Below are 41,589 nucleotides of genomic sequence, written 5' to 3' on the forward strand. Positions count from 1 at the left end.
CGGAAATAAGTGGCTTTGCGATTTCATATAGGCGTACCTCACTGACTTTCTTTGGCAAAGTACGCTGCTGCCTTTTTTAAAAATTCACGTTCCATTTCAGCTGTTTTGAGCTGTTGTTTAAGCTTCTTATTTTCTTCGAGTAAGGCGTTTAGATCGGGCGAATACTGTTTTGTGCCTGCTAAAGTTCCAGCCTTTGCTTTGTTATTCCAGTTCGAAAGGGTTTGCATTGAAATGCCAAGTTGTCTAGCGGATTCCGATACATTACCTTGGTTCTCTTCAATGGCTTTTATGGCTTCAGCTTTAAATTCTGCGGTGTAAGTCTTCTGTTTCTTGCTCATGGTAAACTCCTAATGAGTATGTATAGTTTACCAAGTTAAACCCTCCTGTTTTTTAAGCACACATCAATAGAGTGGGAGTGACGGGCACTGGCTGGCAATGTCTAGCAACGGCAGGCATTTCGGCTGAGGGTAAAAGAACTTTCCGCTAAGCGATAGACTGTATGTAAACACAGTATTGCAAGGACGCGGAACATGCCTCATGTGGCGGCCAGGACGGCCAGCCGGGATCGGGATACTGGTCGTTACCAGAGCCACCGACCCGAGCAAACCCTTCTCTATCAGATCGTTGACGAGTATTACCCGGCATTCGCTGCGCTTATGGCAGAGCAGGGAAAGGAATTGCCGGGCTATGTGCAACGGGAATTTGAAGAATTTCTCCAATGCGGGCGGCTGGAGCATGGCTTTCTACGGGTTCGCTGCGAGTCTTGCCACGCCGAGCACCTGGTCGCTTTCAGCTGTAAGCGTCGCGGTTTCTGCCCGAGCTGTGGGGCGCGGCGGATGGCCGAAAGTGCCGCCTTGCTGGTTGATGAAGTACTGCCTGAACAACCCATGCGTCAGTGGGTGTTGAGCTTCCCGTTTCAGCTGCGTTTCCTGTTTGCCAGCCGGCCCGAGATCATGGGGTGGGTGCTGGGCATCGTTTACCGCGTCATTGCCACGCACCTGGTCAAGAAAGCGGGCCATACCCACCAAGTGGCCAAGACGGGCGCGGTCACCCTGATCCAGCGTTCTGGATCGGCGCTCAATCTGAATGTTCACTTCCACATGCTGTTTCTCGACGGTGTGTATGTCGAGCAATCCCACGGCTCAGCGCGTTTCCGCTGGGTCAAGGCGCCGACCAGCCCAGAGCTCACCCAGCTGACGCACACCATCGCCCACCGGGTGGGTCGCTATCTGGAACGGCAAGGCCTGCTGGAACGGGATGTCGAAAACAGCTATCTGGCCTCGGATGCGGTGGATGACGACCCGATGACACCCCTGCTGGGGCACTCGATCACTTACCGTATCGCTGTCGGTTCACAGGCGGGGCGAAAGGTGTTCACTTTGCAAACTCTGCCGACCAGTGGTGATCCGTTCGGTGACGGGATTGGCAAGGTAGCCGGGTCCAGCCTGCACGCCGGCGTGGCGGCCAGGGCCGATGAACGCAAGAAGCTCGAACGGCTGTGCCGGTACATCAGCCGCCCGGCGGTATCCGAGAAGCGGCTGTCGTTAACACGAGGCGGCAACGTGCGCTACCAGCTCAAGACGCCGTACCGGGACGGCACCACGCACGTCATTTTCGAACCATTGGATTTCATTGCAAGGCTGGCCGCCCTGGTACCGAAGCCCAGAGTCAACCTAACCCGCTTCCACGGGGTGTTCGCACCCAACAGTCGGCACCGGGCGTTGGTCACGCCGGCAAAACGGGGCAGGGGCAACAAGGTCAGGGTGGCTGATGAACCGGCAACACCAGCACAACGGCGAGCGTCGATGACATGGGCGCACCGGCTCAAGCGTGTTTTCAATATCGACATCGAGACCTGCAGCGGCTGCGGCGGCGCCATGAAAGTCATCGCCTGCATTGAAGACCCTATAGTGATCAAGCAGATCCTTGATCACCTGAAGCACAAAGCCGAAACCAGCGGGACCAGGGCGTTACCCGAAAGCCGGGCGCCACCGGCTGAGCTGCTCCTGGGTCTGTTTGACTGACGAGCCTGAAGGCCAACGATACCAATCAAAATGCTGCGTTCACAGCGCCGCGGCAGGGATCCGCCGTGCTGGTTGTCGGAAAAGGAGCCGCTAGTGGGAAAGAGGAGGGTAAATTTTCAGCGTTGCTGGCTCCCCGTCAGCCGGATTGGGTTGCATCGCAGGGGTGTCGAAAGAGTCAACTGCGGTCCAAAGCTGTTGGACTTGGGTGAAAAGGGCGTTTATTCTTCCTATACGTGCCGCGTTCCAGGCGGCGACTATGAGGGCTATGTCGATGCCCATGTGCGCCGGCTGGAGGCGCTACGCCGGGCCGGTATCGTCGAGCGGATCGACGCCGACCAATGGCGCATCCCCGATGATCTGGTCAGCCGTGCCGCCGCCCATGACGCCGGCCGAGACAGTCAGGCCAGCGTTCGCGTCCTTTCCCCGGTCGATCTGAACAAACAGATCGGATCGGACGGCGCGACCTGGCTGGACCGGCGGCTGATCCACGGCGAGACGGCCGACCTTGCGCCAACCGGCTTCGGGCAACAAGTCCGCGAAGCCATGGACCAGCGCCGCGAGCACCATATCGAACAGGGCGACGCCACCCGCAGCCGGGACAGCCGCGTCTTCTACCGGCGCAACCTTCTCGCCATCCTGCGGGAGCGCGAGGTAGCCGGCGTCGGATCGGATATGGCTTTGAGTAAGGGCCTGCCGTTCCGCGCCGCCACGGACGGCGAGAGCGTCAGCGGCAAGTTTACCGGAACCGTGCATCTATCGAGCGGCAAGTTCGCCGTGGTCGAGAAATCCCATGAGTTCACCCTTGTCCCGTGGCGGCCGATCATCGACCGCCAACTCGGCCGCGAGGTTATGGGCATCGTGCAGGGCGGGTCGGTGTCGTGGCAGTTAGGGCGGCAGAGGGGGCTGGAACGCTGAGTGCGCCCATGCCGCATTGCGAAGCAAAAGATAATCGGATAAAATGTAGCAATTCATATTCGTAAGCGTGGAGTAATCAGATGGGAAATTCCAAGTCAGCAGACAAGTAAGCCGCAACAACCAGTATTGTTGTTGCGGCGCTCTGTAAGGCTAGTCTCATCTGATTGCTGACGAGCAGACGTCGCCCGGTATTCCTTAATCGAGGGTTGATTCGTCATGACCACCACACGCCCCGCGTGGGCCTATACGCTGCCGGCAGCACTGCTGCTGATGGCTCCTTTCGACATCCTCGCTTCACTGGCGATGGATATTTATCTCCCTGTCGTTCCAGCGATGCCCGGCATCCTGAACACGACGCCCGCTATGATCCAACTCACGTTGAGCCTCTATATGGTGATGCTCGGCGTGGGCCAGGTGATTTTTGGTCCGCTCTCAGACAGAATCGGGCGACGGCCAATTCTACTTGCGGGCGCAACGGCTTTCGTCATTGCGTCTCTGGGAGCAGCTTGGTCTTCAACTGCACCGGCCTTTGTCGCTTTCCGTCTACTTCAAGCAGTGGGCGCGTCGGCCATGCTGGTGGCGACGTTCGCGACGGTTCGCGACGTTTATGCCAACCGTCCTGAGGGTGTCGTCATCTACGGCCTTTTCAGTTCGATGCTGGCGTTCGTGCCTGCGCTCGGCCCTATCGCCGGAGTATTGATCGGCGAGTTCTTGGGATGGCAGGCGATATTCATTACTTTGGCTATACTGGCGATGCTCGCACTCCTAAATGCGGGTTTCAGGTGGCACGAAACCCGCCCTCTGGATCAAGTCAAGACGCGCCGATCTGTCTTGCCGATCTTCGCGAGTCCGGCTTTTTGGGTTTACACTGTCGGCTTTAGCGCCGGTATGGGCACCTACTTCGTCTTCTTCTCGACGGCTCCCCGTGTGCTCATAGGCCAAGCGGAATATTCCGAGATCGGATTCAGCTTTGCCTTCGCCACTGTCGCGCTTGTAATGATCGTGACAACCCGTTTCGCGAAGTCCTTTGTCGCCAGATGGGGCATCGCAGGATGCGTGGCGCGTGGGATGGCGTTGCTTGTTTGCGGAGCGGTCCTGTTGGGGATCGGCGAACTTTACGGCTCGCCGTCATTCCTCACCTTCATCCTACCGATGTGGGTTGTCGCGGTCGGTATTGTCTTCACGGTGTCCGTTACCGCGAACGGCGCTTTGGCAGAGTTCGACGACATCGCGGGATCAGCGGTCGCGTTCTACTTCTGCGTTCAAAGCCTGATAGTCAGCATTGTCGGGACATTGGCGGTGGCACTTTTAAACGGTGACACAGCGTGGCCCGTGATCTGTTACGCCACGGCGATGGCGGTACTGGTTTCGTTGGGGCTGGTGCTCCTTCGGCTCCGTGGGGCTGCCACCGAGAAGTCGCCAGTCGTCTAACCGACGACTGGTAGCAGGCCCGCTCCGATGCGGCGCACTAACCATCGAAACCTCGTGAATGTCGGTATCCTGTCTGGCAGGATACCGCTCATTTCCCTTGTTCAGTTCATCGCCGTCGCCGAGCATCTGAATTTTCGGCATGCGGCCAAGGCACTTGGTATCAGCCAGTCGAGCGTCAGCGCGCGTGTGAAAGCGCTGGAGGATAACCTTGGTGTCCTGCTATTTGAGCGCCATGCGCGGGGCGTTCGGCTAACAGACGCAGGCAGGCACTTCATGGAGCGTGTCACGGCGGGTGTCGATCAACTCGATCACGCAGTGAAGACCGCGGAGTGACGGGCACTGGCTGGCAATGTCTAGCAACGGCAGGCATTTCGGCTGAGGGTAAAAGAACTTTCCGCTAAGCGATAGACTGTATGTAAACACAGTATTGCAAGGACGCGGAACATGCCTCATGTGGCGGCCAGGACGGCCAGCCGGGATCGGGATACTGGTCGTTACCAGAGCCACCGACCCGAGCAAACCCTTCTCTATCAGATCGTTGACGAGTATTACCCGGCATTCGCTGCGCTTATGGCAGAGCAGGGAAAGGAATTGCCGGGCTATGTGCAACGGGAATTTGAAGAATTTCTCCAATGCGGGCGGCTGGAGCATGGCTTTCTACGGGTTCGCTGCGAGTCTTGCCACGCCGAGCACCTGGTCGCTTTCAGCTGTAAGCGTCGCGGTTTCTGCCCGAGCTGTGGGGCGCGGCGGATGGCCGAAAGTGCCGCCTTGCTGGTTGATGAAGTACTGCCTGAACAACCCATGCGTCAGTGGGTGTTGAGCTTCCCGTTTCAGCTGCGTTTCCTGTTTGCCAGCCGGCCCGAGATCATGGGGTGGGTGCTGGGCATCGTTTACCGCGTCATTGCCACGCACCTGGTCAAGAAAGCGGGCCATACCCACCAAGTGGCCAAGACGGGCGCGGTCACCCTGATCCAGCGTTCTGGATCGGCGCTCAATCTGAATGTTCACTTCCACATGCTGTTTCTCGACGGTGTGTATGTCGAGCAATCCCACGGCTCAGCGCGTTTCCGCTGGGTCAAGGCGCCGACCAGCCCAGAGCTCACCCAGCTGACGCACACCATCGCCCACCGGGTGGGTCGCTATCTGGAACGGCAAGGCCTGCTGGAACGGGATGTCGAAAACAGCTATCTGGCCTCGGATGCGGTGGATGACGACCCGATGACACCCCTGCTGGGGCACTCGATCACTTACCGTATCGCTGTCGGTTCACAGGCGGGGCGAAAGGTGTTCACTTTGCAAACTCTGCCGACCAGTGGTGATCCGTTCGGTGACGGGATTGGCAAGGTAGCCGGGTCCAGCCTGCACGCCGGCGTGGCGGCCAGGGCCGATGAACGCAAGAAGCTCGAACGGCTGTGCCGGTACATCAGCCGCCCGGCGGTATCCGAGAAGCGGCTGTCGTTAACACGAGGCGGCAACGTGCGCTACCAGCTCAAGACGCCGTACCGGGACGGCACCACGCACGTCATTTTCGAACCATTGGATTTCATTGCAAGGCTGGCCGCCCTGGTACCGAAGCCCAGAGTCAACCTAACCCGCTTCCACGGGGTGTTCGCACCCAACAGTCGGCACCGGGCGTTGGTCACGCCGGCAAAACGGGGCAGGGGCAACAAGGTCAGGGTGGCTGATGAACCGGCAACACCAGCACAACGGCGAGCGTCGATGACATGGGCGCAACGGCTCAAGCGTGTTTTCAATATCGACATCGAGACCTGCAGCGGCTGCGGCGGCGCCATGAAAGTCATCGCCTGCATTGAAGACCCTATAGTGATCAAGCAGATCCTTGATCACCTGAAGCACAAAGCCGAAACCAGCGGGACCAGGGCGTTACCCGAAAGCCGGGCGCCACCGGCTGAGCTGCTCCTGGGTCTGTTTGACTGACGAGCCTGAAGGCCAACGATACCAATCAAAATGCTGCGTTCACAGCGCCGCGGCAGGGATCCGCCGTGCTGGTTGTCGGAAAAGGAGCCGCTAGTGGGAAAGAGGAGGGTAAATTTTCAGCGTTGCTGGCTCCCCGTCAGCCGGATTGGGTTGCATCGCAGGGGTGTCGAAAGAGTCAACTGCGGTCCAAAGCTGTTGGACTTGGGTGAAAAGGGCGTTTATTCTTCCTATACGTTGTCGGCAGCGGGCCAAAAAGGAATACGTCCATGCCCATCGAGGTGAAACCGGCTGTGAGCGCGGGTTCAAGCATATAGCCCGACAGGCGCGTATCCTTGCCGATCACGACACGATGGCGGTGGTCACCGCGACGAAAGACACGGCCAGCCGCCATGCCGACGCGCAAGGCGGTTTCCGCCGTCATCGCGCCTTCGTTGGCTTTGCCACGAATACCGTCTGTGCCGAAATATTTGCGCACCATAAGGTCGATTATCCTGTCGTCGGGTCGCCCTCAAAGGGGACATGCCTGCTGAACCGCGAATATAGAGAAATATCCCGAATGTGCAGTTAACGAATTCTTGCGGTTTCTTTCAGCGCCGCCAATACCGCCAGCCCGTCGCGCAAGGGGCGCGGCTCGTGTGTGCGGATGAAGTCAGCTCCACCTGCGGCGGCGGCAAGCTCTGCAGCGAGTGTCGCGGCCCCGACATCCCCCGGACCACGGCCTGTGAGCGCGCGCAGAAAGGATTTGCGCGAAACAGACAGAAGCACCGGCAAATCGAAGCGCAGCCGCAATTCATCGAACCGCGCCAGCACCGAGAGCGAGGTTTCGGGAGCAGCCCCCAGAAAAAACCCCATGCCGGGATCAAGGACAAGGCGGTTGCGTTTGATACCGGCACCCGTCAGCGCCGCGATGCGCGCGTCAAAGAACGCCGCAATGTGATCCATGATGTCGCCAGCGGGTGCCTCGCGCCGATCTGCCTGCCCGTCTTGCACCGAATGCATAACGACGAGTTTGGCAGATGATTTCGCCAATTGCGGATAGAACGCAGCGTCTGGAAAACCGCGAATATCATTGAGATAGGCCACACCACGCGACAAGGCATAGGCTTGCGTCGCGGGTTGATAACTGTCGAGCGAGACGGGAATGCCATCTGCCTTGAGCGCGTCCAGCACCGGCGCGATACGCGCGATTTCTGTGTCGGACGAAACAGGCGCGGCGTCGGGATTGCTGGATGCCGGACCGAGGTCGATCACATCTGCCCCCTCGGCCATCAGCTTACGCGCCTGCGCAATGGCTGCGTCTGGCGCCAGATACCGGCCTCCATCGGAGAAACTGTCCGAGGTTATGTTGACGATGCCGAAAATGATGAGCGATTTATTCATGGGGGCTTCTATAATAATAATAATCGAGCATGAGTCTCATACGGATGCTCGGGTCGAAAGGGAATCCCCAGGCGAGTAACCTGTTTGCGGTGATCCATTAGCTGCAGGAGCAGAATAGCATACATCTGGAAGCAAAGCCAGGAAAGCGGCCTATGGAGCTGTGCGGCAGCGCTCAGTAGGCAATTTTTCAAAATATTGTTAAGCCTTTTCTGAGCATGGTATTTTTCATGGTATTACCAATTAGCAGGAAAATAAGCCATTGAATATAAAAGATAAAAATGTCTTGTTTACAATAGAGTGGGATATGTGGAGTCGATTAGTCCAATTTCTCGGTCAAAGCCCAAGGCCTTTTCGGCATTAACCAAGAGTCTGCTTAAGCACAATTTTCTGGTGGGTAATCATAACTTTTGCCTCATTTGTGATGGATTGATCTATCTTGATTCTACTGAATCGGATCATCGGATTGCCAAAGCCGTAGGTGGGCAAGGTGTTCTAGAGAATGGTCTGCTGGTTCATCCCATCTGTAATAGGATGAAATCAGATCTGAGCCTGGAAGAGATTAGAGCGGATTTGTTTGGTGAATTACTGTATTAATCAACAGAGCGATGAGCTCATTTTTGCAGAAGTATCAATGATTAATCACATGATTTAACTTTTGATACATTCAGCCAATATGGTTATTTTTAATTCAGTCCAGAATCACAACCAGAAACTAGCTGTAGTTTCTGAATGACCGTCAAGGTCCTTAGTTTCGCCCATAGATTCCCTCTGTGGGCTTTTTTTGATCAAAAATTGTATAGATGCTCTAAAATAAACCTTTTAGCATTTCATAAGCAATTAGGATTAAGGCTGAGACCATCAGCACAACAAAAATGAGTTCCACTCTAGTTAACAACTTAGTTCCATTTACTTTTCACTTAATTTATATAGCAGTTAACTCGTAGCATAAATGACATAACATGACATGGAAAATAATCAAAAAGACAGAATTTGGATTTTGATCAGATCTGCATGTTTACATGCTTCTACAGCAGCTTTGAATGTTTCACTTAACCTTTAAACTTTTCTTAAAACTAAATATATTTACATATACATTCTAAAATTTGATAGAATTTATTAAAACTTTAGATTCTAAGTGTAAATAATGAGAAGCGCTAATATTCGACGTGATGGCTACTTAAAATTTCTGAATACATGGCAAGACCGTGATGTCATTAAAGTGCTTTCGGGTGTACGTCGCTCTGGAAAATCCACCTTATTGGCGATGTTTCAACAAGACCTAAAAGCACAGGGCGTACAAGCCGAAAACATCATTGCCATCAACTTCGAATTTATGGAATTTGAAGAACTCACCGATTACCGTAAACTACATGATTATGTATTATCCAAAGTTGATAAAAGTAAAAAAAACTATGTTTTTTTAGATGAAATTCAACATGTTACAAATTTTGAGAAAGTAGTCGACTCTTTATATGTTCGGGATTATATCGATTTATATATTACAGGCTCAAATGCATTCTTTCTAAGTGGAGAACTTGCGACTTTACTTACAGGACGCTATATAGAGCAACATGTTTTACCCCTTTCATTCCAAGAATTTAAACAGTGGCATATTGAAAATAATCCGATCATCCAACAATTATCAAATCGTGATTTGTATGCCATGTATACGCGCAGTAGTTTCCCTTATACGCTTGCCATGACTAGCCAGCAGGAAACTTATGATTACTTGCAAGCGGTCTATGCCAGTGTAATGTTTAAAGATGTTATTCCACGTTTGAATACTGCCGATATTAACTCTCTCGAGCGTGTCACAAGATATTTGGCAAGCGTGACAGGCTCAGCTATTTCCATCAATAAAATTAAAAATACCTTTGTTTCAAGTGGGGTTAAAATTTCATTTGAAACAGTAAAACGCTATATTCAGGGCTTACAGGACAGTTTGTTATTTTATAGTGCCGCACAATTTAAAGTACGCGGGCGTGAGTTATTACAATCCTCTGAAAAATACTATTTAGTTGATGTCGGATTGCGCCGGATTATGTTGCCTGATGCTAATGCTGATCAAGGTCATATCTTAGAAAATGTGATTTATCTTGAGCTTGTCAGACGAGGTTATACGGTCTATGTAGGGCGGGTTGATGAATATGAAATTGATTTTGTTGCTGTCGATACTTTACAGAATTTAACTTATTATCAGGTGGCATTAGAAACGCTCAATGAGGAGACACTCAGCCGAGAGTTACGTCCATTACAGAAAATTTCTGATTCGTATCCCAAGTATTTGCTTACATTAGACACGATAGGGACTGAAGCGAATTATAATGGTATTGTAAAAATGAGTGCTCTCGATTGGTTGCTATCTGAAAATAAGTAAAGTTGAGGGTAGACATGGATACTATTATTTATTAATTAAAACTCAAAGACTTTTCAGCATTAACCAAGAGTGTGATCAAGCATAATTTCTGCTCCAATTGTGATGGATCGATTTACCTCGACTCGATTGAGTCAGACTATCATGATTGAGCCAGAGTCGCTTACTGAAAGTAGCGAGAATTGCGCTGGAGTTTCTGAAGGATATTAATTCCTTAGTTTGCCCATTCATCCATCTGGGCATTTTTTTTTTGATTAAAATACAATGCGGTTCTTGCTAAAAAATGACGGCACCCACCATAAAACACAATATTCCAAAAATAATCCAAGGCCATATCTTTGCCTTCGGTTGTTCTAAATTCTGAGGATTATATTCCGTGTGTTCTAGCGATGTCGGTTGTGGAACACGGGTCTTTTTAGAGTAAGGTTGGTGTTTAGAGTAAGATAGTCCCGTACCTGGAATGCCGACACTGGTTCGCGTACCTTTTTTCCCAATATTTAGAGAAGCACCAGGTTTGCCAATGCTGGCACTGCTGATGCCTTTATGGGTCAGATTAATTTTAAAACCCGGGAATAATTTAATACTTTTACGAAATCTAAAACCCATATTTCTCTCATTCTAAAACTTAGCTCAATTCACGCGCTATACCAGGATCCATGATCTGCTAGAGATCGTACTTTGACGGCTATCATCAGGATACTAGTATATTTTTTATCTGATGATTGCAATACTACCTTTAAATACCGTCAAAAATATTTACTGTATATTTGCTGTAGGGTAATCTTAAAGCTGCTATTTATTGACTGATTGGTATATGACGACAGATAAGCATGAAGTGCTTCTTCGAATGCGAGCCATCGAGTTGCTTGCTTACTGGGAAGGTCGTTTGGTTACCAATCGTTTGATGAGCTGGTTTGGGCTCAGTCGACAGCAGGCTTCTGCGGATATCAAGCGTTACAATACGCTGTATAACCCCGATGCCTTGATTCATGACCCCTCCGTCAAGGGTTATGTGCCTAAGGCCAGCTTCCAGCCTGTACTGACTACAGCGCATATCAATGAATATCTCAATATGCTCTCGGGCTTGGTCAGTGAATCGCATGCCCTTATTGCGATGCCAGAACCGAATCTTACAGCAGTTCAATTACCTGATCGCAGTGTACGTCCTGAAGTGATTCGGGAAGTTTTGCGTGCCTGCCGCAACCAAAGTACTTTAAAAATGATTTATGCCTCGATGCAGAATCCGCAGTGGCATGAACGCATCATTTCCCCACACACCCTGGTGTATACCGGTTTTCGCTGGCATGTCCGTGCCTATTGCCATCAGAGCAAGCAGTTTAAGGACTTTTTACTCTCCAGAATTGATCGCACACCTGTTGTGATGGCGATTGAGTCAGTAGGCCCTGCTCAGGATCAGCAATGGCATGAAGAAATTGTACTGACGCTGATCCCTAATCCAAAATTGAACTCATCACAACAAGCGCTGGTCGAAAAAGACTTCGGCATGCCTGATGGCAGATTACAGATTCCGGTGAAAAAAGCCCTGGCTCACTATACTTTGCAGCGATATCAGGCCGCGATCACGCTGGCTGAGGCGGATGATGCCTTGAAATATCCCTTGGTACTACAACGCTCAGATATCGAAAAGCTGTCGTCTTACCTGTTTGATCAGGCGTCATAGGAGATTGGCTATGTTAGAACAATTTCATTATGACAGTGACCTGATTGGCGGTTCCCTGATGGTGCGTGAAAGCCGGCTGATCGCGGATCTGTTATTACGAGAAGCGACTCCAGAACAATGGCATCAGGCCATTCAGATTGACAATATTCTGCAAAAAAGAACGCCTGCTTCAGCCCAACGTAACGCCACTGCCATTCGTAAGCGTCTTGAGCGCTTAGAGCCTGATTTCTGGAAAGCTTTGCGGGATGGGGATGATGAGCTGGCGACTCAGGTGGCTTTTTGTGGGGCACTGGAACGCAACCTGTTGCTGCTTGAGTTTATGGAAACGGTGATGAGGGATGCCTATATCTCCCAGGCGCAATACTTGGACAGTTATATCTGGTCAGATTTTTTGGATGAACGCTCACAACGTGATCCGGATATCTGTGATTGGAAAGAGTCCAGCAAGAAAAAAATGGGGCAGGTGGTGTTTCGCATGCTGGCAGAAGCCGGTTATTTAAAAAGTACCCGTAAGCTGGAGTTGCAGCGCGTGATCGTCAGAGCAGAGCTGCGTAGCCTGTTGGAAGAACATTATAAACAACGCATTAAAAGATCTATGGAAGTGTCGGTATGGACGCGTTAGTTGTAGAGGGGCAGCAATGAGTCAAACAATACATGAGCGTCTGAACCAGATTCCAGAGCGAATACTTTCAACCGAGTTTCTCACTGGACAAGGATTGGGCAATGAAATTGGCTTCTGGATTTTTGATTATGCACCTGAAGATGAGTTGAAGGTGCGCGAATATCTGCATTTTCTAGACGGGATGCTGGAGAAAAAACACAGTCAGCTGAAGGTGGTGAATATCAACCTGCTGCAAGCCGTGGTGGATTATCTGTCTGAGCGTAACTTCATCGATAAAGCCATTCAAATGCAAAAAGCCAAAGGCGATGAGGCGCTGCTCAAAGCGCTGAAAGGCCCACTGCATATGGATAAGTTCGCGCCCTATCTGGTGAGTAAATATGCCACCAATGCACAAGATATTGTGTTGATGACTGGGGTAGGGTCGGTTTGGCCACTGTTACGTGCCCATCACTTATTGAACAGTTTGCATTCGTTACTGGGGCATAAGCCAGTGGTGCTGTTTTACCCAGGTTATTACGACGGTCAAGCGATGAGTTTATTTGGAAAAATTCCAAGCAATAATTACTACAGAGCATTCAGATTAGTGCCTTAACACGGCAAATAGAAATAAGAATTCGGGGGAATGGATTGAGATGAACATTAAAGAACTTTTTTATAAGCCATTAGATCGTGCGATTAACGGGGTCGTAAAAGCAGACCAGAATGACAATACTACGGTTTATCAGGAACTCGATGAGTATGTGGTCACCAATGAACTGGAAAAGCATTTTCGGGACTTTTTCCAGTCTTATGGCACAGACCTGAGCGATCCTTCGATTGCCAACCGTGTCGGCGTATGGATTTCAGGCTTCTTTGGTTCAGGTAAATCACATTTCCTGAAAACCTTGTCGTATATTCTGGCCAATAAAGTGGTACGTGATGCGCAAGGTAACGAGCGTAGCGCCGCAGAATTCTTTGATGAAACTAAAATCCGCGATGCATTTATCCGTGCCGATATTGGCAAGGCCGTTAGCCATCATGCCGATGTCATCCTGTTTAACATTGACAGTAAAGCCAGTTCCAATGACGATGGCAATCCGATCCTGAATGTGTTTTTACGTGTGTTTAACGAGTATCAGGGTTTTAGTGCTGACCATCCACATATTGCCCATATGGAACGTCACCTGAGCCAGAAAGGGGTGTATGAACGCTTTAAACAGGCGTTTGAGGAATCCAGCGGCATGTCTTGGCTAGAAGAACGTGACGGATATCAGTTCTATCAGGATGATGTCGAAACTGCGATTTCTCAGGCACTGAATCTATCAGCAGAAGCTGCACACAAGTGGTTTGAGGATTCTGAGCAGACCTTTAGTGTTTCGGTTGAAAACTTCTGTCAGTGGGTGAAAGAATACCTGGACAGCAAAGGACCCCAGCAACGCATGTTGTTCTTGGTCGATGAAGTGGGGCAGTTTATTGGCAGCGATACCCGCTTGATGCTGACATTGCAAACCATTACTGAAAACCTGGGTACGATCTGTAAAGGCCGCGCTTGGATTATCGTCACCTCACAGGCAGACATCGATGCTGTTTTAGGTGAGATGTCTTCTTCCAAAGCCAATGACTTCTCCAAGATTGCTGGTCGTTTTAAAACCCGGTTATCACTGTCCAGTTCCAATACCGATGAAGTCATCCAGAAACGTTTATTACGTAAAACCCCAGAAGCAGAAGCATTGCTCAGATCAGTGTTTGAGCAAAAGGGCGATATCTTAAAAAATCAGATTACCTTTGACCGTTCAGGCCCAACCCTAAAGAACTATGAGGGGCCAGACAGCTTTATCCATAACTATCCTTTTGCGCCGTACCATTTTCAGCTGGTACAAAAAGTATTTGAAGAAATCCGTAAGGTCGGTGCGACCGGTGCACACCTGGCCTATGGTGAACGGTCCATGTTGGATGCGTTCCAGATGGCCGCGAATGCGATTGCTACAGATGAAGTCGGTGCCCTGGTTCCTTTCCACCGCTTCTATACTTCAGTGGAAGGATTTCTGGATACAGCAGTGAAGCGTACCATCGACCAGGCAGGGCAGAATAAGACCCTGGATGGTTTTGATGTGCAGATGCTGCGTACCCTGTTCATGATCCGCTATGTCGATATCATCAAAGGTACGCTGGATAACCTGGTGACTTTGTCGATTGAGAAAATTGATGAAGATAAGCTGGCATTGCGCAAGCGGATTGAAGAGAGCCTGCAGCGTCTGGAAAAAGAGAGCCTGATTACTAGGAATGGTGATGAGTTCCTGTTCCTAACCAATGAAGAGCGGGATATTACCCGAAAAATTAAAGCCACAGACTTAGCGGCTTCAGAAGAAAATAAAGAGTTAGCCAACCTGATCTTTAAAGATTTACTGCGCGATCAGAACAAATACCGCCATCAAGCCAACAAGATGGACTATCAGATTGGTCGTTTTCTGGATGGTCATAGCCTGGATGGCAAGTATGAGAGCGATTTGAAAGTTGAAATCATTTCTCCGCTGGATACGGAATACAACCTCTATACTGAAGCTTACTGTATTGGTAAAAGTACTCAGGCCGAAGGACAAGTCCTGTTTAAACTGGCAGACGATAAACAGTTCTTTAATGAACTGCGCACCTGGCTGAAAACCAATAAATTTATTCGGTTAAATGATGATGGCACTCAGTCCGATATCACCCGTATCCTGGCAGACCGTGGCCGTGAGAACCAGGAGCGTAAAAAACGCCTGCGTGTCCGGGTCGAAGAAATGTTGCTGGACGCGGAAAGTTATGCCTTGGGTCAACATCTACAACTTTCATCTTCAAGTCCAACCACCAAGCTGGATGAGGCTTGTCGTTATTTGCTGGAAAACACTTATACCAAACTGAGCTATCTGCAGGTCTATCAGCAGGATGCCTGGCGTGAACTGAACGCCGTCTTGACTGTGGATGATATGGCGCAGCTCGGATTGTCTCTGGATGGCGGTCAGAGCAATCCCAAAGCCCTACAGGAAGTGGAGCAGTACATTGCACTACGGGCCACCGGTACAGAGCGTATTCTGGTGTCAGATGTGGTGGATCGTTTTGCCAAACGTCCTTATGGCTGGCCAGATGCCGAGATTTTACTGTTGGTGGGTCAGCTGGCTGCGATGGGGCGGATTTCACTACAGTTAAATGGCGGCAGCTTACAGTTAAAAGATGCCTTTGAGCCTTTACAAAACAGCCGCCGTCGCCGTGATGTGTCGATCATTAAAAAACGCCAGACTGATGATCAGGTATTGAAACAGGCACGCCAACTCACCCAAGAACTGTTCTCGGCGATGGGACCAGCGACTGAGAAAGAGCTATTTGAATTCTATTTGCAGCATCTTAAGACTTGGTTAGCCAACTTTAAGTCGTATAAGAGTAAAACTGATGTTGGGCAGTTCCCGGGTAAGAAAGTGATTGAAAAGTCTATTCTGACTTTGGAACGTCTGCTGGCGAATAGCGACAGCTTCGATTTCTTTAAGGCCGTGGTCGAGAACAAGGACGACTATCTGGATCTGGAAGAAGATTATCGTGATATTCATGAATTCTTCAGCAACCAGATGCCAAGCTGGCAACAACTGCAACAGGCCTTACGTCATTTTGAGAAAAACAAACAGGCGCTGGGCAGTGATGAGGTGGCAAAAAAAGCCCTCTCTGAATTACATCGCATTTCCACCCTTGAATCGCCCTATGGTCTGTTAAATAAAGTGGCTGATTTGGTTCGTACAGTGGAAAGCGTCAATGAGCAATTGTTGACTGAGAAGCGCAATCAGGCGATAGAACACATTGATGACAAGATCAAACAGTTAGAAGCCGAGATTAAAAACAGTGGTATTGCCACCGCTGAGCTGAGTAACAAGCTATTACGCCCACTACAACTGCTGAAAACGGATATTGAAGTGGAAACTAGCCTGTCCACCATCTATATGTTGCAAACTCAAACCAGCGTCGAGCGTTTTGATGAAGCCTTGTATGAGTTGGAAAGCGAAGTTCAGGCGGAAATCCAGCGTCAGGCCAAAGCGGCACAACTGGCTCAGAGCAAAGCCGAGAGTGTGGCGAGTTCAGCAACTACAGCCAGCCCAGTTACATCAACACCTGCTGCGAGTCCGGTACAGTCTGTGACAGCCGTAGTGCCACCGAAACCTGTTGTCGAAGTTGATGTCGCCAGCATTTACAGCAAAAGCTCAAGTAGTGTCTATCTGGAAACAGAAGAATCAGTGGATCAGTTTGTAGACGCACTCAAAGCTGAACTGAAAAAAATCGTGAGTGATAAAAAGCGTGTGCGTATCCGCTAACTCGGGTTAGGGATATCGGCATCAGTCATTAATTAAAGGTTTAAAGATGAATACCAGTAATATTAAAAAATACGCACCGCAAGCACGAAATGATTTTATCGCAGCGATGCGCAAGCAAGCCGCTAAATATGGCATCACCGCAGACCGCATTTTACCGGCAGAACAGAAAGGGGACTTGCTGCTGATTGGCGATCAGGTTTTTCCGCTATCAGTCATGAAACCACGTGAGAAGCTGATCAAGCGCATTCAAACCAGCAGTTTTGAGCAGACGATTGATTATATCGCTTATAGCTGGTTTAACCGTCTCTGTGCCATTCGCTACATGGAATGCAAAGGCTTACTGGATCATGGTCGCCGTGTGCTGAGCAGTGCCGATGGTAGTGCAGGCTTGCCGCAGATTCTGGAAGAATGTCTGGACATTGAGCTACCGGGTTTAGATGCCAGCCGTGTGGCTGAACTCAAGCTGGATGGCAATAAAGACGAAGAACTCTATCGTGAATTGTTACTGGCGCAGTGTCATGCGTTGAATCAGGTGATGCCACTCCTGTTCGAACAGGTGTCTGATGAGTCAGAACTGTTATTACCGGATAACCTGACCAAAACCGATTCGTTGATCCGTGATCTGGTCAGCAGTATTCCAGAAGAAGACTGGTCGGATGTGCAGATTATTGGCTGGCTGTATCAGTTCTATATTTCTGAAAAGAAAGACCAGGTGATTGGTAAAGTTGTCAAAAGTGAAGATATCCCTGCCGCGACACAATTATTCACCCCAAACTGGATTGTGAAATACCTGGTACAGAACAGTGTTGGTCGTCTATGGATGATGGCACAGCCAGAAAGTATGCTTGCCAGTGGGTGGGAATACTATATTCAGCCGGCTGAGCAAAGCGATGAAGTCAATGCACAGTTAAAACAGCTGATTGATGTACGGATCAGTGAAGATGGCGATAGCTTAAACCCTGAAAGCATTACGGTACTGGATCCGGCCTGTGGTTCGGGGCATATTCTGGTGGAAGCCTACGATTGCTTAAAAGCGATTTATTTGGAACGTGGTTACCGCAGTCGTGATATTCCACGTTTGATTCTGGAAAACAACCTGTACGGGATTGATATTGATACCCGTGCCGCGCAGTTAGCCAGTTTTGCGCTATTGATGAAAGCGCGTGAGGATGACCGCCGTTTATTTAGCAATCCACCGAAGCTGAATATTATTGCGCTACAAGACAGTCAGGATTTAGATGCAGATCAAATCTGGAAAGATCTCAACTTAAACCAAGCATGGCAAAAAGGCAGTCATGTCGATCTGTTTGGCAATGATCAAAAGGATTTAAGCAGTCCTGAAAATGACGAACGTTTTAAGCTGATTCAGGAAGTTTTAGCTAAGTTTAAAGAAGCCTCAACTTTTGGTTCTTTAATTTGTATGGATAGCCCAGAACAAGATTTTATCGATTTGCAAAATACCTTAGAAGGCTTGGTTATTGAGGGCGATACCTTACAGAAAGCCGCTGCTAAAAAATTATTGCCTTTGGTTATACAAGCAAAACTTTTAGCGAAAAAATATGATGCTGTAATCGCTAACCCGCCGTATATGGGTGCGAATACAATTACAAACTTAAAAGAATTCGCTAAAGATTACTATCCTGATAGTAAATCAGACCTCTTTGCCATGTTTATAGAACGTGGTTTCGATTTTTGTAAAGAATCTGGTGCTAGTAGTATGGTAACAATGCAGGGATGGATGTTTTTAACATCATATCAAAACATGCGGGAAAAATTACTTCTAAATCATTCAATTTGGACTATGGCTCATTTGGGAGCCCGAGCTTTTCCAGAGATATCAGGCGAAGTTGTACAGACTGTAGCATTCGTAGGTCAAAAAAAACATATAGGGGGTGTAAAGCCGGCTTTCTTCAGATTAGTAGATAAAAATCATGAGGAAAAACAATACCTATTAAAAAATAATTTAAATCGCTTTGATACAACCATTCAAGAAGATTTCCAAAAAATACCATGTAGTCCTATAGCATATTGGGTAGGTAATTCTATACGTGATAATTTTGAGAAAATGCCAGCATTAGCGGATATAGCTAATGCTAAAAGTGGACTAACAAGCGGAGATAAACCTAGGTTTGTAAGAGAGTGGTATGAAGTCAATCATACTAAGATCAATTTTGTAGCCAAAAATAATCAAATTAATTTAAATAAATGGTTCCCACATAATGATGGTGGTACTGCAAGAAAATGGTATGGAAACAGAAATCATATTATTAATTGGGAAAAAAATGGATTTGCAATTAAACAGCAGCGTAATTCTACCATTCGAAATCCATCATATTATTTTAAAGCTGGCGTAACCTGGACAGATATTTCGAGTTCTTTTTTTTGTGCAAGATTAGTAGATGAAGGCTTTATATTTGAAAATACAGGTTCTATGGTTTTTTCAAATAATTTAATAACAACATTAGGTTTATTAAATTCAAAAGTTGTTTTCTACTATATGAATCTTATGAATCCTACCTTACATTTTGGAGTTGGCGAAATAAATAAACTTCCATTTGATGTACAAGCAGCTAATGAAGAAAATATTAAGGTTTGTGTTCAATTATCTAAATATGATTGGGACTCCTACGAAACCTCATGGGACTTTACCCAAAACCCCATTATTCGTAGCCAACAGCCAAACTTAGAACTAGCGTTTAACACATGGCAACAGCAAAATACTGACGCCGTGGCTGAAATGAAACGCTTGGAAGAAGAAAACAATAAGCTGTTTATTGATGCTTATGGTTTACAGGATGAACTTACACCAGACGTACCAGATGAACAGATCACTTTAACTCGTGCCGACCGTGAAAAAGACAGCCAGCGTTTAGTCTCTTATGCACTTGGCTGCATGATGGGGCGTTATAGTCTGGATGAACCAGGTCTGATCTATGCCCATGCAGGTAATCAAGACTTTGATGCTAGCCGTTATCAAACATTCCCGGCAGATGCTGACGGTATTATTCCATTGACCGAAATGCACTGGTTTGAAGATGATGCAACGCACCGTATTCGAGAGTTCTTAACTGCCGTTTGGGGGAAAGAGACACTGGATGCCAATATGCAGTGGCTCGCAGAAAGCTTAGATAAAAAAGCCAGTGAAACGGCTGAAGACACCATTCGCCGTTACCTCGCCAGCAAGTTCTATAAAGATCACATGCAGACCTATAAAAAGCGCCCGATCTACTGGCTATTCAGCAGTGGTAAACAGGGGGCTTTCCAGGCGTTGGTGTATTTGCATCGTTATAACGAAAGCACCTTGGCGCGTATGCGTACCGAATATGTTATGCCACTGATTTCCAAAATGTCCGCCTATGCTAATTCTCTGGAAACAGCAAAAGAAAGCAGTGACTCTGCGGCTGAAATCAAACGCATCGAGAAAAAACTGCAAGACTTGCATAAGCAACAGGCTGAACTCAGTACTTTTGAAGAAAAGCTGCGTCATTATGCCGATCAGCGTATTACGTTAGATCTGGATGATGGGGTGAAAGTCAATTATGGCAAGTTTGGGGACTTGTTGGCTGAAGTCAAAGCGATTACGGGGGAGAAATGATGAATGCTTTTTCTCCGGTACTAGACCTTGATGAGGTCGTTGCATGAATTTAAGTCAACTACAACAAGGTCTGGAACAAGCCTTTTATATTGAACAGCACCGGATTGTCTTCTGGTACGATGCGGAACAGTCCTTTAGCGAAGAAGTAAAGGCGTTAAAACTGAATGATGTTCATATTCTGAATATGGCAGAAGAATCCAGCCTTGCGATTAAGCTTAAACTGGAACTTGAGGATCAGCAGGGCAAATACTTGCTGTATTTTCCAAGTCCTGAGCCTGAAACTGAAAAAGACTGGTTACTGGACATCAAGCTCTATTCACGCATCTTCTATGCCGATCGTTTCTCGATTATTTTCAATGAGCTTGGGCTACAGCAACAAAGTTTAAGAGAACATCTGGCCAAACGTGAAGAGTTCCTCAAAGCCAAAGCCCGTCTGAGCGCATTAAAACGTTATACCCAGCCTGATGCAGATGAACAGAATCTGGATATGGCCATGATTGCAGCTGTGGTCAAGGCCGACAGTGCCGAACTCATGCATATCGTTCTGGCACTGGCAGATGAAATGGTACAGCAGAACCTGGCTCTGGAAGTCAATCCAGACTCCTTTGCTGAACTGGAAAAATTCCAACTGGTGCCAGCTTTGGTCACCGCATTACAGGCGGAAATTGGTTATCCAGCATCGGTTGAAGAATTGAATGGGGAAGCACCATTCAAGCTCGGTACGTTCTTTATCCGTTTGATGACTACAGGTTTCTGTGAAAGCCTGGGCGATATACCGCTATGGGCTCAAGAACTGGTGATGTCATCCGTCAGCTCCCGTGCGACGGCTAGAGCCTTTTTGTCGCGCTGGAGAGACAGTTCTAAATACTACCCAACCTTCGATACGCTTTCCCAGACCGTGGCGAATGCACTGCGGATCCAGGAGAGGGTCGGGGCCTTTGATCTGGGGCAGCTGCTGGATGTCATGACCTTTGAAGTGATTGAACAAAAGATCATTGTTGATTTGGCCAGTCATATCCCTGCAGCAACCAAAGCTGAACTGGAACATTTCAGAACGATTATTTCTACCCGTCTGGATGGTTATTGGGCTTCCAAACATAAGGATGATGCAACACGCCGTAAATATCGTACTGTCTATACAGCGTTGCAGGCAGCCATTGAGCTGTTTAGCCTGCGACAGCAGTTTGATGCCGGTTTCTATTTCGACTCCAGTGAAGCTTTGTATAAAGCCTACGAGCAGGAGTTGTATCGCTTTGATATGGCCTATCGCCACTACAGTGCTGCTTCTCAACGCGCTCATGTCGATATCCTGAAAAAACTCGATGAAGAAGTGGAAAATTGCTATTCCTACTGGTTTATTGACCACTTGGCACGCAACTGGGGCGAGCGGATTGAAGCTGAGCAACGCTTGAATGTCTGGAAAATGGCAGATATCCCAAATCAGCAGAACTTCTACGATACTCACGTTAGACCCTTACTCAGTTCCGCAACGAAACGCCGTATTGTGGTGATTATCAGTGATGCTTTCCGTTATGAAGCTGCGGTAGAGCTGCGTGATCGTATCAATGAAAAGCGTTATTCTGAAGCGACCTTGTCTTCACAGCTGGGCGTTGTCCCAAGTTACACCACACTTGGCATGGCCTCGTTGTTGCCGCATCAGACTTTGGAGTACAAAGAGGCCGCAGGTGATGATGTTTTAGTAGATGGGCAGTCCAGCAAAGGGACTGCAGCACGATCCAAAATTCTGGCTGCCTATAATGGATTGGCAGTAACCGCTGAAATGGTAAAAGGCTGGTCGCGTGATGAAGGCCGTGAAGCGCTGAAAGATCATGAGCTGATTTACGTTTATCACAACGTGATTGATGCACGCGGTGACAGTGCCTCGACAGAATCAGAAACCTTTATGGCGGTAGAACATGCTATTGAAGAGCTGACCGAACTCAGCCGCAAAATCTTAATGCACTTCAATATTTCTACCCTGTTGATTACAGCCGACCATGGCTTCCTGTTCCAGCAAAGTAAACTGGAATCTGCGGATCGTTCAAGCTTGACTGAAAAACCTGCCAATACATTGAAGAGCAAAAAACGCTATGTGATTGGGCATGGTTTACCAGAGAGCAAGGAAGCCTGGAAAGGCTCAACCCAAGCTACGGCAGGCACATTATCTGCGACTGATTTCTGGATTCCAAAAGGGGCGAACCGTTTCCATTTCGTAGGAGGCTCACGTTTCGTGCATGGCGGCATCATGCCTCAGGAAATTGTGGTACCGGTACTGATGGTAAAACAGCTACGTGGTGAAAAGGCTGGACAGCGGACCAAGCGTAAAGTTGAGGTCATTTCTACCAAATCCACGCTGAAGATGGTCAATAACATCCAGAAGTTTGATTTGATGCAAACCGAAGCTGTCAGTGAGCTGGTCATGCCAGTGACTTTATCCATTGCCATTTATGATGGGGATCTTAAAGTTTCCAGTGAAGAAACTTTGACTTTTGATAGCACTACCGACTCTGTTGCCGATCGGGTCAAACAGGTCAGACTGTCATTGTCTGGCACTGATTTTGACCGTAAGAAAGATTACTTCCTGGTACTGAAAGACAAAGACCTGAATATCGAGATGCAACGCTATAAGGTCACCATTGATTTGGCATTTACCGATGACTTCTTCTAATAACGAATTAACGATAGAGCGTAGCCTACATGGAATCTGCTAACGATAAAGAACTGGATCAGCTGCTGAATGAACACTTTGCTGGGCGGGTGGTACGTAAGGATCTAACTAAACTGATCAAAGAAGGGGCCAATGTCCCTGTCTATGTACTTGAATACCTGCTGGGGATGTACTGTGCCTCGGATGATCCAGAGATCATTGAACAGGGACTACGTAACGTAAAGACCGTACTGGCTGAGAACTACGTCCGACCGGATGAAGCCGAGAAGGTGAAATCCCTGGTCCGTGAACGGGGCAGTTATAAGGTCATTGATCGGGTGACTGTAAAGCTGAATGAGCGTAAAGACAAATACGAAGCATCATTTAGTAATCTTGGCATCAAAGATGCCGAAATCTCGGCAGGCATCGTCAAAGAGTATGAAAAATTACTTGTTGGTGGTATCTGGGTCATTGCTACGCTCAGTTATTATTTTGAAGAAGGACAGACTAGTTCTCCATTTGGCGTGAGCTTACTCAAGCCGATTCAAATGCCGAATATGAATATGGATGAACTTTTCAGTGGCAGAGCAGCATTAAGCACTGATCAGTGGCGCGAGAGTTTAATCCGTTCGATCGGCATGGAACCGGCTTCGTTAAAAGAGGATGTGCAATGGCACCTATTAGCGCGTATGGTTCCGTTCGTTGAAAATAACTATAACGTTTGTGAACTGGGACCACGCGGTACCGGGAAAAGCCATATTTACAAAGAGTGTTCACCGAATAGTATTTTAGTCTCCGGTGGACAAACGACTGTCGCCAACCTGTTCTATAACATGAGTAGCCGCCGTATTGGTCTGGTGGGCTTATGGGATGTGGTAGCTTTTGATGAAGTTGCTGGTATTTCCTTTAAGGACAAAGATGGCGTACAGATCATGAAAGACTACATGGCCTCAGGATCTTTTGCCCGTGGTCGTGAACAGATGGAAGCCTCAGCTTCGATGGTTTTTGTGGGTAATATTAACCAAAGTGTTGAATCCTTGGTGAAGACTAGCCACTTATTGGCTCCTTTTCCTGAAGCCATGATCGATTCAGCATTCTTTGATCGCTTTCATGCCTATATCCCGGGTTGGGAAATTCCGAAAATGCGCCCGGAATTCTTTACCAACCGTTATGGCTTGATCGTTGATTATCTGGCTGAGTTCTTCCGGGAAATGCGTAAGCGTAGTTTTGCGGATGCCATTGAGAAGTACTTTAAGCTAGGGAATAACCTGAATCAGCGTGATGTGATTGCCGTTCGCAAGACGGTTTCTGGATTGATGAAGCTGCTCTACCCACATGGTCAATTTAACAAAGAAGATGTACGGCAATGCCTGGAATATGCGCTGCAGGTGCGCCGTCGGGTCAAAGAACAGCTGAAAAAAATTGGGGGGATGGAATTCTATGATGTGCATTTTAGCTATATCGACAATGACACCCTAGAAGAGCATTTTGTTTCGGTAAAAGAGCAGGGTGGAGGTGGACTTATTCCCGAAGGTCCTGCTAAACCAGGCTTCCTGTATACCATTGGCCTCAGTAATAAGGGCATGCCAGGCTTATACCGCTTAGAACTTCAAGTCACTAAAGGTTCAGGAAAATTGGCGACATCTGGCTTATGGAATTCAAGTAGTGCCAAAGAACAGGTCAAGATTGCTTTTGATTACTTCAAGGCCAATGCATCCCGGATCTCGGGGGGCAGTAAGGTGCTGGAACATGATTTCCACTTACATGTGGTGGAATTACAGAATACCGGCCCGCTCAGCCATCTTGCTCTGCCAAGTTTAGTGGCTTTCGCTTCTGGCCTCTTAGGACGATCGGTACAAAGTCAGATGGTGGTACTGGGTGATATGAGCTTGGGTGGTTCAGTGACACCGGTGGAAAGTATTGCCGAATGTCTGCAAGTTGCTTTTGATGCGGGTGCCAAGAAGGTTGCTTTACCAATGAGTAGTGCGGCAGATATCCCAACGATTCCTGTGGAACTGTTTACCAAGTTCCAGACCAGCTTTTATGCAGATCCGGTGGATGCGGTGTTTAAAGGGTTAGGGGTGGATTAATTTCATATCTGTCTGGAAGAGTTACAGTAGATTGTTTTAAATTCAGTTTCTCAAGTTAAACACCATGTTGTAAAAGCATAATACTGCCTCTTTTAAAGAGCTAGTATTTTAGGGGGGATTACCCTTCATTTTTTTTTGATCAGATATCTGTTGTACTTTGACAGGATTTTGTTGATCTAAATATTTTTGATACCAAACACGCAATGTTTCAGGAGTACAACCGATTTTAGGATCAATAGCTGTGATTGCTGCCCAAGTAGAAGGATAATCTTTTTCAGATTCAATCAATAATTGAACCGCTCTTTCTCTGATTTCAGGGGGCAATTTTACTTTGCCATTTGTAAGGTAAAAGGGGTCAATTTTAGAATGCCGTTGACAATGTATCGCCTTTTGAGTTTGAAGCAATGTACAATGATAAGATTAACCCGTTAGGTCAGGTGGCCTAACTTAAATAAAAAGTCTCCGACAAACCCGGTACGGTTCACTATCTATTGTTATTCTTACCTGAAATTGATGTGAGCTTATAGAGACAAGGTAAATTTGCAAAAGTGCCGGCTATTCAGTGTTCATTGAATGTTTAATTTAATTTATTAAGCTTGACCTTGGAGTGGCTCTAAGCCTTATACTTGGTACAAATTTTTCGATTGTTATGATGATGCGTTCTACTACATGGATTACAGTCTTGGTTGGATTGTTCATGTTCCAAAGCTTTTGGAATGTGGCGGCGGCCTTTTGTGTCCATGAACAACAGCCTCAATCACAGCAGAGTTATCATTTTGGTCATCACCAAAATACCTTGTGTGCCAGCGATAGTCGTCAACACGATCATAATGGACAGTCAGAAAACATAAAAACATTCAGTAGCGATTTAGAAATCGGTGAAGATCATCAAGATCATCTACCATCGATGACGCATTTGATTGTACAAAATGAAAAAGTAGATGTGTTTCATCCAAGCTCTGAAGTTAAAGTGAATCCACAATTTCATTGGAAAAACAGCTATCAGGCTCCTGACCTGTTTCAACAAAGCCCACCTCCCGAATTTTCCCCGCTCATGGTGGGGTAGCCTAAAACATTCCCACCACTTTTATTATTTAAATAAGTGGGAAAAATCATGTCTTCACAATCAATTATACTCTTGCGTCATAGCTTGGTTGCTTGTATATGTGCAGCGGCTATGCAATATAGCTATGCTGAAAACGTTACCAGCTTTGAATCCGCTTTAGCAAAAGTACAAAGTTACCAGACTCAAGACAAGCTGTGGCAACAAGTTCAGCAAATATCTGAATTGAATATTCAGCAAAGTCGGTTATGGCAGAATCCAAGTATAAGTTTAGAACAGTCTGGCTTTGGCTCAGGTCAAGAACAGGAATTCAATGTTGGCGTTAGTCAACCTCTAGATCTATTTGGTCAGCGTAAGCTGAACCGGGTGATTGCCAATACCTCGAATCAACAAATCCAATTGCAACAGCAATTATGGAAGGCACAAAGCCAACTGATTGTTAAATTTGCATGGTCGCAATTTGCACTTGCTGAGGTTGAGCAGTCTGCTTATTCAGTACAGTTAAAAACAAGTAAAGCCAATCTGGACAGTGCCCAGAAACGCTATCAGGCAGGCAGTATTGCCCTGGTTGATTTTGAGCGTACCCAAATTGAAGCGCTAGAAATCCAACGACTTTATCAGCAAGCGATGCTGAATAAACAAGCTGCCGGTCGTCAGCTGTCTAATTTGTGGGGGGGAGAAACATCTTCACATCTTCAATTGAATAAAACCGCTATCCCTTGGCCAGAGCAAAGTCTCCAAACTGTGCAACGGTATATTGCTGAAGGGTGGCTAGAAAAATTCTATGCCTTGAACATTCAGCAATCGGATCATCAAATTGAAAATTTAAGAATTCAGGCACGTCCCAATCCGACTTTAAATGTAGGCATGAAACGTAGCAAAACCCCTAATGAAAGCAACGATACGACTTTGGCAATCGGCGTGGCTATTCCACTGAATATTTTTAACCGCCAGCAATATGCGATCCCGATGGTCCAGCAACAGCAAATATTGCTGAACCAACAGCAGCAGCGTGAGCTGAAGCAACAAATACTCAATATTGCCAACAGCATGCATCAGCTCAAAGGTTTACGTAGCCAGTTCGATGCCACAACAGCACAAGTTACTTTGGCGACCAAAGTTCAGAGCCGTACTTTACAAGGGTTTCAGGCAGGGAAACTGTCCATTACCGACGTTCAGCAAGCAACCACCCAACTGCAGAATCTTCGATTGGGTCAATTACAAATTCTACGTCAAGCTTGGCAAACTGCCCTCGCAGCTGAGGCACTCAGTATTGGCACAAGTTATGAAGAAATTAGCCGTTCGGATGCCTATACACAACTGAATAAAAAGGCAGTCGAAGCATCGCAAAATTTAATCAATGGGGGAGCACGATAAAATGAACGCCAAGCAAAACGGAAAAATATCCCAGTCTCTCATGATTGCAATTTTGATTCTGATTACGGTCTTGGTCAGTCTGGTTATTTGGTTAAGTTCAAAAAAAACTGAATCTGAGGGGCATGGTCATGATGAGGGAAATGCCGAACATTCTGATGAAGATAGTTCTGAAGAAGGACATGCTGAAGAAGGCGAAATACAACTGACCAGCCAACAAATGGTTGAACAAGGTTTAAAAGTTGCTGTTGCATCCACAGGATTGGTTGAAAAGCTGACAACCCTGCCAGGTAAATTGGTGGTGAATACCGATCAACAAGCGCATATATCGCCTAATTTTAGTGGTCATGTCGAGCAGGTCAATGTGGCTTTAGGACAGAGCGTGCAAAAAGGACAAACGCTGGCTGTACTAATCGTGCCTGAACTGATCGACCAACAGGCAAATCTGCGTATGGCACAGGTGAATCTGGATTTGGCCCGTAAAGATTACCAGCGCGAACAGCAACTCTGGTCACAGGGGATTTCTGCCAAACAGGATTACCAGCGTGCCGAAAATGCCTACCGTCAAGCGCAGATTACTGTCCAGTCCTCACAAGCACGTTTAAATGCATTAGGTGCAAGTGGCAATAACAATGGGCGTTTTCTGATTAAAGCACCGATCTCTGGGGTGATCAGTCAAAAAGATATTGTGGTCGGTGAAAATGTGCAACTGGCTAATCAGCTCTTTGTCATTGAACAGCTGAAAGATTTATGGCTTGAGTTTAATTTGCCGAATCAATTCTCAGGTCAACTGCAAGCCGGGCAAAAAATTGACTTTAAAGTGAATGATTCAGATCAAATCTATAAAGCTACTGTACAAAGCTTAACCTCTCAGGCAGATGTACAAACAGGGCGTCTGGTGGTGCGCGCAAAACTCGATGCGCAAGCTACTGAGTTGCGTTCTAATGTGTTAGTGAGAGTGTTGATTCCGGAAGCTACAGCAAAATCAGCCCTTCGGATTCAAAAGTCTGCGCTGCAAAGTATTGAAGGTGAAGACAGTATTTTCATCGTAGATTCAGAACAAAAAGGTCAAGTCCACTTAAAAGCACAGAAAGTGCAATTGGGGCAGGCTTCAAGTGATGGACAATGGCTTGAAGTGATTTCTGGGCTGACTGAAGGGCAGAAGTATATCGCTCAAGGCAGTTTCTTGTTGAAATCTGAATTAGAAAAAGACGAGGCAGGCCATGAACATTAATTCTGATCTGCCAAAACCAGAAGGTTTATTCGAACGAATCATTCAGTTTTCCATACAAAATGCGATTTGGGTGTTGCTCTTTGTCTGTACCTGGATTGCGGTCGGGGTGTATAGCTATCAGAAACTCCCGATTGATGCTGTACCCGATATTACCAATACCCAAGTCCAGATTAATACTCAAGCCAAGGGTTTTACTGCGCTTGAAGTCGAACAGCGGATTACCTATCCCATTGAAAATGCCATGGCTGGCATTCCGGATCTGGAGCTTACCCGTTCCATATCCCGTTATGGACTCTCTCAAGTCACCATTGTCTTTAAAGATGGGACTGATATTTATTGGGCCCGTCAGCAGATTAACCAACGGATACAGGAGGCGCAATCTGAGTTGCCTGCACAAATCGCACCGACGATGTCCCCCGTTTCTACGGGTCTCGGTGAGATTTATCAATGGGTACTGAAGGCAGATCCGAATGCGAAAAAGCCGGATGGAACTGCATACACGCCGATGGATTTACGTGAGATTCAGGACTGGATTGTGCGTCCTCAACTGCAACGTGTTAAGGGAGTTGCAGAGGTCAACAGTATTGGTGGTTTTGAAAAAACCTATGTGGTCTCTCCCGATTTAAACCGGATGCAGCAACTGAATATCTCATTAGAACAACTGCAACAGGCTTTAGCGCAAAATAATGAGAACCGAGGTGCAGGTTATATTGAAGACAATGGTCAGCAACTGACGGTACGTGTACCGGGTACATTCAATGGGCTTTCTGATATTGAGAACACCATGCTGGGTAGCCCAAATGGCAGCCCAATTCGGGTTGGTGATATTGCGCAAGTCTCTATTGGGCATGATTTAAGAACCGGTGGGGCAACCTATAACGGCAAAGAAACCGTTTTAGGGATTGCCATGATGGCGATGGGGGGAAATAGCCGGACTGTTTCTAAAGCTGTGGATGCCAAGCTTCAAGATATTCAGAATAGTTTGCCTAAAGGGGTAGTGATTGAAACGGTGTACGACCGTACTACCTTGGTTGAGAAGGCGATTAAAACCGTTCAGAAAAACTTGGTAGAGGGAGCAATCCTGGTCATCATCATTCTGTTCCTGTTTTTAGGGAATATCCGTGCTGCCTTGATTACTGCCTGTGTCATTCCACTCTCTATGCTGTTTACCTTAACCGGGATGGCACAGAAAAATATCAGTGCCAATCTGATGAGTTTAGGTGCACTCGATTTCGGCATCATTGTCGATGGTGCTGTGGTGATTGTCGAAAACTGTATCCGGCGTTTAGCCCATACACAGCAACTGTTAAAACGACCTCTCACACAAAGTGAACGCTTTAAGGAAGTTTTTCTGGCTGCCCGCCAAGCACGTCGTCCTCTTATTTTTGGTCAGCTTATTATTTTGGTGGTGTATTTGCCGATTTTTGCTTTAAGTGGTGTGGAAGCAAAAATGTTCCATCCGATGGCATTGACAGTGGTACTCGCCCTTGTTGCAGCCATTATTTTATCGATCACCTTTGTGCCTGCTGCTGTGGCATTGTGGGTCAAAGGCGATATTCAAGAAAAAGAAAGTCGTTGGATGTTATGGCTAAAAGCTAAATATCAGCAAACTCTTGATATTTCGTATCAATACAAAGCAGTTGTGCTGACTTTTGCACTGTGTGTATTAGTGATTACGGGATTTATCAGTACCAAACTCGGCAGTGAATTTGCACCACAGCTCAGTGAAGGAGACTTTGCGGTACAACAGTTACGTTCACCAAGTACAGGCTTAGAAGAGTCTTTACGTATTCAGGAGAATACTGAAAAACTTCTTTTAAAGAGTTTCCCTGAAATTAAGGCAGTATTTGCCAGAACGGGTACAGCCGAGGTTGCAACAGATGTCATGCCACCCAATATTTCAGATGGCTATATCATGTTAAAGCCTCGTTCAGAATGGCCAAATCCTAAAGAAAGTTTAGATGAATTACGTGGCCGTATGGTGACGTATTTAGCCACGATTCCAGGCAATAATAGTGAATTTTCACAACCGATTGAACTCCGATTTAATGAATTGATCTCAGGTGTGCGTAGTGATGTTGGTGTGAAAATCTTCGGTGATGATATGAATGTCCTCAATACTGAGGCGACTAAAATCTCCAAAATCATTCAGCAAATATCGGGTAGCAGTGCCGTGAAAGTTGAGCAGACCTCAGGTTTGCCATTACTGAATGTCGAGGTAAATAAAACTTTGGCTGCACAATATGGTTTGAGTGTGAAATCTATTCAGGATGTGGTGGCTGCAAGTATTGGTGGACAAAGCGTGGGAGAGATTTTAGAAGGCGATCGTCGTTTTGATTTTGTTATCCGTCTTGGAGAGCAAGACCGTAGTGTCGCATCTGTTTCCCAGTTACCTATTCAGCTTCCAAATGGTGGCAGTATTTTATTGTCGGATGTCGCGCAAGTCTCGACCATTGAAGGAATCAACCAAGTCAGTCGAGAAAATGGTAAACGCCGAGTTGTGGTTACAACGAATGTTGAAGGGCGTGATTTAGGGTCTTTTGTTTCTGATGTACAGACACAGCTCAAAGCATACACTTTGCCAAGTGGTTATTGGATAGAATATGGCGGTCAGTTTGAAAATTTGGCTTCAGCCAAAGCACGGATGCAAATCGTGATTCCACTGGCTTTAATCACTATCTTTATTTTACTGATGGCGGTCTTTCACAATGTCAAAGAAAGTCTATTGGTCTTTACCGGGGTACCCTTTGCCTTGACCGGTGGTGTGCTGTTCCTTTGGCTAAGGGATATTCCATTATCGATGTCAGCTGGAATTGGCTTTATTGCCTTATCTGGTGTTGCAGTCCTCAATGGACTGGTAATGCTGACCTTTATTAAGGAATTAAGGGACAAATATCCAGTGCATAAAGCCGTGTGGCAAGGGGCTATTTTGCGCTTAAGACCAGTGTTGATGACAGCTTGTGTGGCTTCACTGGGTTTTGTACCAATGGCGCTGGCAACCGGAACAGGGGCTGAGGTTCAACGGCCACTGGCAACCGTAGTGATTGGCGGGATTATCTCTTCAACATTACTAACTTTGGTGCTGTTACCCGTGCTTTATCGTTGGATAAATGAAAAGAAAGTTTCTTAATCCAATAGATTAGTCGATTTACAGCAGAGATATTGGCTGTTATCCAATATCTCTGCTCATCATAAATAGAATAAGGAAAATATTTTATGTCAGAACATCATGATCATAGCCATGCGGTTGTTACTGAAGAAAATAGTAAGAAGTTAATGGTTGCCTTAGGTTTAACGACTACTTTTTTAATAGTAGAAGTTGTCGCTGCTTTTATTACCCAAAGTTTGGCTTTGTTATCTGATGCAGCTCATATGTTTACTGATGTAGCCGCTTTAGCTATTGCTCTTGCCGCTATCAAAATTGGTAAAAAAGCCGCAGATGATAAAAGAACTTTTGGCTATCAGCGATTTGAAATTTTAGCGGCTCTGTTTAATGCGGTGATGCTTTTTGTGGTAGCAATATATATTGTATATGAAGCTTATCAACGTTTTACGAATCCTGCTGAAATTCAAAGTGTTGGAATGATGATTGTCGCGGTCATTGGTTTGGTCATAAATTTGATTTCAATGAAAATCCTTTCTGCTAGTGCTGAAGGAAGTCTAAATATAAAAGGTGCATATTTAGAAGTTCTTAGTGATGCTCTAGGATCGATAGGCGTGATTATCGGAGGAATAGTTATTTATTTTACCCAGTGGATGTGGGTTGATACCGTAATCGCTGTGTTAATTGGCTTCTGGGTCTTACCTCGAACTTGGATTTTATTAAAACAAAGTATTCATATTCTGCTTGAAGGAGTTCCTGATGAGATTGATATTGAGTCGTTAAGAAATGATTTATTGAAGCTAGAGGGCGTTGAAGGGATTCATCAGTTGAAAGTCTGGGCTATATCCTCAAGAAATATTCATTTAACTGCTCATTTGGTTGCTCCGAATAGCAATACAGATCAACTCTATCAAAAGGCCTTAGAAGTTCTAAAACATAATCATAATATTACTGAAATTACGTTACAAATAGAAAATACGAAATGTAATACATTGAACCAACATAAACACTAATTTGGACTTTAGTCTTCATATAGATGTTTTGTGTAACTTTAAAGTATACCCTAAAGTTACACTGTGAAAGCTGTAAAATACATGTCTCATTTAAATGAAATTCATACATACGTTACATGTAACTTTTAAGATTAAGATTCATTAGTTACAATAAGCAGAAATAGTCATCTAGTAGATAACAATATGAAAGGTCATAAAGTTGGATATGTCAGAGTCAGCTCTATTGACCAAAATATTGGACGCCAACTTGAGGGAATTGAAGTAGACCGATTATTTGTCGATAAAGCTTCAGGAAAAAATACAGCCCGTCCTAAATTTCAGGAAATGCTCAGCTATGTCCGTGAAGGTGACATGATTGTTGTGCACTCTATGGATCGCTTCGCTAGGAGTCTTAAAGATTTAGTGACTGAGGTTGATCAGCTTGTAAAAAGGGGAGTGGCTATTCAGTTTGTGAAAGAGAATATTACATTTACGGCTCAGGCCACCCCGATGGATAATTTGATGTTGCAACTTGCAGATTATTGGATAAATCAGCCACTAATTCCTGTAAGCAGTTTACCAGTCACTCCTATTGCTAGTAGACCACTTTCAATTGAAACTAGGTATTTCACTCACTGGGTATATTAATGTTAATGGATTTGATGTTAATGAAATAAAGCCGAAACGCTGATAAAACTCCATCGCTTTTTTATCTTTAGCATGTATTACAACAAAATTAACACCAATAATTTGAGCAACTGTTGAAACTTGTTTAAGAGCATGGGCTAAAAGCACTTTCCCAATTCCTCGCCCCTGAACGGTTTGATCAACGGCAAAGCGACCTACAACTACACAAGGGAGCGGATAACGAGGTAATCGTTTAGTAAGCACAGTATCAACTACATCAAATCCTATGGATGTGCTGGATAAACAATAAAACCCTCTCACTTGTAGATCATCATCAATAGCAACATACGTTTTACTTGTTCCTGATTTCTGATGTTGGGATGCATACTGTTTTATGAATTTATTTAAATCATCTTGCCCGCAATTAAATGATTTTTTCTGATGATGGGCTTGTAAAACCTCAATTTTCATCTAATAAACTCATTAATTTTTTCATCTCATCATTTGCAGGGCGTGGGTTCTCAAGTATGTTCATTAACATATCTCGATCAGCATTATTTACTTTTAACTCATAATTAGATTTAAGTAATTCTTTTGCTCTTTCAAATGAGGATTGAAGCATAAAGGAACTTACACTGAGTCCCAATAAATTCGCAGCTTGTTCAATTACATTTTTTGCATCTACTGTTGAACGAATATTAATTCGTTCCGTTGCTAAGTTAGTCATATCCCACCCAACAAGTACATCAATTTGATGTACAAATTATAGCAGATTAAGATTGTGCTTCAAGATTCAAATTTGGATATTTTGTTTTGAATTATTTGAATAGAAAATCAATGGCCTACTACTATCCAAAATGAGTGGCAGGATTTGAATAAGAATAACTGGTAGGTTTACATAAGAATACTCAGCAACTTATGGGGGCTTTTGCCCAATTTGAACGAGAGATTATTTTAGAGCGCCAAAAAGAAGGGATTAAGATTGCAGCGGCTCAAGGTAAATATAAAGGTCGAGTCCATAAGTTAAATCAAGAGCAGGCTGAAGCTTTACGACACGCCTGGAAAGAAGGGAAATATCCATCGAAAGTCGATTTAGCTAAAGCTTTTGGTATTAGCAGACAGGCTGTCTATCGCTATTTGAAAAATGAAAATGTCATCGATAGACTTTATATTTGAAGCAACAGAAGACCTAAAGGGCTTTACTGGTATCCATTGATTGTTCAGCAACATTAAATAAAACCGTGGAACATTGATCAAAGAATAGGCGTGGAACGTGAACAATCATAAAAAAAGCCCATTCGAGGGTGAGTGGGCTATAAAACTGAAATCAACACATTGAATTATAACACAATTTAAAAAGTATTGCGTATAAGGTGTATTATGTTAATTTTAGTAGAACTAATAAATCTATATATTTGAAAATGTCATTTTACTCAATTAAATACTCTTCAGATATTTCACACTGTTCAACAAAAAAATGATCATGTGAAACTAAAATTACAGCGCCCTGATATTGGCTAATAGCCTGCGATAGAAGCTCTCTAGACTCAATATCTAAATGATTTTCTGGTTCATCAAGCAATAATAAATCAATACCATCAGGATAGTGACTCATTGCTAATAATGCGACTTTCAATTTTTCACCACCACTCAGTTCTGATAGTTTTAATAAAGCTTTTTCACGACGAATACGTAACTGACCTAACAAATTTCTCCACTCAACTTCAGTAAGATTGGAGTTATAAAGTGCAAGGTTTTCGATTACGGATAAATCATTATTTAATAAACTAAAGTTTTGATCTAAATACAAACATGTTCCACTAAAGAAAATATCATCACGTTGATGGGTAGAAATCAATTTCAATAAGGTTGATTTACCAATTCCATTAGCACCTTTAAGATGGATTTTTTCGCCAGCTTTCAATGCAAAATTAATTTTATTTGTTGCTGTATGGGGTAGCTTTAAATCATGAATTCTTAAAATCTCTCCTTGCTTCGTACTCTGTAAGTGGAATTCAAACTTCTGAGCTTTGATTTTTTCTACAATGGTCTGCCTATTAATCAGACTATTTTTCAAATCATCAGTTTGTCGAGTTTGTTGGGCACGTAGCTTACCTAAGCTTTGTCCAGCATTTTCCTTTTTGAAATCTAGAAAAATCTTTGCTTGAGAATTAGAATCACGAAGTTCATTGCCTTTAGATTGACGTTTATTCGCTTTCATTAAGCTATCATGTTGCCGTTGTTTTAACTGCTTTAATTCTTTTTTCTCATTATTAATAGACTGAGTTAATGCATCCATGTGTAGCTGATGCTGTTGAATGTAATGCTCATAATTACCTTTGTAGTGTTGTAAGCCTAATTCAGTTAAAGCATAAATATGTTGGACTTGATTGAGTAATTGGCGATCATGACTAATCAGGCATACACCACTAGGGTGTGCCAAAATACTCTCAATTAACCATTGTCTAGATGTTGAGTCTAAATGGTTGCTTGGTTCATCTAAAAGTAGATAGTGATCCTTTTTTAAAAACAAACGACATAAAGCCAGCTTTGTTTTTTGTCCTTCACTCAGTTTTTCTGTTGGAAAGTTCAAATCCGTAGGTAAGTCAGCATTTTCAAGTATATTTTGCCATTTTTGTGGTAAATCCCAGGTATTTTCAACTAACTCATAATCATCAAAACTAGCTGTATTGTTCTCTATACGCCGAAAAGCATGATGTAAATGATCTACCTCTAATGCTTGTGCAATATTTTCAGCATTAAGGCGTTCTAATTGTGCCAAATAATCATGTTGGATATTCCATGAAACTTGACCACTATAATGAATATCTAAAGCTTGGCTTTGATCTAATATTCTGAACAATAGGGATTTACCTAAACCATTACGTCCAATTAATGCAGAAACCTGTCCTGATAAAAGCGTAATGTTTAGCTGATCAAACATTTTCTGTGTAGAAAATTCTAAATTTAAGTTTGAAGCAATACATGCATGTTGCATAAAAAATTCCTCATGTAGAGGATATGCAAAATAGTGAAGATTAACTTATAAAAAACAATATATTATTTAGGATATAAAGTAGAGACCAAGAATATATAGCCACAAGTAGAATCTATTTTGCACATCAAAAGTTTAAAAATAATGATGAGAAAATGACTTACTTCATTGGCGTTACTCTTGGGAGGATGATTTGAATAAGGTTATTTTATAATGATAAGACAATCTGTCAAGCTTGTACTAAAGCTTCTAAAAGTTATTTAACATAATGGCGATTATGCGAAATTCAGTTGTCAGAAACCATTTATTACATCAAAAGTAATGAAAAAGTAAAGAATATGACTTATATTATCTTTACTTTAATGGTTTTTGAGTGAGGGAATCATGTCCGCAGTCAATTTCAATATGCGCTTAGAAGCAGAGTTAAAAGAACAAGTTACCCCTATTTTGGAAGACTATGGTTTGACTATGCCTCAAGCATTCAAACTGTTCTTGAATCAAATCGTTAAAACTAAAGCGATTCCTTTGTCTTTTGACTATGCACAAGAACCTGCTTTAACTCCTAAAGCAGCAGCCAAGTTACTTCAATCTTTAAAAGAGATTGAAAATGGCGAGTACACCGAGTACGAAACGGTAGAAGAAGCGATTAAAGCTATGTCGGAAGAAGCACATGGCTAAACGTAAGATTGTCGTAACCAGTTCTTTTAAACGTGATATTAAAAGACGTTATTTAGAACTGGTTACGGCTGAATGGGCAGAAGTATTAGATTGTTTAGTCGCAAATAATCCTTTGCCTGAAAAGTATTTAGATCATCCCTTGAAAGGTGGTGCAGAGTTTAAAAATTGTCGTGATTGTCATGTGAAGCCTGATTTAGTCTTGATCTATAGGCTTGTTGGTGACGATATTTTAGAACTGCATCAGTTGGATAGCCATTCCGAAATTTTTGGATGACTATCGCTCGATGCTTTGAAAGATGGCTTTAGCCATGTTTCAAAGTCGGGCAACTTTGCGACTGCTGTCATTGATTCGGTGATGGCAAGAGCCGAGCAAAGTACTGTCTAATCATTATTTTGGGTCAATCACACAATAATCCTTATTCGCTCCGTGACAGTCATTTTTCATGATGCGAACGCAAGACTTCCCATTGCAATTTTTAATATCTAGGCTGTATTTTTGTTCTAGCCATGCAACGTCTGCTCTACGCTGTTTGATTTCGTCCATGCTCGGCACATATAAAAATAATGCTAAAAAGAAAACGATCAGCAAGCTAACAAAAGCACTGGCGTAGATTGCCATGAATCGCCAGTCAAGTTGATTGGTTGCATTGTTTAATTCCCGAATACTGTTGTTGAGTGCGTCTATTTGCTTCTGATTGGCGTTTTTTAGGTGTTTTTCGGTCTTATTGAGTACTCCGCTAGCCACTTCCTTATAAAACGCTTCTAATCGCTTGTTATCGTCTGCTATGGCTTCTCGATACTCTTTCATAGATGCCAGTAAAATATAGAGCTGGTCATCTAGGTCGTTTTGGTTGCTCATCGGTACATTCCGCCCTGATCTAAGTCTTGTGATGCTTTACGGTTGGCTCGCTCGGCTTTCTGTTGCTCTAGTTTTTGCTGTCGTTGTATTTCGGCTTGGCGTTCTTGTTCTAGGCGTTTAGCTTCTTGGTTTTTCTGCCATTGCTCGAAGCCTTGCTCGGCACGGTTTAAACCGTGCTGTAAAACGCTGTCTGTGCGCTGTTGCTGTTGCTTGAGCTGTTGGGCGTTCTGCTGTTTCACATTGTCATTAAAACGGCTGATTTCAGTGTCTATGCCTTGTCTGCGTAATTGGGTGACTTTAGTGCCTTCATGGATGGTGGCTTGTAGTCCGTTATTCTGATCGGCATAGCTGCGGTGATCTATTTTTTCTCGGTAGCCTGCTCGTTCTAATGCGTGATTGGCTAAATTTGCCCACGTTTCCCGAATCTGTTTAATTTCGTCTTGGGTTGTCCCCATACCAAGGCTTTTTCGTTTGGCGTTGCTGAGTTCAATATCGGTTTTGGTGGTCAGAGTGAGTTTATTGTCTGCATCCAATTCGGCTTTTCGGGTTGTGAGCATGATATGGGCGTGATGGTTTTTATCATTACCGCCTTTACTGGGTTCATGGATGGCTAAGTCTGCAATCACGCCATAGCGATCAACTAAGGCCGTGGCAAATTCTTTTGCCAAGTCCTTACGTTGATCAGCGTCTAATTCATCAGGTAGGGCAATGACCCATTCTCTAGCAGTTCGAGCATCTTTGCGGTTTTCGGACTGTTCCGCCAAGTTCCACAATTCGCTACGGTCTATTTCTATATCAAGGTTAGACACAATTTCGCTATGGGCGACACCATCCTTTCTCGTAAAATCGTGGGTTAGTCCTGTTCGTTCATCTTTGAGTTTTTCCCCTGCACGATAAGCCATAGATGCAACGGCAGTTCTTCCCGAACTGCGGTTAACGGTTTTGGTTGTACAGTGGTAAATCGCCATTAAATTTTCCTTGTGGCATCCACGTATTGATTACATTTCGGGCATTCTTTTCTAATAGTTTGAATGGATACTCCATTCATTTGCTCTATAAGAATTTTAGGTAATTTGTATAAAAATTCATTCCCACAGTTTGAGCATATAAAAATATGCTGTTCATCAATATTGTATTTCTTCATTTGCTTTACCGCTCTTGCTTTTGCTTTTGGGGTTAAGGGGTGTCCCCCTTACGCATCTTTTGACTTGAATGAAATTCAAGTCGTAAGTGCGCATTTCATGAAAAACACGATAGCATATTACCCGCTTGAATTTCAATTCATAGGGTCTTATGCTTGAGTGGTTTTCTATATTCCGAAATTAACCGTTATGACTAAATCTGCTGAAAATATCGAAAAGAAAATTGAAGCCCAGTTAGAGAAGCTGAAACAGTTAAAAGCACAGAAACAGGCTATTGAAGCAAGAGAACGTACCAAAAAGAAAGAACAGGAGCGCAAGGATGATACTCGGCGTAAAATTTTGCTCGGTTCTTACTTGATTAAGAAAATGCAGGCAAATGAAGCCAATAAAGAAAAAATACTCGCTGAACTCAACGAATATTTAACAGAAAATAGAGATCGACAGCTTTTTGATTTGCCCGATATTGAAGCCTAATTTTTCTTAGCTGTTTGGTTTTTTTGTTCGGCTTGATACTCTGGAATGAGCGTATTTAAAACCTTTTGAATATTGTCCTTGTCCTCGATTTGTAAATTATCCCGATAGTAAATTAAGTTCTGTATTTTGCTTTCCATCTGCATTTTTTCGGTGGGTTCGGCATCTTTGGATAGTCGGGATAATAGGAAGATATAACCGCATATATTTTCCCTCGCAATTTCATAATTTACGATGTCGAGGTATTCAACGGTCACATGCTTTAGATCGGTTGATAGGTTATTTAATTTAATCATGGCTGAAATCCTGATTTTTCTAAAATTGGATAAAGCTCTCTGAATTTTTCAGGCTCTAACAGCATATCTGCTATACGGATAGCAAATTGTTGGTAGCTTTCTGTACCTTGTGAATATTTCCCCATTTCAGGCATTTCTGACATTTTTTTTGCAAATAAATGGCGTTGTGCATCGGTCATTTTGATAAAAAAGTCAGGTGTGTTTGGGTCACGCTTAGAATCTAATTTTTTCGGTTGTTGTTTCTGCTTAAACTTGAATGAAAACCCAGTAATTGTACGCCCTTTCTTGTGTTGCTCATAAGTGGCTTTTATGTCTGTATGTTCATTGATTTGAGTAATGGCAGTTTCTAATACACGGCTTTTAAAATGGTGCATACGTTGATATTCATCATCTTCAACACCTAAATTTTTACGTAATTGTTGTAGTTCAAAAACAGGTGTTTTACCAACTTCACGCCAAGCGATTAATAACTCATAAAGTCTAGTGGCATACTTACTGGTTAGGTGTGCAACTTGTTTGGCTTCATATTTTGTAAAGTGTTCTTCTAATCTAGTGATTAAAGGAACTACATCAGGTGCGAAAGTAATTTCTAGTAATGCCAAATCATCTACATAAAAAATACGGCTTACCCAGCGAGAGCGAACGATACCTACCTTCCCTGTTTTTTTATATTCGGCTGTATAGCTAAACTGCCTGTTAAATAGATTATTTACGGCATCTTTCAGGGCTTTGTAGGATGCATCAGGTGATACATTAAATAGTTTTGCATAGTCACTAGCATGTATTTCTAGTTTGCTATCTGCCGTAATACCCCGCCCTAATTCCCTTGCATTAATGATTGCAAGCATGACTAAACGCTGTTCCGTTAGTTCTAAATTATAACTGGCGTTTATTAATGCATTATCTTTCACAACTAAACCATTCTTCATATTAAATACACGTTATTATTAATGTGTATTTACACACTATATATTTTATGTGTGTAAATCAAGAGAATTTGTGTGCTTATACAAGAGAATTTGTGTGCTTATACAAGAGAATTTGTGTGCTTATACAAGAGAATTTGTGTGCTTATATAAGCTGTAGTCCTCTCATATCAATGTTTTCAGCTTATCTAAAAGCATTTAAAAGCTTTAAAAATAATTAAAAGCCTTTCGAGAGGGGAGTGCAAACTGCCCTAGGTACTCGCTAAAGCTCGTACTCTATTGAAGCTCGTTCCTCGCTTCGTGGGGCAGTTTTTGGTTAATCCTATTTGTGAAATCTAAAAGCAAAAGCATTTGTAATGTATTCGCTTCGCTCATACTTTTTGAAAAGCAAAAGCTCCAAAGTTCGCACCCATTCGGGATGCTCTGTACCTACCGTTTAAAATCGAAAGGGAGCTTGTAATCAGAGAAAAGGCGAGGGCGAAATTTTGATGATGCTCAATCGCTCGTAGACACTCGCTCGGTTCTTATTATCTAGGTTTTAATTATTTACTGGAGCTAATCAAAGTTGTGAAACATTGCTTAAATAATAGGCGTGGAACGTGAAAAATCATAAAAAAAGCCCGAACAGGGATGTTCGGGCTATAAACTAGAAACTACAGCATTGATTTCTATAGATAATTATAACGCATTTCGTATAAGGTGTATTATGTTAATTTTAGTAGAACTAATAAATCTATATATTTGAAAATGTCATTTTACTCAATTAAATACTCTTCAGATATTTCACACTGTTCAACAAAAAAATGATCATGTGAAACT

Annotated in this window: 32 protein-coding genes and 4 pseudogenes (1 of these 36 cut by a window edge); 24 read left to right on the forward strand and 12 right to left on the reverse strand. The window is 44.6% G+C overall.

From position 1 onward, the window contains the following. Positions 1–338, reverse strand: a protein-coding gene (locus tag FTU69_RS06700; RefSeq protein ID WP_119285041.1) for an IS3 family transposase whose coding sequence is annotated in 2 segments (ribosomal slippage) — positions 1–80 and positions 80–338 — 1,167 coding nt in all (it extends 828 nt beyond the left edge of the window). Because the reading frame shifts where the segments join, the coding sequence is not laid out codon by codon here. 192 nt (positions 339–530) lie between these two features. On the opposite strand from FTU69_RS06700, the gene FTU69_RS06705 reads away from it, so the two are divergent. The 5 genes from FTU69_RS06705 (at position 531) to FTU69_RS06725 (ending at position 6,308) form a co-directional block, all read left to right on the forward strand. After that, the gene (locus FTU69_RS06705; protein ID WP_180103629.1) at positions 531–2,024 is read left to right on the forward strand and encodes an IS91-like element ISVsa3 family transposase; all 1,494 of its coding nucleotides are present in this window, start codon (positions 531–533) and stop codon (positions 2,022–2,024) included. A 30-nt stretch (positions 2,025–2,054) separates the two neighbouring features. After that, the gene (locus FTU69_RS14800) at positions 2,055–2,939 is read left to right on the forward strand and encodes a DUF3363 domain-containing protein (RefSeq protein WP_001447541.1); all 885 of its coding nucleotides are present in this window, start codon (positions 2,055–2,057) and stop codon (positions 2,937–2,939) included. Between the two features lie 216 nt (positions 2,940–3,155). Continuing rightward, positions 3,156–4,370, forward strand: a complete 1,215-nt coding sequence (gene floR, locus FTU69_RS06715) for a chloramphenicol/florfenicol efflux MFS transporter FloR (protein ID WP_000214122.1) — start codon at positions 3,156–3,158, stop codon at positions 4,368–4,370. A gap of 27 nt (positions 4,371–4,397) precedes the next feature. Beyond that, positions 4,398–4,703, forward strand: a complete 306-nt coding sequence (locus tag FTU69_RS06720) for a LysR family transcriptional regulator (protein ID WP_001255015.1) — start codon at positions 4,398–4,400, stop codon at positions 4,701–4,703. A 111-nt stretch (positions 4,704–4,814) separates the two neighbouring features. Continuing rightward, entirely contained in the window at positions 4,815–6,308 is a 1,494-nt protein-coding gene (locus tag FTU69_RS06725) for an IS91-like element ISVsa3 family transposase (protein ID WP_163167828.1), read from the forward strand. Between the two features lie 175 nt (positions 6,309–6,483). On the opposite strand, the gene FTU69_RS06735 is transcribed toward FTU69_RS06725, so the two are convergent. Beyond that, positions 6,484–6,786: a phosphoglucosamine mutase gene (locus FTU69_RS06735; RefSeq protein WP_000251875.1), complete on the reverse strand. Its 303-nt coding sequence runs from the start codon at positions 6,784–6,786 to the stop codon at positions 6,484–6,486. An 86-nt stretch (positions 6,787–6,872) separates the two neighbouring features. Then, the gene (gene sul2, locus FTU69_RS06740) at positions 6,873–7,688 is read right to left on the reverse strand and encodes a sulfonamide-resistant dihydropteroate synthase Sul2 (RefSeq protein ID WP_001043260.1); all 816 of its coding nucleotides are present in this window, start codon (positions 7,686–7,688) and stop codon (positions 6,873–6,875) included. Between the two features lie 282 nt (positions 7,689–7,970). Here sul2 and FTU69_RS06745 point away from each other — a divergent pair. Continuing rightward, a pseudogene (locus FTU69_RS06745) lies at positions 7,971–8,282 on the forward strand (HNH endonuclease signature motif containing protein); the annotation flags it as partial. Positions 8,283–8,832: 550 nt separating this feature from the next. Next, complete coding sequence (locus tag FTU69_RS06750) at positions 8,833–10,065, forward strand: ATP-binding protein (RefSeq protein ID WP_160255372.1); 1,233 nt, start codon at positions 8,833–8,835, stop codon at positions 10,063–10,065. A gap of 273 nt (positions 10,066–10,338) precedes the next feature. On the opposite strand, the gene FTU69_RS06755 is transcribed toward FTU69_RS06750, so the two are convergent. Further along, the gene (locus tag FTU69_RS06755; RefSeq protein ID WP_005403805.1) at positions 10,339–10,668 is read right to left on the reverse strand and encodes a DUF4236 domain-containing protein; all 330 of its coding nucleotides are present in this window, start codon (positions 10,666–10,668) and stop codon (positions 10,339–10,341) included. Between the two features lie 208 nt (positions 10,669–10,876). On the opposite strand from FTU69_RS06755, the gene FTU69_RS06760 reads away from it, so the two are divergent. From FTU69_RS06760 to brxL, 7 genes are read left to right on the forward strand one after another with little or no spacing between them, the layout of a single operon-like run. Then, entirely contained in the window at positions 10,877–11,743 is an 867-nt protein-coding gene (locus FTU69_RS06760; RefSeq protein ID WP_180004198.1) for a WYL domain-containing protein, read from the forward strand. Between the two features lie 10 nt (positions 11,744–11,753). Further along, complete coding sequence (locus FTU69_RS06765) at positions 11,754–12,365, forward strand: DUF1819 family protein (protein ID WP_121523422.1); 612 nt, start codon at positions 11,754–11,756, stop codon at positions 12,363–12,365. A gap of 16 nt (positions 12,366–12,381) precedes the next feature. Continuing rightward, positions 12,382–12,957: a DUF1788 domain-containing protein gene (locus FTU69_RS06770; protein ID WP_086355031.1), complete on the forward strand. Its 576-nt coding sequence runs from the start codon at positions 12,382–12,384 to the stop codon at positions 12,955–12,957. Between the two features lie 40 nt (positions 12,958–12,997). Beyond that, entirely contained in the window at positions 12,998–16,678 is a 3,681-nt protein-coding gene (gene brxC, locus FTU69_RS06775) for a BREX system P-loop protein BrxC (RefSeq protein ID WP_180004195.1), read from the forward strand. Positions 16,679–16,724: 46 nt separating this feature from the next. Then, positions 16,725–20,273 (forward strand): BREX-1 system adenine-specific DNA-methyltransferase PglX, encoded by a 3,549-nt coding sequence (pglX, locus tag FTU69_RS06780; RefSeq protein ID WP_180004193.1) that lies wholly within the window; start codon positions 16,725–16,727, stop codon positions 20,271–20,273. Positions 20,274–20,316: 43 nt separating this feature from the next. Continuing rightward, positions 20,317–22,941 (forward strand): BREX-1 system phosphatase PglZ type A, encoded by a 2,625-nt coding sequence (gene pglZ / locus FTU69_RS06785; RefSeq protein WP_180004191.1) that lies wholly within the window; start codon positions 20,317–20,319, stop codon positions 22,939–22,941. A 29-nt stretch (positions 22,942–22,970) separates the two neighbouring features. Next, on the forward strand, positions 22,971–25,010 hold the full coding sequence (gene brxL, locus FTU69_RS06790) for a protease Lon-related BREX system protein BrxL (RefSeq protein WP_005021615.1): 2,040 nt from the start codon (positions 22,971–22,973) through the stop codon (positions 25,008–25,010). Positions 25,011–25,133: 123 nt separating this feature from the next. On the opposite strand, the pseudogene FTU69_RS06795 reads toward brxL, so the two are convergent. After that, positions 25,134–25,370 (reverse strand): annotated as a pseudogene (locus tag FTU69_RS06795) (hypothetical protein); the annotation flags it as partial. A gap of 295 nt (positions 25,371–25,665) precedes the next feature. On the opposite strand from FTU69_RS06795, the gene FTU69_RS06800 reads away from it, so the two are divergent. The 6 genes and pseudogenes from FTU69_RS06800 to FTU69_RS06825 form a co-directional block, all read left to right on the forward strand. Continuing rightward, positions 25,666–26,076 carry a cation efflux protein, CzcI-like gene (locus FTU69_RS06800; protein ID WP_197704863.1) on the forward strand — a complete coding sequence of 137 codons (411 nt, stop codon included), beginning with the start codon at positions 25,666–25,668 and terminating at the stop codon, positions 26,074–26,076. A 48-nt stretch (positions 26,077–26,124) separates the two neighbouring features. Next, positions 26,125–27,450: a TolC family protein gene (locus FTU69_RS06805; protein WP_035269736.1), complete on the forward strand. Its 1,326-nt coding sequence runs from the start codon at positions 26,125–26,127 to the stop codon at positions 27,448–27,450. 1 nt (position 27,451) lies between these two features. Continuing rightward, positions 27,452–28,681 (forward strand): efflux RND transporter periplasmic adaptor subunit, encoded by a 1,230-nt coding sequence (locus FTU69_RS06810; RefSeq protein WP_016658777.1) that lies wholly within the window; start codon positions 27,452–27,454, stop codon positions 28,679–28,681. After that, positions 28,671–31,811 carry an efflux RND transporter permease subunit gene (locus FTU69_RS06815; RefSeq protein ID WP_180103630.1) on the forward strand — a complete coding sequence of 1,047 codons (3,141 nt, stop codon included), beginning with the start codon at positions 28,671–28,673 and terminating at the stop codon, positions 31,809–31,811. Before FTU69_RS06810 ends, FTU69_RS06815 begins: the two co-directional genes overlap by 11 nt. 86 nt (positions 31,812–31,897) lie before the next feature. Then, positions 31,898–32,797, forward strand: coding sequence for a cation diffusion facilitator family transporter (locus FTU69_RS06820; protein WP_005028603.1), 900 nt, complete (start codon positions 31,898–31,900; stop codon positions 32,795–32,797). A gap of 183 nt (positions 32,798–32,980) precedes the next feature. Further along, positions 32,981–33,310: pseudogene (locus tag FTU69_RS06825) on the forward strand (recombinase family protein); the annotation flags it as partial. 75 nt (positions 33,311–33,385) lie between these two features. Here FTU69_RS06825 and FTU69_RS06830 read toward each other — a convergent pair. Together FTU69_RS06830 and FTU69_RS06835 are read right to left on the reverse strand one after the other, a co-directional pair. After that, positions 33,386–33,874 carry a GNAT family N-acetyltransferase gene (locus FTU69_RS06830; RefSeq protein ID WP_004733307.1) on the reverse strand — a complete coding sequence of 163 codons (489 nt, stop codon included), beginning with the start codon at positions 33,872–33,874 and terminating at the stop codon, positions 33,386–33,388. Continuing rightward, on the reverse strand, positions 33,864–34,130 hold the full coding sequence (locus tag FTU69_RS06835; protein WP_004733309.1) for a DUF1778 domain-containing protein: 267 nt from the start codon (positions 34,128–34,130) through the stop codon (positions 33,864–33,866). The genes FTU69_RS06830 and FTU69_RS06835 overlap by 11 nt, the downstream gene beginning before the upstream one ends. Positions 34,131–34,315: 185 nt before the next feature. Here FTU69_RS06835 and FTU69_RS06840 point away from each other — a divergent pair. Then, positions 34,316–34,579: pseudogene (locus FTU69_RS06840) on the forward strand (helix-turn-helix domain-containing protein); the annotation flags it as partial. A gap of 253 nt (positions 34,580–34,832) precedes the next feature. Here FTU69_RS06840 and FTU69_RS06845 read toward each other — a convergent pair. Beyond that, positions 34,833–36,401: an ATP-binding cassette domain-containing protein gene (locus FTU69_RS06845; RefSeq protein WP_159124549.1), complete on the reverse strand. Its 1,569-nt coding sequence runs from the start codon at positions 36,399–36,401 to the stop codon at positions 34,833–34,835. Between the two features lie 381 nt (positions 36,402–36,782). Here FTU69_RS06845 and FTU69_RS06850 point away from each other — a divergent pair, with 381 nt between their 5' ends. Both FTU69_RS06850 and FTU69_RS06855 read left to right on the forward strand, forming a co-directional pair. Beyond that, positions 36,783–37,076, forward strand: coding sequence for a type II toxin-antitoxin system RelB/DinJ family antitoxin (locus tag FTU69_RS06850; protein WP_180103631.1), 294 nt, complete (start codon positions 36,783–36,785; stop codon positions 37,074–37,076). After that, positions 37,069–37,350: a type II toxin-antitoxin system YafQ family toxin gene (locus FTU69_RS06855; protein WP_180038331.1), complete on the forward strand. Its 282-nt coding sequence runs from the start codon at positions 37,069–37,071 to the stop codon at positions 37,348–37,350. Before FTU69_RS06850 ends, FTU69_RS06855 begins: the two co-directional genes overlap by 8 nt. A 114-nt stretch (positions 37,351–37,464) precedes the next feature. On the opposite strand, the gene FTU69_RS06860 is transcribed toward FTU69_RS06855, so the two are convergent. Further along, positions 37,465–37,935 (reverse strand): hypothetical protein, encoded by a 471-nt coding sequence (locus tag FTU69_RS06860; RefSeq protein WP_004870960.1) that lies wholly within the window; start codon positions 37,933–37,935, stop codon positions 37,465–37,467. Further along, on the reverse strand, positions 37,932–38,903 hold the full coding sequence (gene mobQ / locus FTU69_RS06865) for a MobQ family relaxase (RefSeq protein ID WP_180038332.1): 972 nt from the start codon (positions 38,901–38,903) through the stop codon (positions 37,932–37,934). The genes FTU69_RS06860 and mobQ overlap by 4 nt, the downstream gene beginning before the upstream one ends. A gap of 363 nt (positions 38,904–39,266) precedes the next feature. Here mobQ and FTU69_RS06870 point away from each other — a divergent pair, with 363 nt between their 5' ends. After that, a complete protein-coding gene (locus FTU69_RS06870; protein WP_004871868.1) occupies positions 39,267–39,551 on the forward strand; it encodes a hypothetical protein in 285 nt (94 codons plus the stop codon). Here the strand turns inward: FTU69_RS06870 and FTU69_RS06875 are convergent. Beyond that, on the reverse strand, positions 39,548–39,844 hold the full coding sequence (locus FTU69_RS06875) for a hypothetical protein (RefSeq protein WP_163167926.1): 297 nt from the start codon (positions 39,842–39,844) through the stop codon (positions 39,548–39,550). The genes FTU69_RS06870 and FTU69_RS06875 overlap by 4 nt on opposite strands. Further along, on the reverse strand, positions 39,841–40,773 hold the full coding sequence (gene repM, locus FTU69_RS06880) for a replication initiation protein RepM (protein ID WP_026438545.1): 933 nt from the start codon (positions 40,771–40,773) through the stop codon (positions 39,841–39,843). The genes FTU69_RS06875 and repM overlap by 4 nt, the downstream gene beginning before the upstream one ends. Between the last annotated feature and the right edge of the window lie 816 nt (positions 40,774–41,589).

This window comes from Acinetobacter sp. YH12134 (assembly GCF_013418555.1).
Lineage (GTDB): Bacteria > Pseudomonadota > Gammaproteobacteria > Pseudomonadales > Moraxellaceae > Acinetobacter > Acinetobacter indicus.

Excerpts from the sequence above, each read along its gene's own strand:
- FTU69_RS06705 (WP_180103629.1), top strand. The coding sequence starts at position 531 with ATGCCTCATGTGGCGGCCAGGACGGCCAGCCGGGATCGGGATACTGGT.
- FTU69_RS14800 (WP_001447541.1), top strand. The coding sequence starts at position 2,055 with ATGCTGCGTTCACAGCGCCGCGGCAGGGATCCGCCGTGCTGGTTGTCG.
- floR (WP_000214122.1), top strand. The coding sequence starts at position 3,156 with ATGACCACCACACGCCCCGCGTGGGCCTATACGCTGCCGGCAGCACTG.
- FTU69_RS06720 (WP_001255015.1), top strand. The coding sequence starts at position 4,398 with ATGCGGCGCACTAACCATCGAAACCTCGTGAATGTCGGTATCCTGTCT.
- FTU69_RS06725 (WP_163167828.1), top strand. The coding sequence starts at position 4,815 with ATGCCTCATGTGGCGGCCAGGACGGCCAGCCGGGATCGGGATACTGGT.
- FTU69_RS06735 (WP_000251875.1), bottom strand. The coding sequence starts at position 6,786 with ATGGTGCGCAAATATTTCGGCACAGACGGTATTCGTGGCAAAGCCAAC.
- sul2 (WP_001043260.1), bottom strand. The coding sequence starts at position 7,688 with ATGAATAAATCGCTCATCATTTTCGGCATCGTCAACATAACCTCGGAC.
- FTU69_RS06750 (WP_160255372.1), top strand. The coding sequence starts at position 8,833 with ATGAGAAGCGCTAATATTCGACGTGATGGCTACTTAAAATTTCTGAAT.
- FTU69_RS06755 (WP_005403805.1), bottom strand. The coding sequence starts at position 10,668 with ATGGGTTTTAGATTTCGTAAAAGTATTAAATTATTCCCGGGTTTTAAA.
- FTU69_RS06760 (WP_180004198.1), top strand. The coding sequence starts at position 10,877 with ATGACGACAGATAAGCATGAAGTGCTTCTTCGAATGCGAGCCATCGAG.
- FTU69_RS06765 (WP_121523422.1), top strand. The coding sequence starts at position 11,754 with ATGTTAGAACAATTTCATTATGACAGTGACCTGATTGGCGGTTCCCTG.
- FTU69_RS06770 (WP_086355031.1), top strand. The coding sequence starts at position 12,382 with ATGAGTCAAACAATACATGAGCGTCTGAACCAGATTCCAGAGCGAATA.
- brxC (WP_180004195.1), top strand. The coding sequence starts at position 12,998 with ATGAACATTAAAGAACTTTTTTATAAGCCATTAGATCGTGCGATTAAC.
- pglX (WP_180004193.1), top strand. The coding sequence starts at position 16,725 with ATGAATACCAGTAATATTAAAAAATACGCACCGCAAGCACGAAATGAT.
- pglZ (WP_180004191.1), top strand. The coding sequence starts at position 20,317 with ATGAATTTAAGTCAACTACAACAAGGTCTGGAACAAGCCTTTTATATT.
- brxL (WP_005021615.1), top strand. The coding sequence starts at position 22,971 with ATGGAATCTGCTAACGATAAAGAACTGGATCAGCTGCTGAATGAACAC.
- FTU69_RS06800 (WP_197704863.1), top strand. The coding sequence starts at position 25,666 with ATGCGTTCTACTACATGGATTACAGTCTTGGTTGGATTGTTCATGTTC.
- FTU69_RS06805 (WP_035269736.1), top strand. The coding sequence starts at position 26,125 with ATGTCTTCACAATCAATTATACTCTTGCGTCATAGCTTGGTTGCTTGT.
- FTU69_RS06810 (WP_016658777.1), top strand. The coding sequence starts at position 27,452 with ATGAACGCCAAGCAAAACGGAAAAATATCCCAGTCTCTCATGATTGCA.
- FTU69_RS06815 (WP_180103630.1), top strand. The coding sequence starts at position 28,671 with ATGAACATTAATTCTGATCTGCCAAAACCAGAAGGTTTATTCGAACGA.
- FTU69_RS06820 (WP_005028603.1), top strand. The coding sequence starts at position 31,898 with ATGTCAGAACATCATGATCATAGCCATGCGGTTGTTACTGAAGAAAAT.
- FTU69_RS06830 (WP_004733307.1), bottom strand. The coding sequence starts at position 33,874 with ATGAAAATTGAGGTTTTACAAGCCCATCATCAGAAAAAATCATTTAAT.
- FTU69_RS06835 (WP_004733309.1), bottom strand. The coding sequence starts at position 34,130 with ATGACTAACTTAGCAACGGAACGAATTAATATTCGTTCAACAGTAGAT.
- FTU69_RS06845 (WP_159124549.1), bottom strand. The coding sequence starts at position 36,401 with ATGCAACATGCATGTATTGCTTCAAACTTAAATTTAGAATTTTCTACA.
- FTU69_RS06850 (WP_180103631.1), top strand. The coding sequence starts at position 36,783 with ATGTCCGCAGTCAATTTCAATATGCGCTTAGAAGCAGAGTTAAAAGAA.
- FTU69_RS06855 (WP_180038331.1), top strand. The coding sequence starts at position 37,069 with ATGGCTAAACGTAAGATTGTCGTAACCAGTTCTTTTAAACGTGATATT.
- FTU69_RS06860 (WP_004870960.1), bottom strand. The coding sequence starts at position 37,935 with ATGAGCAACCAAAACGACCTAGATGACCAGCTCTATATTTTACTGGCA.
- mobQ (WP_180038332.1), bottom strand. The coding sequence starts at position 38,903 with ATGGCGATTTACCACTGTACAACCAAAACCGTTAACCGCAGTTCGGGA.
- FTU69_RS06870 (WP_004871868.1), top strand. The coding sequence starts at position 39,267 with ATGACTAAATCTGCTGAAAATATCGAAAAGAAAATTGAAGCCCAGTTA.
- FTU69_RS06875 (WP_163167926.1), bottom strand. The coding sequence starts at position 39,844 with ATGATTAAATTAAATAACCTATCAACCGATCTAAAGCATGTGACCGTT.
- repM (WP_026438545.1), bottom strand. The coding sequence starts at position 40,773 with ATGAAGAATGGTTTAGTTGTGAAAGATAATGCATTAATAAACGCCAGT.